Consider the following 56210-nt stretch of genomic DNA (forward strand, 5'->3'; position numbering starts at 1 on the left):
ATAAAGTTAGTTTGTCTAGCATCTAAAAATAAAAATTGACGTTTCACGTTGTTTGTTTCGTTCAGTTTTCAAAGAACTACTTGGTCGCTCATTTGCGACTTCCTTATGTTAACATCTTCGTTTTTCGATGTCAACTAAGTTTTTCAATTTCTTTTTTGTCGTTTTCTGCGTTTCCGCATCAGCGACGTTTATTAATTTACCATATACAAACTATTAACGTCAACACTTTTTAATAAAAAGTTCTTTTTCTTACATAACGAATACATTCCTCTGCGTTAGCAACTCTCCGAAATAAACAAAAAATGATTTTATATCTTTCTTCCATCGCCTTTTTTACAACTTCATGAATACGCTCATCTTCAAAATCAAATAAAAGTTCCTCTAACTCTCTCTTTAATATGTATTCCATCTCTTTTCTCTCTTCTTTTGTCAACATCAGCCCAAGCAAATGATCACCTCAATAATTCCTTACGTAACAATAAACGTTTCGCTCATTTTCACTTATTACAATCCTATCATTCATTATATCCACTACTTACGATATTAATCCTTTGTTCTCTTTTTTATATTTACAGCATATATGTAACTGAAAAGGATTGGACAAAGGGGCGTAATATTATGTTTTTCTTTTTTATTACGAGTAAGAGAACTTTTAAACACATTAGCTTAATAGTGATACTTTCCTTATTTACAGCATGGCTACTCTTTTTAAAAACATATTCACATGAATCTGCTTTTTCAACTGCTACAGGTCCTAAAGTAATTTACAAAGGAGATACCGCTAAAAAGCAAGTTGCATTTACGTTTGATATTAGTTGGGGAGACAAAAAAGCAATTCCAATCCTTGATACTCTTAAAGAAAGACAAATTAAGAATGCAACCTTCTTCCTTTCTGCTGCATGGGCCGAAAGACACCCCGATATTGTAGAGCGCATCATGAAAGATGGACACGAAATCGGTAGTATGGGTTACAATTACACATCCTATACTTCTCTAGAGACGAATGAAATAAGACGAGACCTTTTACGAGCACAAGATGTTTTCACAAAACTTGGGGTAAAACAAGTCAAGCTGTTACGTCCACCTAGTGGCGAATTTAACAAGGCAACCCTTAAAATTGCAGAATCACTTGGATACACCATCGTGCATTGGAGTAATAATTCCAACGATTGGAAAAACCCAGGTGTAAATCACATCGTTTCCACCGTCTCTAATAATTTGAAAGGTGGAGATATTGTCTTATTACACGCATCCGATTCTGCCCTTCAAACAAATAGAGCTTTACCGCTGCTCCTGCAAAAATTAAAAAGTGATGGATATGAGCAAATATCCGTATCACAACTTATTTCCAACACAAGTACGAAAAGTGAAGATGTGAAATAGCTTCGTCCCTACTATTCTTCACGTATAAAAAGCTCTACTACCTTTCAAAAAGGTGGTAGAGCTTTTTTAATCACACCATTTCCAGTAATATAACTGCTGATATATAAAACCTCTCTCTATTAAGCAGATTTACTCGTTTTTCCGATTAAACGATGCAATACAAGTAATTGATATGCATTACATAACAATAGCGGTATAACCATTAAATATAACCAATCTGTATCATTAATCCGAAGCGCCGGTACCCATTCAAGAATCGTTACAACAACCATAAAGAACAGAGCTGGCACAAATGCTTTTTTATTTGTTTCTTTACTTTTTACATAAGCAACAATTGCTCCAAACGCAAATAAAATTCCAGCAACAAGTATGTTATTCCCCAATGAGATTTCCCCATTTGCAATAAGTACAGATCTTAAATACACAAAATCAAATAATACGAATGCAATAAAGAAGAGCTGGACTGCATTCCATAAAGACGATGAGCGAAACATCCCTAGTCCAAAACGATGGATTGTTAAATATGCAAAGAATCCCATTTGACTTATAACGCTAAAAATAAATCCTACACCCATCAACCAGAAAGATACCGCTAAAATCTCCTTAACGTCGAAATTTTGAAAAAATTCATCATACCTGTCCCACTCCAAGACAAAACCAATAATAACTGTGCTAATCCCACCAAGAAACAACGTCGTTAAAAATAGTCGTACCCACTTGCGGCTATTCACAACACATCCCCCATTATCCTTATATTTCTAATTAAATTGTATCAATGACAATTTCAAAAAGCTAGCCATGTTCATGTATAAATTCCTTAAAGATATTTATATTAAAAAGAGAGAACTGTGCTGAAAGGAGTTCCAACTTATGAAACGGATACTATTCATTTTCGTTTCTTCTTTTCTACTTATCGCACTTGTAGCATGCGCACAAGGAAAAGAAACGAAATCCGAACTAGATTACGATCAGACAAAGAAAATGATTGTTGATATTTTAAAAACAGATCAAGGTAAGAAAGCTATTCAAGATGTATTAACTGATGAAAAAATGAAACAAGCACTCATACTAGATGAAACAGTAGTAAAGAAAACGATTGAAGATGCCATGGTATCCGATAAAGGGCAACAATTCTGGGAAAAGCTCTTTAAAGATCCTGAGTTCTCATCAAAGTTTGCTAAAAGTATGGGGAAAGAACAAACCCAATTAATGAAAACCTTATTAAAAGACCCTGAATACCAAGCAGGCGTTATAGAAATTATGAAAAATCCTGAAGTAGAAAAAATGATGTTACAAACAATGAAGGGTAAAGAATACCGTCAATATCTACAACAAGTACTAACAGAAACTGCTGAAAGTCCACTCTTCCAAGCCAAGATGATTGATATCATTAGTAAAGGTGTACAAAAGGCTGAAAAAGGTGGATCTAATAAGAAAGAAGCAGGCGGTGACGGCGGTTCTCAAGGCGAGAAGAAGGAAGAACAGTGAAAATAATAACTATAATAACGAGTGGACAATGTATAAATTGTCCACTCGTTATTACTTTATCTTGCTATTAACAGACAAAATGGCCCTCTAGTTAAGCGAAAGGTTTACTAGTTGTTGCCAGTAACAGATGAACCCCACTGATTAAAATTTCGCTTTATTTTTGTGTAACAGCTGTTTTATCAATTACTGTTTCAGCTATTTTACTATAAATAATGCCGGTTGTATGTGTATCTTCATATACTGAAGGAGCAAAGTCTTCTTTATTCCAATCGGGTTGTTGCAGTGGAATACGCCCAAGAACATTCGTTTGTAGTTCGGTAGCTAACTTATCTCCCCCGCCTCTTCCAAATACATATTCTTTCTCACCAGTTACCTTACTTTCAAAATATGCCATGTTCTCAACAACACCGAGAATACTATGTTCAGTGCGTAATGCCATCGCTCCAGCACGCGCTGCTACAAACGCAGCTGTTGGATGCGGCGTCGTTACAATAATCTCTTTGCAAGATGGCAACATTGAGTGCACATCTAACGCAATATCACCTGTGCCTGGTGGCAAATCTAATACTAAATAATCTAAATCGCCCCATTCTACTTCTGTGAAGAAGTGGTTTAACATTTTCCCAAGCATAGGTCCTCTCCAAATAACTGGTGCATTATCCTCTACAAAGAAGCCCATTGAGATTACCTTTACACCTAAACGTTCCACCGGAATTATCTTGTCACCTCTTACGATGGGACGTTTTTCTATCCCCATCATGTCTGGCACACTAAAACCGTAAATGTCCGCATCAATAATACCAACTTTTTTTCCTAAACGAGCTAAAGCAACTGCAAGGTTAACGGAAACGGTTGATTTTCCCACGCCACCTTTTCCACTCGCTACTGCTAAGAATGTCGTTTTTGAATTTGGTGACAATAAAGATTCACTTTGCTCTGCTTCTTGTTCTGGTGCAAACTGAGCTAATTCCTCTTCTGTAAATTCTGCAAAACGAAGTCCAACTGTTGCTGCTCCAAGTTCTTTTAATAACTTTACAATTCCAGACTGCAACTGCATTTGTTCCGCTGTACCAGTTTTTACGATTGCAATTTTGACACTCACATGTTCCTTCTCAGGCTTGACTGTTACCTCTTTAATTGCACTTGTTTCTTTTAATGTTTTATGTAAAAACGGATCTACAATCCCTTCTAACGCTTCAACCACTTGTTCTTTCGTTACCATAATTAGCCCAGCCCCCTGTATGAAAAATAACGTAATGTTAATTGAATTTATCTCTGCTTATTCTTGAAATAAATGCGTTTACATTTCCAGTATAACATATTTTCGGAAAACTTCGTTAACGAGAGAAACTCAAAAAAATCCTCCTTATTCTGGAGGATTTCCTTTTTCCGTGAAATAGCGTAATATACCCCGGTATATTGCAGCTGCTACCTTTTGCTGATATTTCTCCGAATTTAACATATACCTTTCGTTCACATTCGATAAAAAGCCGGCTTCAATTAAAGCACCTGGTGTTTTAGAATACTTTAATAAATACACATGCGAAATTGTCTTAGCAGAACGATTCGTGTTCTCTAAACTTGTTCTCAATTCAGCCTGTATAAATTTTGCAGCACGTTCATTTTCAATTGAAGAGCGATAATAGAACGTTTGTGCGCCTTTCGATCCACTACTAGTTAAAGCATTTAAATGAATACTTGCAAAAAAGTCTACATCAGGTTTATTGATGATTTCTACACGTTTTTTTAAATCCTCTGCTTTACGTCTACTATATGACTTTGTATCTTTGTTAGCTAAATCATAATCTCCCTCACGCGTTAAAATAACTAGTGCACCTTGTTCTTGTAAATAGTCTTGTACCTTTTTTGTAATTTCAAGCGTAATATCCTTTTCTATAATATCTTTTCCTCCAACAGCCCCTCCATCTGGTCCACCATGCCCAGCATCTAATACAATTACTTTCCCTGATAAGGGTAAATTCCAAGCTCGCCACGATTTTGTAATTTGAAATTCTTGTTTGACTAAAAAAAACAATACAACCGCAGCGAGTGCAAAAGAGATAATTCGAATTCTCTTCATACCTTTCCTCCTCCAGCTAGTCCCTCTAATTACTTATATGGGACAAGAGGAAAGTTTATGCTTGTCTTAATGAAGCTTTAATCGATATCTTCTTTCACCTTTTTCATACCCTTCTTGCCACCACAATCCTATAAACTGCTGACAAGATTCAAAAAGTAATTCCTCATCTTTCAACTTTATTTCTCGCATAGTCATACTCGTTAAAAATTGAAATAGTGTTTCAGTTAATTGTTGTTCTTCTTCTAAAGCTCTATATTTCACATCAAAAAACGATTCACCATAATAACCAAATTTACTATATCTCGCTCCTAATAAATAAGATTCTATCCCTAATTCAATACAGTAATCTTCATACTGACGATGAAGCTCTTGCATTTGAAAGGCATCACGAATATTTGAACGTAATGTTTTTAATGATAATTCCCGCAACATCTTCCGCTCGTACTTTAACTGCTTTTCTTTTTGTTTTTCTTGTAAGCTGACAATGACATTCATAGTACTTATAAACCTCCCTAATACGTATTAGTCTAAACTTCTAAAGAAGAAGCATACGTGCGGCGGTAGCACTAAAATATTCCAAGCTATAAAAATTACAAAAGAGGAATGAAACATAAAAAAACCCCAACCAAAATGGTTGGGGTTTGTAGTTCGCAAAAATTAACGTTTTGAGAACTGAGGTGCACGACGTGCGCCTTTAAGACCGTATTTTTTACGCTCTTTCATACGTGCGTCACGAGTTAATAGACCTGCACGTTTTAGTGTTAGGCGGTATTCTGGATCAGCTTTTAATAAAGCGCGAGAAATACCGTGACGAATAGCACCAGCTTGACCAGTGTATCCACCACCATTTACGTTTACAAGTACATCGTAGTTACCTAAAGTTTCTGTTGCAACTAGAGGTTGTTTCACTACTTCACGTAATGCAGCAAATGGGATATAGTTTTCAAAATCACGACCGTTAATGATAACGCGTCCTTCGCCTGGAACTAGGCGTACGCGCGCTACTGAACTCTTACGACGTCCAGTGCCATAGTATTGAACCTGTGCCAAAGTAAGCCCTCCTTTAATTAATTATCCGCGAAGTTCGTAAACTTCTGGTTTTTGTGCTTGGTGTGGATGCTCTGCTCCAGCATACACGTTAAGTTTCTTAGAAACTTGACGGCCTAAGCGTCCTTTTGGAAGCATGCCTTTAATTGCAAGCTCTAACATTTGTACAGGGTAGTTTGTACGCATTTCAAGAGCTGTTCTTTGCTTAAGTCCACCTGGGTGGTTAGTGTGACGGTAGTAAATTTTATCGTTTAATTTATTACCTGTTAAATGAATTTTCTCAGCGTTAATAATAATTACATGATCACCCGTGTCAACGTGTGGTGTAAATGTAGGTTTGTTTTTACCACGTAAAATGGATGCTACTTCAGTAGATAGGCGACCTAAAGTTTGACCTTCAGCATCAACCACATACCATTTACGCTCAACTTCGTTAGCTTTTGCCATAAAAGTCGTACGCATGTGTTTCCCTCCTCGTTATCTTTTCCATAGAAAAAATCTATTGTTTATCTTAAACACGATTTCCTTCCGGGGCTAATCGTGGTTTTAGAAACAATACCATATGTTATGATATACTTTTGAGTTTCTAATGTCAAGCAAATGTTACACCAGGATTAGTTGTTATAGTTTACCTCCCATAGGTAAAGCCCATGACCTGGAGCCATCTTTCCAGCAAACTGACGATTTTGTTTCGCCAAAATCTCTGGAATGCTATCAGGATCAAGCTTTCCTTGCCCTACGTTAAGTAACGTACCAACAATAATTCTGACCATATTATATAAAAATCCATTACCTACAAAACGAAAAATTAATTCATCGTCTTGCTCAATTAACTCGATTTCATAAATTGTTCGCACTTTATCTTTTTTGTCAGTTTTTGCCGAACAAAAAGAAGTGAAATCATGCGTTCCAATAAAATACGGAATTGCTTTTCTTATTTTTTTGATTTCGAGCGGATATGGATATTGATATACGTAATTTCTACGGAATACATCCGCAGTCTTCGATAAGAATACACGATAACGATATTCTTTTTTCTCAACACCGTAACGTGCATGAAATTCTTCTGTTTTTTTCTCTACTTGCCTAATAACAATATCATCTGGCAACATTGTATTTAAAGCGTTACTCCATTGCCACTCTTCAAGAGACAAAGGAGTATCAAAGTGTATGACTTGTCCTTTTGCATGAACCGTAGAATCTGTTCTACCAGATGCCTGAACACGAACAAGTTCTCCCTTATGCAATTTCTGTAATGCTTTTTCTATCTCCTGTTGAACAGTACGATGCTTCGGCTGAATTTGATAACCACAAAAATGCATGCCATCATATGCAACCGTACATTTTATTCTATCCATTTCTCTATTCTCCATTACGATCGCACCCATGCCAAAATACAAGCTAAACAAAATAAGCTTACAATCGTTACTGTATCGCTTGTTTTCCAGCGTAGTTGCCTAAATTTAGTACGTCCTTCACCACTTTGATATCCACGAGCTTCCATCGCAATAGCTAAGTCCTCTGCACGCTTAAAAGCACTGATAAACAGAGGAACAAGCAGTGAGATAATAGCTTTCATTCTATCTTTTATCGGTCCCCCAGCGAAATCAATACCACGTGATGCTTGTGCTTTCATTATTTTACTCGTTTCATCCATTAATGTCGGAATAAAACGAAGAGAAATTGACATCATTAATGCGATTTCATGAACAGGAACCTTTATACGCTTCAACGGCTTTAATAACGTCTCCAAACCATCTGTAATTTCAATAGGTGTCGTCGTTAACGTTAATAATGTCGTCATTAAAATAATAACGAAGAATCGTACAGAAATGTATATCCCTTGCTCTAATCCTTTTTCATGTATCGAAAACCAACCAAGCTGGAGTAGTACATCCCCCTCTTTATTTGTAAAAATATGCAGGAAAAATGTAAAAAGAAAAATCCATAAAATTGGTTTTAAGCCCGAAAGTACATAACGAATCGGCACTTTTGCAAAAAATAAAGCAATGAGTGCATATAAAAATAAAAATCCATATGAAATCGCATTATTTGCTAAGAAAACAACAAATACATATAAAAAGACAATCAGCAGCTTCGTACGTGGATCAAGTTGATGAATAAGTGAATTCCCCGGGATATATCTCCCAATAATCAACTGCTGCATGATTCATGACCACCTTTTCGTAACACCTGCACAACTTCATGAGTAAGATCCTCTAAAGATAAGGTAGCCTTTGGAATTGAAATACCAAACTTCTCTTCAATTGCACGTTTATACTTTAATGACATAGGAAGATCCACACCAATTTTCTCTAGTTCATCAGCATGCGAAAATACTTCCTCTGCACTTCCTTGCAAAAAGACCGTTCCTTTATGCATAACTACAATCTGCTCCGCATACTGAGCGGCATCCTCCATATTATGCGTTACAAGGATAACTGTAAGCCCCTTCTCCTTATGCAACTTATAAAACATCTGCATAAGTTCGTTCTGCCCTTTTGGATCTAGACCTGCTGTAGGTTCATCTAATACAAGCACTTCAGGTTCCATCGCCAATACACCCGCTATCGCAACACGCCTCATTTGCCCGCCACTTAACTCAAACGGTGAACGTGTTAACAGTTCTGGCTCTAACCCTACAAGTTCAATTGCCTCTCTTGCCTTTTGCTTCGCTTCTTCTACAGATACTCCAAAATTAGTAGGGCCGAAACAAATATCTTTCTCCACAGTCTCTTCAAACAACTGATGTTCTGGGAATTGAAAGACAACCCCTACTTTTTTACGTAGTGGCTTTAGCTTTTTTTCTTTCTTTCCTGCCGAAATCAAATGTTCACCAATTTGAACTGTACCATTTGTCGGCTGCAATAAACCATTTAAATGTTGAATCATCGTCGACTTACCTGAACCAGTATGACCGATAATGGCATAATAGCCCCCACTTGGAAACGACACGTCTACATCATAAAGTGCGCGTCTTTCAAATGGAGTTTTATATTGATAACGATGTTCTACTTTTTGGAATGTAATCTCCAAAGTTCGTTCACCAAGCTTTCCATTGTAAGATGCGTATTTTGCAAAAGAATTTCATTTCTTTTTAATAATTCTGCTATTTTCACCGAAAACGGTACATCTAATCCAATTTCTTGGAGCATATGAGAGGACTTGAAAATTTTCTCTGGAGTCCCTTCCTCTAATATTTCTCCCTTATTTAAAATAATGACACGATCTGACTGTGCCGCTTCTTCTAAATCGTGCGTAATTGATAGCACAGTAATACCTTTTTGATTAACAAGTTGTCTAACCGTTTCTACTACTTCACGTCTTCCTTGAGGATCTAACATTGACGTTGCTTCATCTAATATTAAAATAGATGGCTGAAGTGCTAAAACGCCTGCTATTGCCACTCGCTGCTTTTGCCCACCAGATAAGGAATGAGGCTCATCATTAAGAAAATCTTCCATACGGACAAGTCGTAAGGCCTGTTCTAATCTTTCAATCATTTGTTCTCTGGGCATTCCGATATTCTCTAAGCCAAATACAACATCATCTTGCACTGTTGTTCCAACAAATTGATTATCTGGATTTTGAAATACCATTCCAATTTGTTTTCGAACATCCCATACCGTTTCCTCTGATAAAACCATTGAATCATTTACTGTAATAGTCCCTGCTTCCGGCAAAAACAAACCATTCAATAATTTTGCAAGTGTAGACTTCCCTGAACCGTTTTGTCCAATAATAGATACCCATTCTCCCTCATATAAGGAAAATGAAACATCTTTTAATACATACGTGGCTGCCCCAGGATATTGAAATGATATATTTCCTATCCGAAGTTTCTCTTTTTTCAATAGAAGGCACCCTTTCCTTCGCCAAGCTCGCCTATTTTTATATTTAAAAAAAAGGGCCATGACCAGTTTCTTGAAAAGAACTGTCCTGCCCTTTTAATTATCATTATACTAACTCGATAATTACCATTGGTGCTGCGTCTCCGCGACGTGGACCAATTTTTGCAATACGAGTGTATCCGCCTTGGCGCTCAGCATAGCGTGGAGCTACATCAGCGAATAATTTTTGAAGTGCATCTTGACCAGTCTCAGCGTTAGCTACTTCATTGCGAATGAAAGCTGCTGCTTGACGACGAGCATGAAGATCTCCGCGTTTACCTAAAGTGATCATTTTTTCCACTACAGAACGAAGTTCTTTTGCACGAGTTTCTGTCGTTTGGATGCGCTCGTTGATAATTAAATCAGTAGCTAAGTCACGTAACATAGCTTTACGTTGCGCACTTGTACGGCCTAATTTTCTGTATGCCATTCGTAGTTCCCTCCTTTGTTCATGGGTTTAAATCCTCAGTCGTCTTTACGTAAACCTAAACCTAATTCCTCAAGTTTATGTTTAACTTCTTCTAAGGATTTACGTCCTAAGTTACGAACTTTCATCATATCTTCTTCTGTTTTGTTCGCAAGCTCTTGTACAGTATTAATTCCTGCACGTTTTAGGCAATTATAAGAACGAACAGAAAGGTCTAGTTCTTCGATAGTCATCTCAAGAACTTTCTCTTTTTGATCTTCTTCCTTCTCGACCATAATCTCAGCATTTTGTGCTTCATCAGTTAAACCAACAAAGATATTTAAATGCTCAGTTAAGATTTTGGCACCTAAAGAGATAGCTTCTTTTGGCCCGATGCTTCCATCCGTCCATACATCAAGCGTAAGCTTATCATAATTAGCCACTTGTCCGACACGTGTCTTTTCCACTTGGTAAGTCACACGTGATACTGGAGTATAAATAGAATCAATAGGAATTACTCCTATTGGTTGATCTTCGCTTTTATTTGCATCAGCTGGCGTATACCCACGGCCACGCTTTGCAGTTAAACGCACGCGGAAATGCGCATCTTTTGCTAACGTTGCAATGTGTAAATCTGGATTTAAGATTTCTACATCACTATCGTGAGTAATATCAGCAGCTGTGACAATACCTTCGCCCTGCACATCAATTTCCAACGTCTTCTCTTCTTCAGAGTAGATTTTAAGAGCTAACTTTTTCAAGTTTAAGATGATCGTCGTAACGTCTTCTACTACGCCCTCAACTGTTGAAAATTCATGTAATACGCCATCGATTTGGATAGCAGTAACAGCGGCACCAGGGAGTGAGGATAAAAGAATACGACGTAAGGAGTTACCCAAAGTAGTACCATATCCACGCTCAAGCGGTTCAATTACGAATTTACCATATTTAGCATCTTCGTTAAGTTCAACCGTTTCGATTTTCGGCTTTTCGATTTCAATCATTAACTAAACCCTCCTTCAAAACGTCGAAACCCCGGTTAAACAAAGGTATAAACCCTGTCTAACCGAAAGTCCCCCTTAGGCAGTTCCCGATTGTGCACAACAAGCGATGTTTCTGTACGAAATTTCTCGATAATGCATCATATCCATTATAGACAAAAGGGAAAATTCTATACAGAAAAATTACACACGACGACGTTTTGGCGGACGACATCCATTATGAGGAACTGGAGTAACATCTCTAATTGCTGTTACTTCTAGACCTGCAGCTTGAAGAGCACGAATTGCAGCTTCACGACCAGCACCAGGACCTTTAACAGTAACCTCTAAAGTTTTTAAACCGTGCTCCATTGCAACTTTAGCAGCAGCTTCAGCAGCCATTTGCGCAGCGAATGGAGTAGATTTACGAGATCCACGGAAACCAAGTGCACCAGCACTAGACCAAGAAAGCGCGTTACCGTGAGTATCTGTAAGTGTTACGATTGTGTTGTTGAAAGTAGAACGAATATGAGCTATACCAGCTTCGATATTCTTTTTCACACGTTTTTTACGAGTGTTTGTTTTACGTGCCATTGTTAGTTCAACCTCCTTTACTTATTATTTCTTTTTATTTGCTACTGTACGACGTGGACCTTTACGTGTACGAGCATTGTTTTTAGAATTTTGACCACGAACTGGTAAACCACGACGGTGACGAAGACCACGGTAAGAACCGATCTCCATTAGACGTTTAATGTTAAGAGATACTTCACGACGAAGGTCTCCCTCAACTTTAATACGATCGATAACATCACGGATACGTCCTAATTCGTCTTCCGTTAAATCACGAACTCGTGTTTCTGAAGAAATACCAGCTTCAGTAAGAATTTTTTCAGCAGTTGTGCGACCAATGCCGAATACGTAAGTTAAAGAAATAACAACGCGTTTGTCTCGAGGAATATCTACACCTGCGATACGTGCCATTCTGAATGCACCTCCTTCTGATTAACCTTGTTTTTGTTTATGTTTAGGGTTTTCACAAATAACCATTACTTTTCCACGTCTACGAATAACTTTACATTTTTCGCAGATTGGTTTAACTGACGGTCTTACTTTCATGTCTCGAACCTCCTTAAAGATTACGGAGTGCTATATTATTTAAAACGGTACGTAATACGACCACGATTTAAATCGTACGGAGATAATTCTACCGTAACTTTGTCTCCTGGTAAAATACGAATGAAGTTCATACGGATTTTACCAGAAACGTGAGCCAATACGACATGCCCATTCTCTAATTCTACTTTGAACATAGCATTTGGCAACGTTTCAAGAACGGTACCTTCGACTTCAATTACATCATCTTTAGCCATTCAATAGTTCTCCCTTCTTCAAATCAGTAACATTTTACACTGCTCTGAAATCCCGGAGAGCCAGCTACTTATAAAGTGGTAAGGATTTCGTATCCTGCTTCTGTAAGAGCAATCGTGTGCTCAAAATGGGCACACCATTTACCATCTACCGTTACCACTGTCCAGTCATCAGATAGTGTTTTTACATATCGTCTTCCTTGATTCACCATCGGCTCAACACAGATGACCATTCCCGGCTTTAATCTAGGGCCTCTATTTGGTGGACCATAGTGCGGGATTTGAGGGTCCTCATGTAAGTCTTGCCCGATTCCGTGACCAACATACTCCCTAACGATCGAGAATCCATTCTCTTCAGCATGGGTTTGAACCGCATGTGAGATATTTGATAATCTCTCGCCTGGTTTTACTTGTTCTAGACCAAGATACAACGATTTTTCTGTGACATCAAGTAGCTTTTGAACAGATTCAGAAATGTTTCCAACTGGATACGTCCATGCAGAATCTCCATGGTACCCATTGTATTTCGCACCAATATCGATACTGATGATATCGCCCTCTTTGAGCTTGCGCTTTCCTGGAATTCCGTGTACAAGCTCTTCATTTACAGAAGCACATATGCTCCCCGGAAATCCGTTGTATCCTTTAAAAGATGGCGTAGCACCATATTTTTGAATCGTCTTTTCCGCTATTTGATCGAGCTCTTTCGTTGTAATTCCTGGAGTAATGTGCTGTTTCAACTCTTGATGAGTTAAAGCAACGATTCTGCCAGCTTCTCGCATGATTTCTATCTCGCGAGGAGTTTTGCAGATGATCATTACGCTAAGCCCCGATGAGAACATCGATATCAGCAAATACTTTATTGATATCTTGCTCACCATTAATGCTTTTTAAGTAACCAAGCTCGTCGTAGAAATCAAGCAAAGGTTTTGTTTGCTTAATATTTACATCTAAACGATTTGCTACAGTTTCTTCATTGTCATCAGAACGTTGGTATAATTCGCCACCACATTTATCGCACACATCAGCTTTTGCTGGTGGATTGAATTCTAAGTGGTAAGTCGCACCGCACTCTTTACAAATGCGACGGCCTGTAAGGCGTTTTAATAACAACCCTGAATCCACATTAATGTTTAAAACATAGTCGATTTTTTTGCCAAGATCTTTCATAATCTCTTCAAGAGCTGATGCTTGTGCAACAGTTCGTGGGAAACCGTCTAGTAAGAAACCTCTTACGCAGTCTTCTTGACTTAAACGTTCACGAACAATTCCGATTGTAACTTCATCTGGAACAAGTGCACCTTTATCAATAAAAGATTTTGCTTGTAGACCCATTTCAGTTTCAGCCTTCATAGCTGCACGGAACATATCTCCTGTTGAAATGTGAGGGATGTTATACTTGGCTACAATCTGTTCGGCTTGTGTACCTTTACCAGCACCAGGAAGCCCCATTAAAATTAAGTTCATCCTTGTTCCCCCTCAGTACATGAGCATGTAGGGAAGATGGTTCTTCCCACTTACTCACTGCTTGATAAACCCTTTGTAATGGCGTTTTACCAGTTGGCTTTCTAGCTGCTTCATTGTTTCTAAAGCAACGCCGACAACGATTAACATACTCGTTCCACCAATCTGTGCAGATGGAGGAAGATTTCCCAATTTCGTAAAGATAACTGGTAAGATTGCAATCGCTGCTAGGAAAATTGATCCTACAAAGGTCAAACGATACAAGATTTTTGTTAGATATTGTTCTGTATTCTTACCCGGACGAATACCTGGAACATATCCACCTTGCTTGTTTAGATTCTCTGACATTTGCTCTGGATTAACCTGAACAAATGCATAGAAATATGTGAAGGCTACAATGAGCGCAACATATATGATCATTCCCACTGGGTGAGAATAGTTAAAGTTTGCAATAATCCACTGCGATACATCATGTTTCGGGAAGAACTGTGCAATAGTTGGAGGCGTAATTAAGAATGAAACAGCAAAAATGACTGGAATAACACCCGCACTATTTACCTTAAGCGGTAAATGTGTGTTTTGTGCTCCAGCATGATTCCCATTCCCTCCTGTTACACGCTTCGCGTATTGAATTGGGATCTTTCTAACAGCTTGTTGAATGAAAATAACACCAACAATAACTGCTAGCACAGCTAGTAAAATCAATGCAACTTTAACGATACTCATGAACAATTGATCTCCGATATTTTGAAACTGTTGTTGATACACTTGAGATATAACACTTGGGATCGCTGCAGCAATACCGCCAAAGATAAGGATGGAAATACCATTACCCACACCTTTAGCTGTAATCTGTTCGCCTAACCACATTAAAAATGCAGTACCAGCAGTCAGTACCGTAGCAATGTATAAATAAGTGCTCCAACCAGGATTCAAAATTAATTGCCCACCTACCATACCGTTAAAACCGATTGACATACCAAACCCCTGAATAAACGCAAGAACAATTGTAAAGTAACGCGTGAATTGCGTTAGTTTACGACGGCCCATTTCACCTTGCTTCGACCATTCCGAAAATTTAGGAACAACATCCATCTGCAATAATTGCACGATGATGGATGCTGTAATATACGGCATGATTCCCATCGCAAAGATGGAGAAGTTTTTCAAGGCGCCACCGCCAAATGTATTTAGAATACCTAAAGCATTTAATTGGTCTTGTGCTTTCAGTACGTCTCCATTTGTAAATGGCACTGGGATAAACGTGCCAATCCTGAATACGATTAACATCGCTAAAGTGAATAATATTTTACGTCTTATCTCAGCAACGCGCATAAAGTTGGAGATTGTACGAAACATTAGATCACCTCAACTGATCCGCCAGCTGCTTCAATTGCTTCTTTAGCACTTGAAGAGAACTTGTGCGCTTTAACAGTTAGTTTTTTCTCTACTGCTCCGCTTGCAAGAATTTTAACACCGTCGTTTAACTTGCTGATAACGCCAGTTTCCAGCAATAATTCAGGTGTTACTTCTGTACCATCTTCAAAACGATTTAACGTTGATAAGTTTACAATAGTAAACTCTTTACGGTTAATGTTTGTGAAGCCGCGTTTTGGTAAACGACGGAATAATGGAGTTTGACCACCTTCGAAGCCAAGACGAACACCGCCACCAGAACGTGCGTTTTGTCCTTTATGACCTTTACCAGCAGTTTTACCGTTACCAGAACCGATACCACGACCGACACGGTTACGTACTTTACGAGAACCTTCTGCAGGTTTTAATTCATGAAGTTTCATTCCCAGGCACCTCCTTATATTAATGAGTTATCCTTAAGCTTCTTTTACAGTTAAAAGGTGAGAAACTTTGTTGATCATACCAAGAATAGCAGGAGTTTCTTCCTTAACTACAGTTGAATTCAACTTTTTAAGACCTAAAGCTTCTACCGTCGCACGTTGATCTTGTGGACGACCAATTACACTACGAGTGAGGGTAATTTCTAACTTTTTCGCCATTTGTTTTCCCTCCTTAACCTAGTAGCTCTTCTACAGATTTACCGCGTAATTTTGCAACATCTTCAGCGCGCTTAAGTTCGCTTAATCCGTTCACAGTAGCGCGAATCATGTTGATTGGTGTGTTAGAACCAAGAGATTTCGAAAGAATATCTTGTACACCAGCTAATTCAAGTACCGCACGAACAGGTCCACCAGCAATAACACCAGTACCTTCAGCAGCAGGTTTTAAGAATACTTCACCAGCTCCAAAGTGACCGTTGATTGTGTGTGGAATTGTTGTACCAACTAATGGTACAGCGATTAAGTTTTTCTTAGCGTCTTCGATAGCTTTGCGGATTGCGTCTGGTACCTCTTGTGCTTTACCAGTACCGAATCCAACATGACCGTTTTTATCGCCAACTACAACTAGTGCAGCAAAGCGGAAACGACGACCACCCTTAACAACTTTCGCAACACGATTTATCGTAACTACACGTTCTTCAAGTTCTAATTTACTTGGGTCAATGCGATGCATCAATTTTCCCTCCTTTGACCATTAAAATTGTAATCCAGCCTCACGAGCAGCTTCAGCTAGAGCTTTAACACGGCCATGGTATAAGTAACCACCGCGATCAAATACTACTTCTTTAACGCCTTTCTCTACAGCACGCTTAGCAACTGATTCTCCAACTTTCGTAGCAGCTTCAGTATTGCTAGTACCGTTAAGAGCAAGGTCTTTATCAAGAGTAGATGCACTTACTAACGTTACACCATTCACATCATCAATAACTTGAGCGTAAATATGTTGGTTAGAACGGAACACGTTTAAACGTGGACGCTCTGCAGTACCAGTAAGTTTAGCACGTACACGTGCATGTCTTTTCTTACGAGTCGCATTTTTATCAGCTTTAGTGATCATTTTCTTGTCACTCCTTTCTCTCACCTAACGGGTTTACTTAGCAGTTTTACCTTCTTTACGACGAACAACTTCGCCTTCGTAACGAATACCTTTACCTTTGTAAGGCTCAGGAGCACGTACAGCACGGATGTTAGCAGCAAATTCGCCAACACGTTGCTTGTCGATACCTTTAATTACGATTTTAGTTGGTGCAGGTACTTCAACTTCAAGTCCTGCTTCCGGAGTCATTTCTACTGGATGAGAATAACCTACGCTTAAAACAAGTTTATCTCCTTGTTTTTGAGCACGGTAACCAACACCGACTAATTCAAGTCCGCGTGCGAAACCTGCAGTTACACCTTCAACCATGTTTCCGATTAAAGCACGAGTTGTACCGTGTAATGCACGGTGTTCCTTCTGTTCAGATGGACGCTCAACTGTTAGTGTATTTTCTTCAATTTTGATAGACATATCAGCATTGAATTTACGAGTTAATTCACCTTTAGGGCCTTTTACTGTTACAGTATTGTCTTCTGCAATTGTAATAGTAACACCTGCAGGGATTTCAAGAATCTTTTTACCAATACGAGACATGTGGTCACACCTCCGTTCGTTTTAAATATATATTACCAAACGTATGCTACTACTTCTCCACCAGTTTGTAATTGACGAGCGTCTTTGTCTGTCATTACTCCCTTAGATGTAGAAACAAGAGCGATACCTAATCCGTTAAGTACACGTGGTACTTCGTCAGCTTTAGCGTAAACGCGTAAGCCAGGTTTACTGATACGTTTTAATCCAGTGATTACACGTTCATTGTTTGCACCATATTTCAGGAAAATACGAAGGATACCTTGTTTGTTATCCTCGATGTATTCTACATCACGAATGAAACCTTCACGTTTTAAAAGTTCAGCGATCTCTTTTTTGATTTTAGAAGCAGGAACCTCTAATTTCTCATGACGTACCATGTTCGCATTACGGATGCGAGTAAGCATGTCTGCAATTGGATCTGTCATCACCATGTGTTTTACCTCCTTCCCATTTGTGGGTTTTACCAACTAGCTTTTTTAACACCAGGAATTTGACCTTTATATGCAAGTTCACGGAAACAAATACGGCAAAGTTTAAATTTGCGGTATACAGAATGCGGACGACCGCAGCGTTCGCAACGTGTATACTCTTGTACTTTAAACTTAGGAGTACGCTTTTGTTTCGCTATCATAGATTTTTTAGCCACGTTTTCGCCTCCTCTACTTAGCGTTGGCTTCCATTATTTTTGGAATGGCATACCGAATTGTGTTAAAAGTTCACGAGCTTCTTCATCAGTTTTCGCTGTAGTAACGATTACGATGTCCATACCGCGTACTTTGCTTACTTTATCATAATCAATCTCAGGGAAGATAAGTTGCTCTTTAACACCTAATGTGTAGTTCCCACGACCATCGAATGATTTCTTAGAAACACCACGGAAATCACGTACACGTGGTAAAGAAACCGATACTAATTTGTCGAAGAACTCATACATTTGCTCGCCGCGTAAAGTTACTTTCGCACCGATTGGCATACCTTCACGAAGACGGAAACCAGCGATTGATTTTTTAGCACGAGTTACAACAGGTTTTTGACCTGCGATTTGTGTTAATTCTTCTACTGCATTGTCTAAAGCTTTTGAGTTAGATACCGCGTCACCAACACCAGTGTTGATTACGATCTTTTCGATTTTCGGTACTTCCATCACAGATTTATAGTTAAACTTGCTCACTAGAGCAGGAGTAATTTCCTTTTGGAACTTCTCTTTAAGGCGATTCAATGAAGTGACCTCCTTTCTTAAGAAAATTATTTATCTAATAATTCACCAGATTTTTTTGCAATACGAACTTTTTTACCATCTTCTACTTTGAAGCCTACGCGAGTAGGTTCACCTGTTTTCGGATCTAAAATCATAACGTTAGAAACGTGAATAGGTGCTTCTTTAGTAATAATTCCACCTTGTGGATTTAATTGAGATGGCTTAGAGTGTTTTTTAACGATGTTAACACCCTCAACGATAACACGGTTTTGCTTTGGGAAAGCCACAAGGATAACGCCTTGTTTTCCTTTGTCTTTACCAGTGATTACCTGTACTTTATCACCTTTTTTTACATGCATCTTAATTCTGCACCTCCTTAGCAAGGCAATACCTTAAATTATAGAACTTCTGGAGCTAAAGAAACGATCTTCATGAAGTTGCTATCACGTAATTCACGAGCTACTGGTCCGAAGATACGAGTACCACGTGGGCTCTTATCGTCTTTAATGATAACCGCTGCGTTTTCATCAAATTTGATGTAAGAACCGTCCGGACGACGAGCTCCGCTCTTCGTACGTACTACTACTGCTTTAACAACGTCACCTTTTTTAACAACGCCACCTGGTGTTGCTTGTTTTACCGTAGCAACGATAATGTCACCAATGTTAGCATATTTACGACCAGAGCCGCCTAATACTTTAATTGTTAAAAGTTCACGTGCACCAGAGTTGTCAGCAACTTTCAAACGAGATTCTTGTTGGATCATGTTATGAAACCTCCCTTCGGACTAAAAATTCCGATTCGTCTATTTAGATAATAACCGCTTCTTCAACGATTTCAACTAAACGGAAACGCTTAGTAGCAGAAAGCGGGCGAGTTTCCATGATTTTAACGATATCGCCAAGTTTCGCTTGGTTTTGCTCATCATGGGCTTTGTACTTCTTAGAATACTTAACACGTTTTCCGTACAAGGAATGAGTTTTGTAAGTTTCAACTAAAACTGTAATCGTTTTGTCCATTTTGTCAGACACTACACGACCAGTATAAACTTTGCGTTGGTTACGTTCGCTCACTATGCAAACCTCCCCTCAATTTATCGATTAATTCCGATCTCTCTCTCACGAACTACAGTTTTCATACGAGCAATTGCTTTACGCACTTCACGAATGCGAGTTGGATTCTCTAATTGTCCTGTAGCAAGTTGGAAGCGAAGATTAAACAACTCTTCCTTTAAAGCTTTAACTTTTGTTTCGATTTCGGCAGTGGTTAATTCACGAATATCATTAGTTTTCATTAGATTCACCACCATTTTCTTCACGTTTTACGAATTTACATTTCACAGGTAACTTGTGAGCTGCAAGACGTAATGCTTCGCGTGCTACCTCTTCAGATACACCCGCGATTTCGAACATAATTTTCCCAGGTTTTACTACTGCTACCCAGCCTTCTGGTGCCCCTTTACCGGAACCCATACGTACTTCTAGAGGTTTTGCAGTGTAAGGTTTAGAAGGGAAAATTTTAATCCATACTTTACCGCCACGTTTCATGTAACGAGTCATTGCACGACGAGCAGCTTCGATTTGACGGTTTGTAATCCATGAAGCAGCTTGTGCTTGTAAACCGAATTCACCGAAAGCAACTTCAGTTCCACCTTTAGCACGACCACGCATTTTACCACGATGCTCTCTACGATATTTTACGCGTTTTGGCATTAACATATTATTTTCCTCCTTCCTCAGAAGCTTTCTTTTTTGTAGGAAGGACTTCTCCACGGTAGATCCATACTTTTACGCCTAATTTACCGTATGTTGTATCAGCTTCAACTGCTGCATAGTCAATATCAGCGCGAAGTGTATGAAGTGGAACAGTTCCTTCACTGTAAGATTCTGCACGAGCGATATCAGCTCCGCCAAGACGACCAGAAACCTGTGTTTTAATACCTTTAGCACCTGCACGCATAGCACGTTGAATAACTTGCTTTTGTGCACGACGGAATGATACACGGTTTTCTAATTGACGAGCGATGTTTTCGCCTACTAATTTAGCGTTAAGATCAGCTCTCTTAACTTCTAAAATGTTGATGTGTACACGCTTGCCTGTTAATTGGTTAAGAGCTTTACGAAGTGCTTCAACTTCAGTACCACCTTTACCAATTACCATACCAGGTTTTGCAGTGTGAATTGTAACATTTACACGATTTGCTGCACGTTCGATTTCTACTTTAGCAACAGCAGAATCTTTTAAGCGTACATTAATGTACTCACGGATTTTGATGTCTTCATGTAATAATGTAGCGTAATCTTTCTCAGCGAACCAACGAGATTCCCAGTCACGGATAACACCGACACGAAGACCAATTGGATTAACCTTTTGACCCATCGATTATCCCTCCTTCTTTTCTGATACCACAACTGTAATGTGGCTTGTGCGTTTGTTAATTTGGCTTGCACGACCCATTGCACGTGGACGGAAACGTTTCAACGTTGGACCTTCGTCAACGAAGACTTTTTCAACAACTAGGTTGTTAATGTCCATCTCATAATTGTGCTCTGCATTTGCGATTGCAGATTTTAAAACTTTTTCTACAACTGGAGAAGCAGTTTTTGGTGTGTGGTTAAGGATAGCAATCGCTTCACCCACTTGCTTACCTCGGATTAAGTCTACTACTAAACGAACTTTACGAGGAGCAATACGAACTGTTCTCGCTACTGCTTTAGCTTGCATTGAAGTGCCTCCTCTCATTATCTTCTAGTTTTCTTATCGTCAGCAAGGTGACCTTTATACGTACGAGTTGGTGCGAATTCACCTAACTTATGGCCAACCATATCCTCAGTGATGTACACAGGTACGTGTTTACGACCATCATATACAGCGATTGTGTGTCCGATGAACTGAGGGAAGATTGTTGAACGGCGAGACCAAGTTTTAACAACTTGTTTTTGCTCAGATGCAACTAATTTTTCCATTTTGCTCATTAAGTGATCATCGACAAATGGTCCTTTTTTTAAGCTACGAGCCATTTTGGTGCCTCCCTTCGTGATTGGCGTACGGTTCTAGAAATGAACCGTACTACAATCCCATTATTTTTTACGACGACGAACGATGAATTTGTCAGACGCTTTGTTTTTCTTACGAGTCTTGAATCCAAGAGTTGGTTTACCCCATGGAGACATTGGAGACTTACGTCCGATTGGAGAACGTCCTTCACCACCACCGTGTGGGTGATCAACCGGGTTCATTACAGAACCACGAACTGTTGGGCGTTTACCTAACCAGCGAGAGCGACCTGCTTTACCGATTTTGATAAGTTCGTGTTGTTCGTTACCTACTTGACCGATTGAAGCGCGACAAGCAGATAATACAAGACGTACTTCACCAGAAGTTAAACGTACAAGTACGTATTTACCTTCTTTACCAAGTACTTGAGCAGATGTACCAGCAGAACGAACTAATTGTCCGCCACGACCAGGCTTAAGCTCGATGTTATGAACAACAGTACCTACTGGAATGTTGATTAATGGTAATGCGTTACCGATTTTGATGTCAGCTTCTGGGCCAGACATAACTTCCATACCTACTTCTAAAGATTTAGGAGCAAGAATGTAACGTTTTTCACCGTCAACGTAGTTAATTAATGCGATATTCGCAGAGCGGTTTGGATCGTATTCGATCGTAGCAACGCGTCCTGGAATTCCATCTTTGTTACGCTTAAAGTCGATGATACGGTATTGACGCTTATGTCCGCCACCTTGATGACGTACAGTGATTTTACCTTGGTTATTACGACCAGCCTTCTTGCTTAAAGGAGCAAGTAATGACTTTTCGGGTCTATCAGTCGTGATTTCAGCGAAATCATTCGTAGTCATATTACGACGACCGTTAGTAGTTGGATTATACTTTTTAATTCCCATCTCAATTTCCCTCCTTCTTTAGTAAGAATTAAACGCCTTGGAAGATTTCGATTTCTTTGCTGTCAGCAGTTAGCTTAACGATTGCTTTACGACGACGGCTAGTAAAACCAGCGTGACGACCAACGCGTTTTGCTTTCGGCTTGTAGTTCATGATGTTCACTTTTTCTACTTTAACACCAAAGATCGCTTCAAGAGCATCTTTAACTTCTGTTTTATTAGATTTAACGTCCACATCGAACGTGTATTTTTTTTCAGCCATCATTTCCATAGAACGTTCAGTGATAACTGGGCGCTTAATGATATCACGAGGATCTCTCATTATGCAAGCACCTCCTCTACTTTTTCCACTGCCGCTTTTGTCATGATTAGCTTATCATGATGAAGCACGTCTAAAACGTTTACGCCATCAGCAGTGATTACTGTTACTCCAGGGATATTGCGAGCAGATAACTCTACAGATTCGTTTGCATCAGCAGTTACGATAAGAGCTTTCTTCTCAACAGTTAATCCTTTAAGTACTGCTAGCATGTCTTTTGTTTTTGGTGCATTTAACACTAGGTCTTCAAGAACTACAATGTTGTTCTCAACTACTTTAGTAGCTAATGCAGATTTGATTGCTAAACGACGAACCTTCTTAGGAAGTTTGTACGCATAGCTTCTTGGTGTAGGTCCGAATACCGTACCACCACCACGCCATTGAGGAGAGCGGATAGACCCTTGACGAGCACGTCCAGTTCCTTTTTGACGCCATGGTTTACGACCACCACCGCGAACTTCAGAACGAGTTTTTACTTTGTGTGTACCTTGACGTAAAGATGCACGTTGCATCATTACAGCTTCGAAAAGTACAGCTTCATTTGGTTCGATACCGAAAATAGCTTCAGCTAATTCGATTTCACCAACCTGTGAACCAGTTTGGTTATATACAGTAACTTTTGGCATTGGAATTCCTCCTTCCTATTGTGAATTATTTGCTAACCTTCACAGCGCCTTGAACAACTACAAGAGATTTCTTAGCACCTGGAACGTTACCTTTTACTAGTAATAAGTTGCGCTCAGTGTCAACTTGAACGATTTCTAAGTTTTGGATAGTAACTTGGTCTCCACCCATACGTCCAGCAAGTTTTTTGCCTTTGAATACACGGTTCGGAGCAACTGGGCCCATTGAACCTGGACGACGGTGATAGCGAGAACCATGAGACATAGGTCCGCGAGATTGTCCGTGGCGTTTGATAACACCTTGGAAACCTTTACCTTTAGAAATTCCTGTTACGTCAACGATTTCACCTGCAGCGAAAACTTCAACTTTTACCTCTTGACCAACCTCTAATCCGTCCACGTCTGCATCGCGGATTTCGCGAATGAAGCGCTTAGGAGTTGTAGATGCTTTAGCAGTGTGGCCTTGTTCAGGTTTGTTAGTTAACTTTTCACGTTTATCTTCAAATCCTAACTGGATTGCATTGTAGCCATCAGTTTCAGTTGTTTTCTTTTGAAGAACAACGTTTGGATTAGCAGCGATAACTGTTACTGGGATTAACTCACCGTTCTCAGCAAATACTTGAGTCATACCGATCTTTCTTCCTAAGATTCCTTTGGTCATGAGTTACACCTCCTACATTTTTAAGTTATATAATTTATAGTTTGATTTCGATATCTACACCAGACGGTAAGTCTAAACGCATTAATGAATCTACTGTTTGTGGAGTAGGACTCACGATATCGATTAAACGTTTGTGTGTGCGCATTTCGAATTGCTCACGAGAATCTTTGTACTTATGAACAGCACGAAGAATTGTGTAAATAGTCTTCTCAGTTGGTAATGGGATCGGACCAGAAACTGTTGCCCCAGAACGCTTAGCTGTTTCTACAATTTTCTCAGCTGATTGATCAAGAATACGGTGATCATAAGCTTTTAAACGGATACGAATTTTTTCTTTTGCCATTATTTTCCCTCCTTCGTTCGCCTATTTCTAAAATAGACCTTCTCCATGGAAATTTCCCCACACCATGCCATGGCAAAGCGGCCGGGTGTGTCAGCAACCTTCCACTTCATCGCAGTCAAAGACCAACATTGTCTATTATACAATGTTATTCGTCTAGATGCAAGCATCTTTTTGTTTGCATCTGCTTTTCTCTACTTTTGCTATTATACATGGCACTTTAAAGAATTTCAAGTTTTCATCTAACAGAATTCGTTTTACAGTTTCTGGATTATCTTTTGTTGTTTTTATATTACTATAGAAGAAACTCGTCAAAACAAAAAAACACACTCTTCTTCTTTAGATAAACGCAAACAAAAAACCTAAGGGAAAATCCCTTAGGTTTTTTTATATCAGCTAAGATTACTCAACGATAGTAGCAACTACACCGTAACCTACTGTACGTCCACCTTCACGAATAGAGAATTTAGTTCCCTCTTCGATAGCGATTGGAGCGATAAGTTCGATAGTCATTTCGATGTTGTCACCAGGCATTACCATTTCAGTACCTTCTGGTAATTGGATGATACCAGTTACGTCAGTTGTACGGAAGTAGAACTGAGGACGGTAGTTAGCGAAGAATGGAGTGTGACGTCCACCTTCTTCTTTAGATAATACGAAAACTTCAGCTTTGAATTTAGCGTGTGCTTTTACAGAGCCAGTTTTAGCAAGAACTTGTCCACGTTGGATGTCTTCACGAGCAACCCCACGAAGAAGAGCACCGATGTTGTCTCCAGCTTGAGCTTGGTCAAGAAGTTTACGGAACATTTCTACACCAGTTACAGTTGTAGAAGCATTCTCTTCAGCAAGACCGATGATTTCTACTACGTCACCAACTTTAACGATTCCGCGCTCTACACGACCAGTTGCAACTGTACCACGACCTGTGATAGAGAATACATCCTCGATAGGCATTAAGAATGGTTTGTCAGTTTCACGTTCTGGAGTTGGGATGTAAGCATCAACTTCAGTCATTAATTCAATGATTTTTGCTTCCCAATCAGCTTCTCCTTGAAGAGCTTTAAGAGCAGAACCTTTGATTACAGGAATGTCGTCGCCTGGGAATCCGTATTCAGATAATAGGTCACGAACTTCCATTTCTACTAATTCTAATAATTCTTCGTCGTCTACCATGTCGCATTTGTTTAAGAATACAACGATGTAAGGAACACCTACTTGACGAGAAAGAAGGATGTGCTCACGTGTTTGAGGCATTGGGCCATCAGCAGCAGATACTACTAAGATACCGCCGTCCATTTGAGCAGCACCAGTGATCATGTTTTTAACATAGTCAGCGTGACCTGGGCAGTCAACGTGTGCATAGTGACGAGTTTCAGTTTCGTACTCAACGTGTGCAGTTGAGATTGTGATTCCGCGCTCTCTTTCTTCTGGAGCAGCGTCGATTTGATCGTATCCGCGTGCTTCAGCACCACCAGCTTTTGCAAGAACTGTAGTGATCGCAGCAGTTAATGTAGTTTTACCATGGTCAACGTGGCCGATTGTACCGATGTTAACATGGGGTTTAGAACGTTCGAATTTAGCTTTAGCCATTCTAAATTCCTCCTTAGTTTATATAGGTTATTTTATATTTAGACTAGAAAGCGAAACTTACGTCCCACTTTCTAAGCTTACATAAGTAGTTATACTCGAACAATTGATAAAAATCAATTATTCGCCTTTATTTTTTTTAATAATTTCTTCTGAAACAGACTTCGGTACTTCTTCATAATGATCAAATGTCATTGAGAATGTTCCGCGTCCTTGAGTGTTAGAACGTAATGCTGTCGCATAACCGAACATTTCAGAAAGTGGAACCATAGCGCGAACAACTTGTGCGTTACCGCGAGCTTCCATACCTTCTACACGTCCACGACGAGATGTTACGTCACCCATGATGTCTCCCATGTACTCTTCAGGAATTACAACTTCAACTTTCATCATTGGCTCAAGAATTACTGGGTTACATTTAGAAACCGCAGCTTTAAGTGCCATTGATGCAGCGATTTTGAACGCCATCTCAGATGAATCGACATCATGGTAAGAACCGTCAACTAATGCTGCTTTAATGTCAACTAGTGGATAACCAGCTAGTACACCATTTTTAAGTGAGTCTTCAAGACCCGCTCCAACAGCTGGGATGTATTCACGTGGAACTACACCGCCGACGATTTTGTTTTCGAATTCAAATCCTTTACCTTCTTCGTTAGGTGCAAACTCAATCCAAACGTGACCGAATTGTCCACGTCCACCAGATTGACGAGCAAACTTACCTTCAACTTTCGCAGCAGCGCGGAAAGTTTCACGGTATGCTACCTGAGGAGCACCAACGTTTGCTTCGACTTTGAATTCACGGCGCATACGGTCAACGATGATATCAAGATGAAGTTCACCCATACCAGCGATGATAGTTTGGCCAGTTTCTTGGTCAGTGTGAGCACGGAATGTTGGATCTTCTTCAGAAAGCTTAGATAATGCTGTACCCATTTTATCTTGGTCAGCTTTAGATTTTGGTTCGATAGCTACAGAGATAACTGGCTCTGGGAATTCCATAGACTCAAGGATAACAAGGCTCTTCTCGTCACAAAGAGTATCACCAGTAGTAGTATCTTTTAAACCTACAGCAGCAGCGATATCACCAGCGTAAACTGTTGAAATCTCTTCACGGCTGTTAGCGTGCATTTGTAGGATACGTCCTACACGCTCACGCTTACCTTTAGTTGAGTTTTTCACGTATGATCCAGAGTTTAACACACCAGAGTACACACGGAAGAACGTTAACTTACCAACATAAGGGTCAGTCATGATTTTGAATGCTAAAGCTGCGAATGGTTCTTCATCGCTAGACTTACGTTCGATTTCTTCATCTGTATCCGGAAGAGTACCTTTAATAGCAGGTACATCTAATGGAGATGGTAGGTAGTCGATAACTGCGTCTAACAGAATTTGAACACCTTTGTTTTTGAATGCAGAACCACAGATTACTGGGAAGAATTCTACAGAAGTTGTAGCCTTACGGATACCAGCTTTAAGCTCTTCTACAGTGATTTCTTCACCTTCTAGGTACTTCATCATCATTTCTTCATCAAGCTCAGCTACCGCTTCAATAAGCTTTCCGCGGTATTCTTCAGCTAGTTCTTTGTGCTCTTCAGGAATTTCGACACGCTCGATGTCTGTTCCTAAATCGTTACCGTACATGTAAGCACACTCTTCAACAAGGTCAATGATACCATTGAACTCATCTTCAGCACCGATTGGTAACTGAATTGGATGTGCGTTTGCTTGTAAACGATCGTGGATTGTTCCTACAGAGTATAAGAAATCTGCACCGATCTTATCCATTTTGTTAACGAATACGATACGAGGTACACCGTAAGTAGTAGCCTGACGCCAAACAGTTTCTGTTTGTGGTTCTACACCAGATTGTGCATCAAGTACTGCTACCGCACCATCAAGTACGCGTAAAGAACGTTCTACTTCTACTGTGAAGTCTACGTGTCCTGGAGTGTCAATGATGTTTACACGGTGACCTTTCCATTGAGCTGTAGTTGCAGCAGAAGTAATTGTGATACCACGCTCTTGCTCTTGCTCCATCCAGTCCATCTGAGATGCACCTTCATGAGTTTCACCGATTTTATGAATACGTCCTGTGTAATACAGAATACGCTCAGTTGCTGTTGTTTTACCAGCATCGATGTGAGCCATGATACCAATATTACGAGTGTTTTCTAAAGAGAACTCTCTTGTCATTTGGTGTCTTGCTCCTTCCATATATGGATTGGATTTTTTATTTTAAGTAGCAAAAAAGCCACTTTATATTGTTACATATGCCAGTGTCCAGTACCCTCATTATGTAAAACGAGCGCCCAACGAAAGGGAGAGGCATTCTCCCTCTCCACACTTCCATAAGCGACAAATAAAGCGGTTTATGCTTACATTTATTTTACGTTGAATCCTACCAACGGTAATGAGCAAATGCTTTGTTAGCTTCTGCCATTTTATGAGTGTCTTCACGTTTCTTAACAGATGCACCAGCGTTGTTAGCTGCATCTAAGATTTCGTAAGCTAGACGCTCTTCCATAGTTTTTTCACCACGAAGACGAGCATAGTTTACTAACCAGCGAAGACCTAAAGTTGTACGACGTTCTGGACGAACCTCAACTGGAACTTGGTAGTTAGCACCACCAACACGACGAGCGCGTACTTCAAGAACAGGCATGATGTTCTTAAGAGCTTGCTCGAATACTTCCATTGGTTCTTTATCTGAACGTTCACGAACGATATCGAAAGCGTTATAAAGAATTGTTTGAGATTTACCTTTTTTACCGTCAACCATCATTTTGTTGATAAGGCGTGTTACTAGCTTAGAATTGTACATTGGATCTGGTAACACGTCACGTTTCGCAACAGGTCCTTTACGAGGCATATTGAGTTCCTCCTTTCATTATAAGTTTATTATTTTTTAGCAGGTTTTGGTCGCTTAGTACCATATTTAGAACGTCCTTGCATACGTTTGTCAACACCAGCTGTATCAAGCGCTCCACGAACGATGTGGTAACGTACCCCTGGTAAATCCTTTACTCGACCACCGCGAATTAATACTACGCTATGCTCTTGTAAATTATGACCGATACCTGGGATGTAAGCTGTAACTTCAATACCGTTTGTTAAACGTACACGAGCGTATTTACGTAACGCTGAGTTAGGTTTCTTTGGAGTCATTGTACCAACACGAGTACATACACCACGTTTTTGAGGTGCAGAGATATCAGTTGATTTTTTCTTTAAAGAGTTAAAACCTTTGTTTAACGCAGGTGATTTAGATTTCCATACTTTATCAGTACGACCATTTCTCACTAATTGGTTAATAGTAGGCATTTGATTATCCTCCCTTCGCATGTTTGTATGACCACATATCCAGGTGGTTCATTATTAGTTGAAAACAAAGTTTTTGCAAGGAAGAGCAAATGCTCTCTCCTCACAAAAACAGTTTTAACTTATTATTCCTATTGCTGAAGCTCCCACTTGAATCCCCGAAACTTTTCCAAGTTTACGAACTGATTCAACTTTTGTTATGGGTATGTTATGTTGCAAAGCAGTGCGAATGATAACATGGGTTAACCGCACATCAGCATCTTCTGCAATAACAACTTCTTTAACTATACCATTTTTAATTGCTTCCAATGTGCGTTTATGACCAACGACTACATTTTCAGCATTTGACACTTTTTGATAAGACATATAAATATCCTCCAAAGCATCGTTCAGGAGCAACCTTGATTATAGTAACATTTTGACTCATACAATGTCAACTAGGATTAGATGTTTTTATACAAAATTTACGACGGAAAATTTTACTGTTCCACATAAATCTCATCGTTTTCTACATTCATGTTATCTTGTGTTGTTTTTACAAGATCCACTTTGCGATAACGATTCATACCTGTTCCAGCAGGAACAAGTTTACCGATAATAACGTTCTCTTTCAATCCTAGAAGCTCATCACGTTTACCTTTAATTGCTGCATCAGTTAAGACACGAGTTGTTTCTTGGAATGATGCTGCAGATAAGAATGAATCAGTTTCAAGTGAAGCTTTTGTAATACCAAGTAGAACAGGTCTAGCTGTCGCTGGTTGTTTACCTTTCAGTAACACCTTCGCATTCGCATCAGTAAACTGATGGATATCTAGTAATGTTCCTGGTAATACGTCTGTTTCACCTGCATCACTTACACGAACTTTACGTAGCATTTGACGTACCATTACCTCTACGTGTTTGTCACCAATTTCTACCCCTTGCATACGGTATACTTTTTGAACTTCACGTAATAAGTATTCTTGAACTGCTGTAATGTCCGTTACTTTTAGTAATTCTTTCGGATCAATAGAACCTTCTGTTAACTCTTTACCGTGGCTAATTGGCTGTCCTAGCGTTACTTTCAGACGAGCACCGTAAGGAATAGCATACGTACGAGCTTCAACTTCACCCTGTACAACTACTTCTTGGCGATCTTTAACATCGTTGATCGCTGCGATAACACCGTCGATTTCACTGATAACTGCCTGACCTTTCGGATTACGAGCTTCGAAGATCTCTTGGATACGAGGTAAACCTTGAGTGATATCATCTCCGGCAACCCCACCTGTATGGAATGTACGCATCGTTAACTGTGTACCTGGCTCACCGATAGATTGAGCTGCGATAATACCTACCGCTTCTCCTACTTCTACGTCTGTACCAGTTGCTAAGTTACGACCGTAACACTTCTTACATACACCATGGCGAGTGTTACACGTAAACGCTGAACGAATATTTACAGTTTCAACACCCGAATTTTCAACGATATGAGCGATATCTTCAGTAATTAATTGGTTTTCACTAACTAATACTTCACCTGTTTCAGGATGTTTTACAGTTTTTCTTGCAAAACGTCCAACAAGACGATCATATAATGACTCAATTACTTCATTACCCTCTTTAATCGCACCAATTAATAGACCACGATCTGTTCCACAATCATCTTCACGGACAATTACATCTTGTGCAACGTCTACAAGACGACGTGTTAAGTAACCAGAATCGGCAGTTTTAAGTGCTGTATCGGCAAGACCTTTACGCGCACCATGCGTAGAGATGAAGTACTCAAGTACTGTTAAACCTTCACGGAAACTCGATTTGATTGGAAGTTCGATGATACGACCAGATGGATTGGCCATCAGACCACGCATACCAGCAAGCTGAGTAAAGTTAGATGCGTTACCACGGGCACCTGAGTCACTCATCATGAAGATTGGATTGCGTTTATTCAAGGATTTCATCAGTTTTCCTTGGATAACATCTTTTGCATTACTCCAGATAGAGATAACGCGATCGTAACGTTCTTCTTCCGTGATTAAACCGCGACGGAATTGTTTAATTACATTATCTACTTTTGCTTGTGCTTCGTGGAGAATTTCATCTTTTTCGCCTAATACAAGAATGTCAGATACCCCAACTGTAATACCAGCTTTTGTAGAGTACTTGAACCCTAAGTTTTTCATACGGTCAAGCATGCGAGACGTTTCTGTAATTTGGAAACGTTTGAACACTTCCGCAATGATGTTACCAAGGATCTTCTTGCTAAATGGCGCCACTTCTTCGCGACTAGCAATAATTTCTTTAATGTTCGCACCTTTTTCAACGAAATATTCCGCTGGTGTTTCTTTTTCAAGGTTTGAGTTTGTCGGTTCATTAATATAAGGGAACGACTCTGGTAAGATTTCGTTAAATATTAATTTACCAACTGTTGTTAATAGAAGCTTACCTTTTTGCTCTTCAGTAAACGTTACGTTATTTACTGAACTTGCAGCAACTGCAACACGTGTGTGCAGATGTACATATCCATTTTGATATGCAAGTATTGCTTCGTTTGCATCTTTGAAGACCATACCTTCACCGATTGCGCCTTCACGCTCAAGTGTTAAGTAGTAGTTACCTAATACCATATCCTGAGATGGAGTAACAACTGGTTTTCCGTCTTTTGGATTCAAGATGTTTTGTGCCGCTAACATAAGAATACGAGCTTCTGCTTGTGCCTCTGATGATAACGGAACGTGAACCGCCATTTGGTCACCGTCAAAGTCCGCGTTGTATGCAGTACATACAAGTGGGTGAAGACGAATTGCGCGACCTTCTACTAATGTAGGTTCAAACGCCTGGATACCAAGACGGTGAAGTGTTGGTGCGCGGTTTAGAAGTACTGGATGTTCTTTAATCACAGATTCTAAAACGTCCCAAACTTCAGGGTGTACACGCTCAATTTTACGTTTCGCACTCTTAATGTTGTGTGCTAACCCTTTTCCAACTAACTCTTTCATAACAAAAGGTTTGAACAGTTCAAGCGCCATTTCTTTCGGTAATCCACATTGGTACATCTTTAAGTTCGGTCCTACAACGATTACAGAACGGCCAGAGTAGTCAACACGTTTACCTAATAAGTTTTGACGGAAACGTCCTTGTTTACCTTTAAGCATGTGAGATAGTGATTTTAATGGACGGTTACCTGGTCCAGTTACTGGACGTCCACGACGACCATTATCAATTAATGCATCTACAGCTTCTTGTAACATACGTTTTTCGTTTTGAACGATGATGCTTGGAGCACCTAGGTCCAATAGACGTTTTAAACGGTTGTTACGGTTAATTACACGACGATATAAGTCGTTTAAGTCAGAAGTAGCAAAACGTCCACCATCTAACTGTACCATTGGGCGTAGTTCTGGTGGGATAACTGGTAGAACATCTAAGATCATCCAAGATGGTTCATTTCCAGAGTTACGGAATGCTTCTAATACTTCTAGACGTTTAATAGCACGAGTACGGCGTTGTCCTTGTGCTGTTTTTAATTCTTCTTTTAAGAAGTCTACTTCTTTATCTAAATCAATGTCTTGTAGTAGCTTTTTAATCGCTTCTGCACCCATAGCAGCTTGGAATGTGCTACCATATCGATCACGATATGCACGGTATTCTTTTTCAGAAAGTAATTGCTTCTTATCAAGTGGTGTATCTCCACTTTCTGTTACAACATAAGAAGCGAAATAAATTACTTCTTCAAGCGCGCGAGGGGACATGTCTAAGACAAGTCCCATGCGGCTCGGGATACCTTTGAAATACCAAATATGAGATACAGGAGCAGCTAATTCAATATGACCCATACGTTCACGACGTACTTTTGCACGCGTTACTTCAACGCCACATCGATCACAAACTACACCTTTATAACGTACACGTTTGTATTTTCCGCAATGACATTCCCAGTCCTTTTGTGGTCCGAAAATACGCTCACAGAACAAGCCATCTTTTTCAGGCTTTAACGTACGATAGTTAATAGTTTCTGGTTTCTTAACTTCACCGTATGACCAAGAACGAATCTTGTCAGGTGAAGCAAGTCCAATCTTCATATATTCAAAGTTATTTACATCTATCAAGGGGCCTACCTCCCTTTTAGTCTACAGGTTATCCCAATTATTCCTTAGTTGTCTCAACTTCGACATTCAATTTATCTGCTGATTGATGATCATCGTCATCTTCTGTATCACGCATTTCAATTTCTGTATCGTCGCTAGACATCATTTTAACGTCCATACCTAAACTTTGCAGCTCTTTAATCAATACTTTGAATGATTCAGGAACGCCTGGTTCTGGAACATTTTCACCTTTAACAATTGCTTCATAAGTCTTAACACGTCCAACAACATCATCAGACTTCACTGTTAAGATTTCTTGAAGAGTATAAGCAGCACCGTAAGCTTCAAGTGCCCAAACCTCCATCTCACCGAAACGCTGTCCACCGAACTGAGCTTTACCTCCAAGAGGTTGCTGCGTTACAAGTGAGTATGGTCCAGTAGAACGAGCATGAAGTTTATCGTCAACCATGTGCGCAAGTTTGATCATATACATGACACCAACAGATACGCGGTTATCGAATGGTTCACCAGTACGTCCGTCATACAGGATTGTTTTCGCGTCATTTGCCATACCAGCTTCTTCAATCGTGCCCCAAACATCTTCCTCACGAGCACCATCGAATACTGGTGTTGCAATGTGAATGCCCAGGTATCTTGCTGCCATACCAAGATGAAGCTCTAATACCTGACCGATATTCATACGAGATGGTACCCCTAATGGGTTTAACATGATATCGATTGGCGTACCGTCTGGTAAGTAAGGCATATCTTCTTCTGGTAAAATACGAGAAATAACACCTTTGTTACCGTGACGTCCGGCCATCTTGTCACCTTCAGAAATTTTACGTTTTTGAACGATATATGCACGTACAAGTTGATTCACGCCTGGTGGCAATTCATCGCCATCTTCACGGTTGAATACTTTTACGTCTAAGATAATACCGCCGCCACCGTGTGGTACACGTAGTGATGTATCACGTACTTCACGCGCTTTTTCTCCAAAGATAGCATGTAATAGACGTTCTTCAGCTGTTAATTCTGTTACACCTTTAGGTGTTACTTTACCAACAAGTAAATCTCCATCTTTTACTTCAGCACCAACGCGAATGATACCGCGCTCGTCAAGGTTACGTAATGCGTCTTCCCCAACGTTTGGAATGTCACGTGTAATTTCTTCTGGTCCAAGCTTCGTATCACGAGCTTCTGATTCATATTCTTCAATATGAATAGAAGTGTACACATCATCTTTTACAAGGCGCTCACTCATGATGATCGCATCCTCGTAGTTATAACCGTCCCAAGTCATGAAGCCAACAAGCACGTTACGTCCAAGTGCTAGTTCACCTAATTCCATAGAAGGACCATCCGCAAGGATTTCACCTTTTACAACTTCATTTCCAACACTTACGATTGGACGTTGGTTGTAACAAGTTCCTTGGTTAGAACGAATGAATTTTTGCATTTTGTAGCGATCTAAGTCGCCTTTTACTGTTTGACCGTCAACTTCTACATAGCGACGTACCCAAACTTCACGTGCTTCTACGCGCTCAACAACACCAGGATGTTTACAGATTACTGCAGCACCTGAGTCTTTTGCTGATACGTACTCCATACCTGTACCTACAATCGGAGATTCCGGATTCATTAACGGAACCGCCTGACGTTGCATGTTCGCTCCCATAAGTGCGCGGTTAGAGTCATCGTTTTCTAAGAACGGAATACAAGCTGTCGCTGCAGACACTACTTGTTTTGGAGATACATCCATGTAGTCGATGCGTTCTCTATTTGTGACAATGTTTTCACCACGGAAACGAGCTACGATATCTTCACTTAGGAATTCACCTTCATCAGATAATTTCATATTCGCTTGGGCTACAACATAGTTATCTTCTTCATCTGCTGTTAAATAATCAACATGCCCTGTTACAAGACCAGTTTCTGGGTCAACACGACGATATGGTGTTTCAATGAAACCAAACTCATTTACTTTCGCGAACGAAGATAATGAGTTAATCAAACCGATGTTTGGTCCCTCTGGTGTTTCAATCGGACACATACGACCGTAGTGGGAGTAATGAACGTCACGTACTTCAAAGCCTGCGCGCTCACGCGTTAAACCACCAGGTCCTAATGCAGATAGTCTTCGTTTGTGAGTTAACTCTGCTAATGGATTTGTTTGGTCCATGAACTGAGATAACTGAGAACTTCCGAAGAACTCTTTAATAGATGCAATAACAGGACGAATATTAATTAGCGCCTGTGGTGTAATTGCATTTGTATCTTGGATCGACATTCTCTCACGAACAACACGTTCCATACGAGAAAGACCGATACGGAATTGATTTTGTAATAGTTCTCCAACAGAACGCAGACGACGGTTTCCTAAATGGTCAATATCATCTGTATCCCCTACTTTGTATAGTAGGTTGAAGAAGTAACTGATAGAAGCAAGGATATCACCTGGTGTGATGTGTTTCACATCACGAGTAATATTTGCATTACCAATTACATTAATTACACGTTCGCCTTCCGACTCAGGAGCATAAATCTTAATAGATTGCAGCTCAACATCGCCTTCTACCACTCCACCCATTGGTTTCGCTGTTTTGAATCCAATGTTTTTCTCTAAGTAAGGTAAAATGCGATCAAGTGTACGACGATCTAAGATTGTTCCTTCTGCCGCTAAAATTTCACCAGTTTCTGGATCCACTAATGTTTCAGCTAAACGTTGATTAAACAATCTGTTTTTAATGTGTAACTTCTTGTTGATCTTATAGCGACCTACATTTGCTAAATCGTAGCGCTTTGGATCGAAGAAACGAGACACAAGTAAGCTCTTAGCATTTTCTACTGTTGGTGGTTCACCAGGACGTAGACGCTCATAAATTTCAAGCAATGCTTTTTCTGTGCTATCTGTGTTGTCTTTTTCTAATGTGTTGCTTAAGTATTCGTTATCACCTAAAAGCTCGGTGATTTCTTGATCAGAGCCAAACCCTAATGCGCGTAACAAAACAGTTACAGGAAGTTTACGCGTACGGTCAATACGCACATATACAACATCCTTAGCATCTGTCTCATACTCTAACCAAGCTCCGCGGTTTGGAATTACAGTAGCAGTAAAACCACGTTTTCCGTTTTTATCCACTTTGCCACTATAGTATACGCTTGGAGAGCGAACTAACTGGGAAACGATAACACGTTCTGCACCGTTAATTACGAATGTTCCAGTCTCTGTCATGAGTGGGAAATCTCCCATGAACACATCTTGTTCTTTTACTTCACCAGTTTCCTTGTTGATTAGACGCACTTTTACACGAAGTGGTGCTGCATACGTCACATCACGCTCTTTGCATTCGTCTACAGAGTATTTAGGTTCACCTAAGCTGTAGTCGATAAATTCAAGCGATAGATTTCCCGTAAAGTCTTCAATCGGAGAAATGTCTTGGAACATTTCTCGCAAACCCTCATCAAGAAACCACTGATAAGAAGAGGTTTGAATTTCGATAAGATTTGGTAACTCTAATACTTCACTAATACGGGCATAACTTCTTCGTTGGCGGTGGCGTCCGTATTGAACTAGTTGACCTGTCAACTGCTTCACCCCTCAAATCATGAGTATTATAAATGCACAAAAAAATTTGTGCAAAATCACAAATAAATACAACTACTGCTATTAGCGTAGTCTTTTTCTCTTAAAGATAAATACGTTGAGTCTTTCTACCTGCTCAAAAAAGAAAAATGGCTTCTATAAGAAAACCATCATTCTGTTTCATAATCTGCTGATTTTACTATCTTTTCCAAGAGAAACAAAAATATACATCTTTCTCAACGCAGAAAATCATATATTGGCATTGTATAATGTTAACATAGCCAAAAATAACCGTCAACGTTTTTTTGATTTTATGATATAATATCCTTTTTTCTTTTCTACAACCTCAACTTCAGAAAATACTTCTTCTAGTTTTTTCAGCGCAGATGGTGCACCTTGCTTCTTTTGAATAACAATCCAAAGCTCTCCACCTGGAACTAAATACTCCACAGCTTTTTCTAAAATCTCATGTACGATATCTTTACCCGCACGAATTGGAGGGTTAGATAGAATAGCAGCATACTTGCCATCTACATTTTCATAGACGCTACTTTGAAAAATACGTATATTCTCGATTCTGTTATTAGCGGCATTTTCTTTCGCAAGCCCAAGCGCCCTTTCATTCACATCCACCATGTGAACTTCACAACCTTGAAACTCTTTCGCTAACGACAAACCAATAGGACCGTATCCACAACCTACGTCTAATATATTACCTTTAATATCCGGCATTTGAAACGCTTCAATTAAAAGACGGGAACCAAAGTCCACCTCGTTTTTCGAAAACACCCCATGGTCAGATAAAAAAGTAAATTGAGATCCACGAAGTGGAAATTCCCATCGTTTACGATCACTTTTACTAGAAGGGTCGTTAGAAAAATAATGGTCTGCCATATGGCCACCTCTTTTCTTTACAGTTAAAAAAAAAGCTCGCATGAGAGCGAGCTTTTTTTAAAGCATCAAAAGTTAATTACTTAACTTCTACAGCAGCGCCAACTTCTTCAAGTTTAGCTTTCATTTCTTCAGCTTCCTCTTTAGAAACGCCTTCTTTGATTGCTTTTGGAGTGTTGTCAACTAATTCTTTAGCTTCTTTTAAGCCAAGACCAGTGATTTCACGTACAGCTTTGATAACTTTGATTTTTTGAGCGCCAGCACTTGCAAGTACTACGTCAAACTCAGTTTTTTCAGCAGCAGCTTCACCAGCGCCACCAGCTACAGCTACAGGAGCAGCAGCAGTTACGCCGAATTCTTCCTCGATAGCTTTTACTAAGTCGTTAAGTTCTAATACAGTCATAGATTTAACTGCTTCAATGATTTGTTCTTTAGTCATTGTAAATATCCTCCCTTAAATAGGTTTGTATTGTTTTATAGATAACAAGTAATTATCTTTTAAAAAATTAAGCGCCTTGCTCTTCCTTTTGTTCTGCAACTGCTTTAGTAGCAAGTGCAAGGTTACGGATTGGAGCTTGAAGAACGCTAAGAAGCATAGAAAGTAAGCCTTCACGTGATGGAAGAGTAGCGATTGCTTTAACCTCATCAAGTGTTACAAGTTTACCTTCGATTACGCCCGCTTTAATTTCTAAAGCTTCATGTTTTGTAGCGAAGTCGTTTAATACTTTCGCAGGAGCAACTACATCCTCGTTACTGAACGCGATTGCGTTTGGTCCTGTTAAGAATTCGTTTAACTCAGCCATTTCAGCAGATTCTGCAGCACGACGAGTTAGAGAGTTTTTGTAAACTTTGAACTCAACGCCAGCTTCACGTAATTGCTTACGTAATTCTGTTGCTTCAGAAACTGTTAAACCACGGTAGTCAACAACGATTGTAGATTTACTAGCACGAAGTTTGTCCGCGATTTCAGTTACAACTTGTTGTTTAGTTTCGATTACTTTGCTCATGTTATTACACCTCCTGTAGATTATATAGAAGATGTACCGAAAGTGCACTAAAAACCTCCATGCCCAACTTGTAGACATGGAGGCATATAGTCACAGAAAAAAATTCCGTTTCGTATATTAACACCTAGGTAGGAAATTAAGTCTATTGACACCTACTGTCTACGGTACACTATTTAAATTCACAACATAAATAATTATATTAAATCTTCTTTATGAAGTCAACTTCCAATTTTTACGCTAATGTAGAAACGTCTACACGTACGCCAGGTCCCATTGTAGAAGCAACTGTTACGTTCTTCATGTAAGTACCTTTTGCAGCAGATGGCTTAACTTTTAATAAAGTGTCAGCGATTGTTTTGAAGTTTTCTACTAATTTAGCATCTTCGAAAGATACTTTACCGATTGGAACGTGGATGTTACCAGCTTTATCAACGCGGTATTCAACTTTACCAGCTTTGATTTCGTTAACAGCTTTAGTTACATCGAAAGTAACTGTTCCAGTTTTAGGGTTTGGCATTAAACCTTTAGGTCCTAATACGCGACCAAGTTTACCAACTTCACCCATCATGTCAGGAGTTGCTACTACTACATCGAAATCGAACCAACCTTGTTGGATTTTACCGATGTAATCAGTATCGCCTACGAAGTCAGCACCAGCAGCTTCAGCTTCTTTAGCTTTTTCACCTTTAGCGAACACTAATACACGTTGTACTTTACCAGTACCGTGTGGAAGAACAACTGCACCACGGATTTGTTGGTCAGCTTTCTTAGGGTCAACACCTAAACGGAATGCAGCTTCTACAGTTGCATCAAATTTAGCTGTGTTTGTTTTCTTTACTAATTCTACTGCTTCTGTTGCAGAGTAAGCAGATGCACGATCAACAAGCTTTGCAGCTTCTACGTACTTTTTACCTCTTTTAGCCATTTTTATTTCCTCCTCGAATGTGGTTTTAGCGGAATAACCTCCCACGTTTACGCCTGTTTTCAGGTATAACCTGAGGATGAGCGCCATCCATTTATTTAAAAACAATAATCATTTACGATAATAAAGGTTGCGAATTGGAATTCCAGACCCGCAACCTTTTTTAAAAACAAATCGAATTAGTCTTCGATAACGATGCCCATACTGCGTGCAGTACCTTCAACCATACGCATTGCAGCTTCTACGCTAGCAGCGTTTAGGTCAGGCATTTTAGTTTCAGCGATTTCGCGTACTTTATCACGCTTAACAGTTGCCACTTTATTACGGTTTGGTTCACCAGAACCAGACTCAATACCAGCTACTTTCTTAAGAAGAACAGCAGCAGGAGGAGTTTTAGTAATGAAAGTGAATGAACGGTCCTCAAATACCGTAATTTCAACAGGGATGATAAGACCAGCTTGATCTGCTGTACGAGCGTTAAACTCTTTACAGAAGCCCATGATGTTAACACCTGCTTGTCCTAATGCTGGACCAACTGGTGGAGCTGGGTTAGCTTTACCTGCAGGAATTTGAAGCTTTACCATTTTAATTACCTTTTTAGCCACGAGACACACCTCCTTAAGTCCGTGATGTGGTCAATTGGACAGTGATTTGCCCTCCCACGTCATATTTTATCTGTAAGGATAAAATCTTTCAAAAAACGTCTCCGATAACGAAGACGTACTGACTTAAAAGATATTATCACTTTTTACAATTCATTTCAAGTTTCATTTTATAATTTTTCAATTTGATGGAAGTCAAGTTCAACTGGAGTCTCGCGACCAAACATGTCCACAAGTACGCTAACCTTTTTCTTCTCCACATCAATTTCTTCAATAGCACCTGTATAATCTGCGAATGGCCCCTCATTTACACGTACTGTCTCATGAAGTTCAAAGTCGAAATCAACCACTTCGTTGTCCATTCCCATATGTTTCATAATGGTAACAACCTCCTCTTCTAATAGAGGTGATGGTTTAGATCCAGAACCAGAAGAACCAACGAACCCAGTTACACCCGGCGTGTTACGTACAACATACCAAGAATCATCAGTCATGATTAATTCTACTAATACATAACCTGGGAACACTTTTCTTTTCATTAATTTTTCTTTTCCGTTTTTCATTTCTACTTCTACTTCTTCCGGGACAACAACACGGAAAATTTTATCTTGCATACCCATTGATTCTACACGCTTCTCTAGGTTTGCTTTTACTTTATTTTCATATCCAGAATAAGTATGGACAACATACCAACTTTTTTCCATTCATTTAGGACGAGCGTCCTTCCCTCCCTGACGTACATTTTTTTGCGCAAATGAAAAAACCCGTTCACCGGGCTTTTACACAGTTCTTATAAATAACATTATATCATGGATAAGTGCTTCTTATTCAAGAATTAACCAAGAATTAACCGAATTAAAGAAGAAATGCCCATATCAACTACTGCGAAGAAAATCGCAAAGAACACAACTGTAGCAACAACAGTCGCTGTTGAGCGGAGTAATTCATCTTTTTTAGGCCAACTTACTTTTTTCATTTCGCGACCTACATCGCCGAAAAAGTTCGTTAAACGCATCTGCGGGACCTCCAGTGTATTATTTCAATTATTTATTTTGTTTCCTTGTGAACTGTATGCTGATTGCATGTTTTACAAAACTTTTTTATTTCAAGTCGCTCTATTGAGCTCGTATCTTTCATAGTAGAGTAGTTTCGATTTTTACACTCTTCACATGAGAGTACAACTTTTTTCCTCATTAGTTACACCAACCTTGTAACATTATGTCCCTAAAAATGTATCATACAATAAAAGACAATGTCAATGACATGCATTTTGTACTGTCTACAAAAGAAAACAGGTGATTTATTTTACACCTGTTGTACTTGTTATTTGTTATGAATTTAAAGTTGTACTTTCTCGCATTTCCATATATCGTTCCAATTTCCTCTTCACCCGCTGTAAAGCGTTATCAATAGATTTCACATGTCTGTTTAACTGTTCTGAAATCTCTTGATAAGAACGCCCATCTAGATATAAAGAAAGTACTTTTCTTTCTAAATCGCTTAATAATTCTGATATTTTTGATTCTATGTCTGTATATTCTTCTTGGCTAATAATCATCTCTTCAGGATCAGTTACCTTCGCTTCAGAAATAACATCCAATAATGTTCGATCAGATTCCTCATCGTAAATCGGCTTATCTAAAGACACATACGAATTTAAGGGAATATGTTTTTGCCTTGTTGCCGTTTTAATAGCGGTAATAATTTGTCGAGTGATACACAGTTCAGCAAATGCTTTGAATGAAGACAGCTTGTCCTCTTTATAATCACGAATTGCTTTAAACAACCCTATCATACCTTCTTGAACAATATCTTCTCGATCGGCACCCACTAAAAAGTAAGATCTTGATTTCGCGCGAACAAAGTTCTTATATTTGTGAATTAAATATTCTAGAGCGTCAGTATTACCTTTTCGAACTAACTCAACGATTGCCTCATCCTCTAAATCACGAAATGTAACGTCGCCTACACTTACGAAGCCTGCTTCCACCTTGATCCCTCCGACCGCTATTTATTTAGCAATATTATACAGTAAAAAGACAAAGAGCGTCAATGCTTCAACGCTCTCCTCTTCTTAATTTTTCTAATTTTTCTGTAATATCTTTACTAAATATCTTTCGCATGGCGGGTTGCTGTTCTTTCGTGTCTTTTGTACGCCTTCTTACTTGTTGCTCCATTGCCTGTACTTCCAACTCTAATTCACGCGCAGATTTCCGAAGGGCACCTTGCGCAAATATAACCCATTGTTCCGTGTAATCAGAAGTCGCAACATATATTCGTGTATTTATATTTCTAAGCTCTATCGCAAGTTGCTCTATCTTTTCGTCTGCAGTTTGATTCTTTCGTGTGAATATTACTTCCACACGAGATTGTTTCATCTTTTTTTCAATACCATGTACTGTATAGGCATCAAAGACTATCATCACTTTTGTACCTGTATAACCTTGATAATCCGCCATCTTATCAATAAGTGCATCTCTTGATGATTGTAAATCTACATCCCGCAGTTTCTTCAAATCTCCCCAAGCTCCGATAATGTTGTACCCGTCAACGATTAAAATATCGTTCATCTTTTATTTACCAATTTCGTGACGTTTACGATATACCTCATACATTAACAAACTTGCGGCTACGGAAGCATTTAAGGATGTAACTTTACCAACCATCGGTAGAGTGATTAGGAAATCACACTTTTCACCAATAATACGACTCATACCTTTTCCTTCACTGCCAATTACTAACCCAATTGGCATTTTACCATCTAAATTACGGTAATCCGTTTTCCCTTTGGCATCTGTACCAGCAATCCAAAGTCCACGTTCTTTTAATTCATCAATTGTACGGGATAAGTTCGTTACGCGCGCAACAGGAATGTATTCAATCGCTCCTGTTGATGCTTTCGCAACTGATGCTGTAAGCCCCACAGCCCTTCTCTTTGGAATAATAATTCCATGAGCTCCTGTCGCATCAGCAGTACGCATAATAGAACCTAGGTTATGCGGATCTTCAATCTCATCTAAAATTAAGAAGAATGGATCTTCATTACGTTTTTCTGCTACTTTGAATAAATCTTCTAACTCCGCATACTGATATGCAGCTACTTGAGCAATTACACCTTGATGATTACCCTCAACTAATTGATCTAACTTTTTCTTTGGTGCGTGTTGTAAAATAACCTTATTTTCTTTCGCTAACGCTAGTACAATCTGTACTTGTCCTTTGGCAGCACCTTCTGCGATCCAAATTTTATTTATATCTCTCCCTGATCGTAACGCTTCAATTACAGGGTTACGTCCGATAATATATTCACTACTCATGATGATGTGCCCCCTTCCTTTTCTTCTAAAACTGCAATTGCCTTATATACAATTTCGTCTAATCTTTCACGGTTATTTAATAAATGATGATAACCAATTAGCGCTTCAAAGGCTGTACTATGTCGATATGTTTGTACATCCGTATTTTTGGGAACTGTACCTGAATTTGCATTACGTCCTCTTCTTAATACCGCCTCTTCTTCCTCTGTCAAAAACGCCGTCTCTAATAAATGATAAACAACTTTCGCCTGTGCTTTTGCTGAAACAAAGCTCGTCCCTAATCGATGTAATTGATTAGGGCGAACTTTCCCTTTTTGAAGTAGGTGATAGCGGATATATTGTTCATATACCGCATCACCCATGTATGCTAACGCTAAGCTGTTTAATTGCTTTGCATCAATCATTCTTATCCTCTTTTCCATCTTGTACCTTGAGCGGTATCTTCTAAAATAATATTACGGTCTTTTAAGTCATCGCGAATTTGATCTGATAATGCAAAATCACGATTTTTACGAGCTTCAATGCGTTTTTGAATAAGTGCCTCAATTTCTTCATCAAGCAACTCTTCTTGCGCTAATTCTAACCCTAAAATATCAAATAATGTTTCAAGTTGTTTTACGTATGCTTCAATTACCACTGTAGACGTATGTTCTTCCAGTAAATATTGATTCGCATGATTTGCCACATTATATAACTCAGTGATTGCATTAGCAGTGTTGAAGTCATCATTCATCGCTTCTTCAAATGCAGTCTGGAATTTTTCCAGTTCCGCTAACCATTTCTCATTATGGTCTGTTAAATCAGTACTACTTTCCATACGGTGTTTTAAGTTACCGTAAGCCGTCTTAATTCTTTCCAGTCCGTTATTTGTGCTTTGTAATAACTCTTCACTGAAATTAATTGGATGACGGTAATGTACCGATAGCATAAAGAATCTAATTAACTGCGGATTATATTGCTTAATGATATCGTGAACTAAAATAAAGTTCCCCAATGACTTAGACATCTTCTCATTATTAATATTAATATATCCATTGTGCATCCAGTAACGTGCAAATGTTTTTCCAGTTAACGCCTCAGACTGCGCAATTTCATTCTCATGATGAGGAAATGCTAAGTCTTGACCACCAGCATGAATATCGATTGTATCTCCTAAGTATTTACGTGCCATTGCCGAGCATTCAATATGCCAGCCTGGACGACCTTTCCCCCAAGGGCTTTCCCAGAAGATTTCTCCTTCTTTAGCATCTTTCCATAAAGCAAAATCAAGAGGGTCTTGTTTCTTTTCTCCTACTTCAATACGCGCACCGTGACGTAAGTCTGCGATTGGTTGATGCGATAATTTACCGTATCCTTCGAATTCCTTCGTTCTAAAGTACACATCACCTTCTGATTCATATGCATATCCTTTATTCACAAGTTCTTGAATAAATTCAATAATGATATCCATATTTTCCGTTACACGCGGATGAACTGTTGCGTGTTTGCAACCTAGTGCCGTTACATCCTCAAAGTACGCTTCAACGAAACGGTCAGCAATTGTCGGCACATCTTCACCTAATTCATTTGCTGCTTTAATTAATTTATCATCTACGTCAGTAAAGTTGGATACATACTGCACATCATACCCTTTATATTCTAAATAACGGCGTACCGTATCAAATACCATAGGTGGTCTTGCATTCCCAATGTGAATATAGTTATAAACTGTAGGTCCACACACATACATCTTTACCTTATTTTCTTCTAATGGAGTAAACTCTTCCTTTTGACGTGTTAACGTATTATAAATGTGAATAGTCATTTTTATCCTTCCTTTCTACCTTTACTTCAAGTTGTTTTTTCAATTTATCAAGTTCTACTTCCATGACCTTTAACTTATCAAAAATTGGGTCTGGAAGGTCAGAATGATTTAATTCTTGACCGATTTTTACTCCATTTTGAATAACGACTCGGCCAGGTATACCTACAACTGTAGAATGTGCAGGGACTTCTTTTAATACGACAGAACCTGCTCCAATTTTAGAATTCTCTCCAACTGTAATAGAACCTAGTACTTTAGCACCTGTTGCAATTAATACATTATCCTGAATTGTAGGGTGCCTCTTTCCCTTTTCTTTACCCGTACCACCTAATGTAACCCCTTGATAGATCGTTACATTATCACCAATTTCGCACGTTTCTCCAATTACAACCCCCATTCCATGGTCTATGAAAAAACGACGACCAATTGTTGCTCCTGGATGAATCTCAATGCCAGTAAAGAAACGACTAACTTGTGAGATCCAACGTGCAATAAAGAAGAAATTTTTTTTATAAAAAGCATGTGCAATTCGATGGGCCCAAACTGCATGTAATCCAGAGTAAGTCAAAATGACTTCGAAATAACTTCTTGCCGCTGGATCCTGTTCAAAAACGACTTCAATATCTTCCCGAAGCCTCTTAAACATCGACGTTCCCTCCCCTTTATGGGCTGCTTTTTCGAGTGAACTAACTCCCTACTTATCTCCCTAAATCTTTATACACGTAGATAAAATTTATACTCACACCCAGTTTTACGGTATAAAAAAGACGCCTCTGTCATATTGACAGAGACGCCTTATAAGCGCGGTTCCACTCTGTTTAGGCTAAAAAAGCCTCAAACTCATCTCTGATAACGGTGTACACCGCTTCTGCTTACTTTACGCCCTAAGACGTTTCGCAAAACAATTTACTGTTCAGCAGAAGACTCGAAGGGGCATTTCAAAAATCCGCTTATAAACCACTTCCAGCCTAAAGGTGGTTCTCTCTGTAAAAAGCCTGATTTTCTACTTCTCCTTCTCGTCGCTTTTCCTTATTAGGTTTTAAGTATACTTATTATATTTCTAAACCTAGAAAATGTTAACCAATTACTTTTTGAAGACGATTTAAAACTTTTTCTTTTCCAAGAAGTGCAATAGCATTCGGAAGCTCTGGACCATGTGTTTGACCAGTAGTTGCAACACGGATTGGCATAAATAAGTTTTTACCTTTATGACCTGTTTCCTTTTGAACTGCTTTAATAGCCGCCTTAATTGCTGCTGGTTCCATCGCTTCTAGTGCTTCTACTTGACCAGCAAATGCACGAAGTACTTCTGGTACTTGTTCACCTTTTAATACTTCTTGTCCTTCTTCTTCATAATCAACATGATCTTTGAAGAACATTTCAGAAAGCTCTACAATTTCAGCTCCAAAACTCATTTGTTCATGGTATAAAGCAATTACACCACGGATCCAATCTTGGTCTTGTTCACTTAAAGTTTCTCCCACACGTCCAGCTTTCACTAAATGCGGTAAACTTAACTCTACAACCGTATCTAAATCTTGCTTTTTCATATACTGGTTGTTCATCCATTTTAGTTTTTGAGAATCAAATAATGCAGGTGATTTTGATAAACGAGCTGCATCAAACATTTTGATAAACTCATCTTTAGAGAAAATTTCTTCTTCACCCACTGGTGACCAACCTAATAGCGCAATAAAGTTAAAGATTGCTTCTGGAAGATATCCAAGCTCTTTATATTGCTCAATAAATTGAATAATAGATTCATCACGCTTGCTTAATTTTTTACGACTTTCATTTACAATTAAAGTCATATGACCGAATTGTGGGATATCCCAACCGAAAGCTTCATAAATCATCATTTGTTTTGGCGTGTTTGAAATATGATCATCACCACGAAGTACATGTGTAATCTCCATTAAGTGATCATCTACTGCTACCGCAAAGTTATAAGTTGGGATTCCATCTTTTTTCACGATAACAAAATCACCAAAATCATTTGAATGGAATGCAACTTCGTCTTTTACGATGTCTTTGAATGTGTAATCACGATTAGCTGGTACACGGAAACGAATACTCGGAATACGTCCCTCAGCTTCAAATTCTTTCATTTGTTCTTCAGTTAAATCACGGTGGTTACCTGCATAACGAGGTGTTTCACCACGAGAAATTTGTCCTTCACGCTCTGCTTCTAGCTCTTCTTCTGTCATATAACATTTGTAAGCTAAACCACGCTCTAATAAATCTAGATATAATTTTTTATAAATATCTAAACGCTCTGTTTGACGATATGGTCCAAATTCACCGCCAACATCAACACCTTCATCCCAGTCCATACCGAGCCATTTTAAATATTTTAATTGGCTTTCTTCTCCACCAGCCACGTTACGTTTTACATCAGTATCTTCAATACGAATAATAAACTTGCCATCTAAATGACGAGCAAATAAATAATTAAATAATGCCGTACGCGCATTTCCGATATGTAAGTGTCCTGTTGGACTTGGCGCATAGCGCACTCTCACTTGCTTTTCCATAATTGGTACACCTTCCATTCTTAATGTCTACACATTCTATAATTGTACAACAAAAAAATGTGATTATCCATCTTACGAATTAAAAACCATTATTTTTTCTGTAATAATACCACTGCTTGAGAAGCAATTCCTTCTTCCCTACCTGTAAATCCTAATTTTTCTGTTGTAGTTGCCTTTACATTAATGTTATCTATAGACGTTTCTAACAGTTCACTAATACGTTTACGCATACTTTCAATATGCGGTGCCATTTTTGGCTTTTGAGCAATAATTGTACAATCTAAATTCCCTAACTCGTAACCTTGTTCACGCACAAATTCCCAAACTTTTTGCAACAATACAGCTGAATCTGCATCTTTAAAAGCTGGGTCTGTATCAGGAAAATGCTTTCCGATATCTCCTGCTGCAATGGCACCTAAACATGCATCAGCAATCGTATGTAACAATACATCTGCATCTGAATGGCCGATTAATCCTTTCTCGTGTGGAATTGTAATTCCGCCAATAATTAACGGTCTACCTTCTGCAAATTCATGCACGTCAAAACCTTGTCCAATTCGAAACATTCTTTACATCCTCCTTGAGCTAAACCACTGAGCTTTATGACTCTATATTATATCGATATCCTTACAAAGAAAAGCCCGGCCATTGCCGAGCTTTCCTTTGTTATACACCATCACGGCTATTTTTTCAGAACATGAAGGAAACTTTCAGCAATTAGTAAATCCTCTGGAGTCGTCACTTTAATATTATAGTAACTCCCTTCTACTACACCTACTTGCTTTCCAATACGTTCCACGAGACTTGCATCATCTGTACCAAGAAAACAGCTCTGTTTTGCACTTCTATGAGCTTCTAGCAAAAGAGAAACAGAGAACCCTTGCGGTGTTTGTACAGCCTTAAGCTGAGATCGTTCTACCGTTTCGACAACAACACCTTGCTCTACCTTCTTAACTGTATCCTTTACTGGCACTGCACAAATGGAAGCTCCATATTTTTCTGCTGCTGTTAATACATCTTGAATCACTTTATTCGTTACGAATGGGCGCGCTCCGTCATGTACAAGAACGTATTCAACATCACTCGCATGCTGAATCGCGTTATATACACTATCTTGTCTTTCGGCTCCACCCTGAATAAATTGTACCTGTTTTTCAATCGGATACTTCTGCATTAATTCTTCAAAATACGGGCGTTCCTCTTCGTTAATTGCCATAACAATACTTTTGCACGCTTTATCTCTTTCAAAAGCACGTAATGTATGAACGATAATCGGTACTTCATTTATAAGTAAGAACAACTTATTTTTGCCAGCACCCATCCGCTTTCCTTGACCGGCTGCCGGAATAATTAATGTATACATATTAATAATCCTCTACCTATAATGCTTTTTCTAATAATTTACGTTTTGCGAAAATCATACGACCAGCTGATGTTTGTAATACGCTAGTAACCAGTACATTAAGTTGCGAACCTACATACTCTCTACCATCTTCTACTACAATCATCGTACCATCATCTAAGTACGCAACACCTTGGTTTTGCTCTTTACCATCTTTCACAACATAAACATTTAATTCTTCGCCAGGGAGTACAACTGGTTTAATTGCATTAGCTAAATCATTAATGTTTAACACTGTTACTCCTTGTAATTCAGAAACTTTATTTAAGTTAAAATCATTCGTTACTACAGTTCCACCGGTGATTTTTGCTAACTTTACAAGTTTGCTATCCACCTCTTGGATATCCTCGAAATCGCCTTCATAAATTTCTACCGGAATCGGCATCTCTTTTTGAATACGATTTAAAATGTCTAGTCCTCTGCGACCACGATTACGCTTTAAAGCATCGGAAGAATCGGCAATATGCTGAAGCTCTTCTAATACGAATTGTGGAATCACAATTGTTCCTTCCAAAAACTTCGTTTGGCAAATATCAGCAATACGTCCATCGATAATTACACTCGTATCGAGAATTTTCCAATGAGTCGTAGATTTTTCTGCTTCTGCCTCTTCGTTCTCGCTATTATTTTTCTTCTTACCTCCGCGTTGGGGTAATGTAAATAATCCTAGCAATTCATTCCTCTTTTTAAATCCTACTTGGAATCCTAAATATCCAAGTAAAAGAGTGAAGAACACTTGCAACACCGTACTAATAACCGGAATTGTAAATTCACGAATCGGTATTAAAATTAAATATGCAACAATAAGACCAGAGATCAATCCTAATGTACCAAATAAAACATCTGCTACAGGCGCCTTTACAAGAGCCTCTTCAATATGCTTAATAAGTTGAACAATATAATCTACAAGCCAAAATGTTGTTAAAAATAAAATAATTGCACCAATAATCGCACGAACATACGATCCTTCCAATAAAGGAACAGCACCGATGTCTAATACATTAATAACTTTTGGGATTAAGTAAATCCCTAACGCTCCCCCGATTACTAGAAAGAAGAGCTGTACGATCCGTTTTAACATCCAACCACCTCCTACTCATTATTAACCATTGTTTCGCTAATCAAAACGCCGAATGCAAAAGCGGACGTGTTTTTTTATAAATAGTTTTATTTACCAATATATCATATCATATACCAAAAATGTTCTAGTGTCGTTATATTATGGAATCAATGTAATATTCTTAATTGTGTCTACTCATATATAGATGCTCTTGAATTCTTTTTAGGCCTTCTCGTATTTTCTTCGCCCTTACTTCCCCAATTCCTTCCACATCATCCAATTCATGAATAGTCGCGCGACAAACTCCTTGCAACGTTTTGAATCGATTAATTAAATTTTCAATGATGAGTGGCGGAACACGAGAGATTTTGCTTGTAATTCGATATCCCCTTGGCGTCACACTTTCTTCTAAACTGGTTTGTCCTGGGTAGCCAAGTAATTTAACTAAATCACTATCCTCTAAAAGTTGTGTATTTGCAAGGTCCTGTAACTTTTTCAAAATTTGATGATGGTCTTGTGTTTTCTCCTGGTGGTAATCTTTAATTAACAATGCTGCCTCTGCTTCTAAATCAGCTAGTAATTCTGTAAGCTGTAAACGAATTAACCTACCTTCTGTTCCTAGCTCATGAATATAGCTCAATATTTCATTTTTAATACGCAGTACCATTTCAACACTATGTAAAACGTGAACTACCTCAGACATTGTAACGACCTCTTCAAATTCTAGAATGCCCAAATTCGTAATACCATCATTCCATACAGCCTTATATTTTTCTAACGTTTGAATAGCTTGGTTTGCCTTTGTTAAAATAACCCCTATATCTTTTAGTGTATAACGTAAGTTCCCTTGATATAGCGTAATTACGTTACGTCTTTGTGAAATGGCCACAACAAGGCTGCCCGTCTGCTTCGCTACACGTTCTGCTGTTCGGTGACGCATACCTGTTTCAATAGAATCAATAGATGCCTCTGGAACTAACTGTGCATTCGCTATTAAAATTTTACTTCCCGTTTCATTTAAAATAAGTGCCCCGTCCATTTTTGCTAATTCATATAAACTAGCAGGAGAGAATGCACAATTAATGTGAAAACCACCATCCACAATACTTTTAATCTGCTCATTATATCCAAGAACAATTAGCCCCCCTGTTTGTGCGCGAAGTACATTATCTATCCCTTCACGCAGTGGTGTTCCTGGGGCCACGAGCTGTAAAATATTAATCATACTTTTGACACGTTGCTTATTTTCTTCCATAGCCTAGCCTCCTAATGTCAAACGAAGCGCTTCTCCTAAATTAGAAACACCTACAACCTCAATCCCATCCGGAATTGTCCATCCTCCTAAGTTTTTTCTAGGAATAATAACACGTTGAAATCCTAATTTAGCCGCTTCTTGTACACGTTGTTCGATTCTTGATACTCTTCTTATTTCTCCAGTTAATCCTACTTCTCCTATTACTGCATCAGTTGGTGCCGTAGATTTATCCCTAAAACTTGAGGCTATACTTAAAGCCACTGCTAAATCAATTGCCGGTTCGTCTAATTTCAAACCACCAGCTACTTTTAAATATGCATCTTGATTTTGCAATAGTAAACCTGTTCTTTTTTCTAATACTGCCATAATAAGCGAAACACGGTTATGATCAATTCCCGTCGCCATTCTTCGAGGATTTCCAAAACTAGTAGGGGAGATTAATGCTTGTATTTCTACTAAAACCGGTCTTGTTCCTTCCATTGAAGCAACTACTGTTGATCCTGCAACACCAACCGGCCTTTCCTCAAGGAAGATTTCAGAAGGATTTAAAACTTCCGCAAGACCAAGCTCTTTCATTTCAAAAATACCCATTTCATTCGTGGAACCAAAACGGTTCTTCACAGCCCGTAAAATACGATACGTATGGTGTCGATCTCCTTCAAAGTAAAGAACTGCATCGACCATATGTTCTAACATACGAGGTCCTGCAATTGCTCCTTCTTTTGTCACATGCCCGACAATGAAAATAGGGATTCCTTTTGTTTTTGCAAGTTTCATTAATTCCGCTGTACATTCACGTACTTGTGCCACACTTCCTGGTGCTGACGTCACTTCAGGTAAATGTATCGTTTGAATAGAATCAATAACAACAAAAGCTGGATTCATCTCTTCAATATGTGCTGCAATACGCTGCAGGTCTGTCTCTGCTACAACAAATAGATTGCTACCCTTTACATGCAAACGATCTGCACGAAGTTTAATCTGCTTTGCCGACTCCTCACCCGATATGTATAATACATCATATGAAGAATCTGCTAGTTGTGATGAAATCTGTAATAGTAATGTTGATTTTCCAATCCCAGGGTCTCCACCAATAAGCACTAAGGACCCATCTACAATTCCACCACCAAGCACACGATTAAACTCTTGAAATTCTGTTTCAATACGTGCCTCAGACTTTGTTTCTACTTCGGTAAGACGTCTTGGTTTTGTTACTTCCGTTTGAATTGCATTCGCGTAATTAAGGCGCCTAGATGATACAACTGGCTCCATTTCTTCAACAAGTGTATTCCATTGACCACATCCAGGACATTTACCCATATATTTTGGTGACTGATAACCACATTCTTGACATATAAATTTCGTTTTCTTTTTAGCCATACCTTTTTATAGTTCACTTCACTTTCGTCTATAAACGTTTATCCTTCTCGTACAAGAAAGAGGGCTATCGCGTAGCCCTCTTTGTTTGTCTATACTTATTTTACCTTTTCCGCACTATGAATGACAAATGATTCTCCTTCTACATCAAAGATAACTTTTTGTCCTTTCTCAATAGCACCTTTTAAAAGTTCTTCTGATAGTCTATCTTCTACATGTTTCTGAATTGCTCTACGAAGTGGACGAGCGCCGTACTCACGATCAAATCCTTTATCAGCAATAGCTGAAATTGCCCCTTCCGTTAAGTGCAATTCGATTTCTTGTTCTTTTAAGCGATTCACTAACTGATTTACCATAAGAGTTACAATCTCTTGAATATGTTTTTTCTCAAGCATATGGAATACGATAATTTCATCAATACGGTTTAAGAATTCTGGACGAAATGCCTTTTTCAGCTCATCCATTACTTTACCTTTCATATCCGAATAATCACGGCTTTCATCTTGTACATTAAATCCAAGATGTTTGTTACGTTTTAACGCCTCGGCACCAACGTTAGACGTCATAATAACAATCGTATTACGGAAATCAACTGTACGTCCTTTAGAATCTGTTAAACGACCATCTTCTAATACTTGTAGTAAAATATTAAACACATCCGGATGAGCTTTCTCTACCTCATCTAATAAGACAACTGAATATGGCTTGCGACGAACTTTCTCTGTTAATTGTCCACCTTCTTCATATCCAACATATCCTGGAGGAGAACCAACTAAACGGGAAGTAGAATGCTTCTCCATGTATTCTGACATATCGATGCGAATCATTGCATCTTCATCACCGAACATAGATTCTGCTAGTGCTCTTGCAAGTTCTGTTTTACCTACCCCTGTTGGCCCTAAGAAAATAAATGAACCAATTGGGCGCTTCGGATCTTTTAATCCTGCTCTTGCACGACGAACAGCTTTTGCTACAGCTACTACCGCTTCATCTTGACCAATCAAACGATCATGGAGAATGGATTCTAAATTTAATAATTTATCAGTCTCTGTTTGTGCAAGTTTAGAAACTGGGATACGCGTCCATGTAGAAACGACATTTGCAATATCTTCTACCGTAACCTCTGAATTTTCTTTTCCTTGTTGCTCTTTCCATTGACGTTTTGTATCTTCTAACTTCTCACGTAAGCGTTGCTCCATATCACGTAAGGATGCAGCCTTTTCAAATTCTTGACTTTGTACAGCTGCATCTTTTTCTTTTCGAATCTCCTCAAGCTTCACTTCAAGCTCTTTTAAGTTTGGTGGTGTTGTATAAGAACGTAAGCGAACTTTTGAAGCAGCTTCATCAATTAAATCAATTGCTTTATCCGGTAAAAAGCGATCTGTAATATAACGATCTGAAAGTTTTACAGCTGCATCAATAGCGTCATCTGTAATAGATACACGGTGATGCGCCTCATAACGATCACGTAAACCTTTCAAGATTTGAATCGATTCTTCTAAACTTGGCTCATCAACATGAATTGGTTGAAAACGTCTTTCTAAAGCCGCGTCTTTTTCAATATATTTACGATACTCATCTAAAGTTGTTGCCCCAATACATTGTAACTCTCCTCGTGCTAAAGATGGTTTTAAAATATTCGATGCATCGATTGCACCTTCTGCTCCACCTGCACCAATTAATGTATGAAGCTCATCAATAAATAGAATAATATTACCTGCTTGGCGAATTTCATCCATCACTTTCTTTAAACGATCTTCAAATTCACCGCGATATTTCGTTCCAGCTACCACTGTACCCATATCTAGTGTCATAACACGCTTATCTCTTAAAGTTTCAGGAACTTCATTATTTACAATTTGCTGTGCTAATCCTTCTGCAATTGCCGTTTTACCTACACCAGGCTCACCAATTAATACTGGGTTGTTTTTCGTTCTACGGCTTAATACCTCAATTACACGTTGAATTTCTTTACCACGTCCAATAACAGGGTCTAAGCGATTTTCACGCGCAACAACTGTTAAGTCCCTTGCTAAACTGTCAAGTGTCGGTGTATTTGCATTTGTTGCTGAACCACCTTGATGACCTGAACTAGCTTCATTACTTCCAAGAAGTTGTAAAACTTGCTGTCTTGCTTTATTTAGACTTACACCTAAATTATTTAAAACACGTGCGGCTACACCTTCACCTTCGCGGATTAGACCGAGTAAAATGTGTTCTGTTCCAACGTAAGAATGACCTAGCTTACGCGCTTCATCCATAGATAATTCAATAACCTTTTTAGCACGAGGTGTATAATGTACAGTTTGAGAAGCTTCTGTTCCACGCCCAATTAACGCTTCTACTTCTTTTTGAACTTTCTCTGGACTTAATCCAAGAGCAATTAATGCTTTTGCTGCAATTCCTTCACCTTCGCGTACAAGCCCAAGTAAAATATGTTCTGTTCCAATATTATTATGCCCAATACGAATTGCTTCCTCTTGAGATAAAGCTAATACTTTCTGTGCTCTTTCTGTAAATCTTCCAAACATCATAGAAATCGCCTCCTACTTGCGCTTAGTTTTTTTCAATACGTAATCGCTCACGGATTAAGGTTGCTCTTCGATAATCTCTTTCTTCTGGTCCTAAAGGTCCACCTGCGTATTGTTGTAAAATACCTGGTTGCGTAAGAACCATTAGCTCAGTCAAAATATTTCTCGATATACCTTTTATATATCCTAGATCAATACCAAGTCGTACATCCGATAAGCAATTGGCTGCTTCTGCAGATTGAATTAAACGACTGTTTGCTAGTATGCCGTAAGAACGATAAACCTTATCTTCAAG

Annotated in this window: 72 protein-coding genes and 2 other annotated features (1 of these 74 running past the window's edge); of the genes, 2 read left to right on the plus strand and 70 right to left on the minus strand. The window is 39.0% G+C overall.

The genetic code is table 11. The features are described 5' to 3' along the window. Positions 1-229: 229 nt before the first annotated feature. Positions 230-448, minus strand: coding sequence for a hypothetical protein (locus ACTJJY_RS26810; protein WP_000901145.1), 219 nt, complete (start codon positions 446-448; stop codon positions 230-232). 170 nt (positions 449-618) lie between these two features. On the opposite strand from ACTJJY_RS26810, the gene pdaB reads away from it, so the two are divergent. Then, a complete protein-coding gene (gene pdaB / locus ACTJJY_RS26815; RefSeq protein ID WP_440607029.1) occupies positions 619-1383 on the plus strand; it encodes a polysaccharide deacetylase family sporulation protein PdaB in 765 nt (254 codons plus the stop codon). A gap of 119 nt (positions 1384-1502) precedes the next feature. On the opposite strand, the gene kbaA is transcribed toward pdaB, so the two are convergent. Continuing rightward, complete coding sequence (gene kbaA, locus ACTJJY_RS26820; RefSeq protein WP_440607030.1) at positions 1503-2114, minus strand: KinB signaling pathway activation protein KbaA; 612 nt, start codon at positions 2112-2114, stop codon at positions 1503-1505. Positions 2115-2253: 139 nt separating this feature from the next. Between kbaA and gerD the strand changes: the two genes are divergently transcribed. Continuing rightward, positions 2254-2871 (plus strand): spore germination lipoprotein GerD, encoded by a 618-nt coding sequence (gerD, locus tag ACTJJY_RS26825; RefSeq protein WP_440607031.1) that lies wholly within the window; start codon positions 2254-2256, stop codon positions 2869-2871. Between the two features lie 154 nt (positions 2872-3025). On the opposite strand, the gene ACTJJY_RS26830 is transcribed toward gerD, so the two are convergent. From ACTJJY_RS26830 to ACTJJY_RS27165, 68 genes are all read right to left on the minus strand, one after another. Further along, a complete protein-coding gene (locus tag ACTJJY_RS26830) occupies positions 3026-4093 on the minus strand; it encodes an Mrp/NBP35 family ATP-binding protein (RefSeq protein WP_000256623.1) in 1068 nt (355 codons plus the stop codon). Between the two features lie 144 nt (positions 4094-4237). Continuing rightward, positions 4238-4951: an N-acetylmuramoyl-L-alanine amidase CwlD gene (gene cwlD / locus ACTJJY_RS26835; RefSeq protein WP_000822439.1), complete on the minus strand. Its 714-nt coding sequence runs from the start codon at positions 4949-4951 to the stop codon at positions 4238-4240. Positions 4952-5017: 66 nt separating this feature from the next. After that, positions 5018-5446, minus strand: a complete 429-nt coding sequence (locus tag ACTJJY_RS26840) for a DUF2521 family protein (RefSeq protein ID WP_001101005.1) — start codon at positions 5444-5446, stop codon at positions 5018-5020. Between the two features lie 162 nt (positions 5447-5608). Next, the gene (rpsI, locus tag ACTJJY_RS26845) at positions 5609-6001 is read right to left on the minus strand and encodes a 30S ribosomal protein S9 (protein WP_000079986.1); all 393 of its coding nucleotides are present in this window, start codon (positions 5999-6001) and stop codon (positions 5609-5611) included. A 21-nt stretch (positions 6002-6022) separates the two neighbouring features. Next, positions 6023-6460: a 50S ribosomal protein L13 gene (gene rplM, locus ACTJJY_RS26850; protein ID WP_001260795.1), complete on the minus strand. Its 438-nt coding sequence runs from the start codon at positions 6458-6460 to the stop codon at positions 6023-6025. Between the two features lie 152 nt (positions 6461-6612). Further along, entirely contained in the window at positions 6613-7356 is a 744-nt protein-coding gene (gene truA / locus ACTJJY_RS26855) for a tRNA pseudouridine(38-40) synthase TruA (RefSeq protein WP_064531903.1), read from the minus strand. A gap of 14 nt (positions 7357-7370) precedes the next feature. Further along, positions 7371-8165, minus strand: coding sequence for an energy-coupling factor transporter transmembrane component T family protein (locus ACTJJY_RS26860; protein WP_001186530.1), 795 nt, complete (start codon positions 8163-8165; stop codon positions 7371-7373). Then, on the minus strand, positions 8153-9034 hold the full coding sequence (locus ACTJJY_RS26865) for an energy-coupling factor ABC transporter ATP-binding protein (RefSeq protein WP_000406539.1): 882 nt from the start codon (positions 9032-9034) through the stop codon (positions 8153-8155). Before ACTJJY_RS26865 ends, ACTJJY_RS26860 begins: the two co-directional genes overlap by 13 nt. Beyond that, positions 9010-9852: an energy-coupling factor ABC transporter ATP-binding protein gene (locus ACTJJY_RS26870; protein WP_440607032.1), complete on the minus strand. Its 843-nt coding sequence runs from the start codon at positions 9850-9852 to the stop codon at positions 9010-9012. The genes ACTJJY_RS26865 and ACTJJY_RS26870 overlap by 25 nt, the downstream gene beginning before the upstream one ends. A 103-nt stretch (positions 9853-9955) precedes the next feature. Continuing rightward, positions 9956-10318, minus strand: coding sequence for a 50S ribosomal protein L17 (rplQ, locus tag ACTJJY_RS26875; RefSeq protein ID WP_000331490.1), 363 nt, complete (start codon positions 10316-10318; stop codon positions 9956-9958). 35 nt (positions 10319-10353) lie between these two features. After that, on the minus strand, positions 10354-11298 hold the full coding sequence (locus ACTJJY_RS26880) for a DNA-directed RNA polymerase subunit alpha (RefSeq protein WP_000569643.1): 945 nt from the start codon (positions 11296-11298) through the stop codon (positions 10354-10356). Between the two features lie 180 nt (positions 11299-11478). Beyond that, positions 11479-11868, minus strand: coding sequence for a 30S ribosomal protein S11 (gene rpsK, locus ACTJJY_RS26885; RefSeq protein WP_000101797.1), 390 nt, complete (start codon positions 11866-11868; stop codon positions 11479-11481). 24 nt (positions 11869-11892) lie between these two features. Further along, a complete protein-coding gene (gene rpsM / locus ACTJJY_RS26890) occupies positions 11893-12258 on the minus strand; it encodes a 30S ribosomal protein S13 (RefSeq protein WP_000090792.1) in 366 nt (121 codons plus the stop codon). A gap of 21 nt (positions 12259-12279) precedes the next feature. Then, positions 12280-12393 (minus strand): 50S ribosomal protein L36, encoded by a 114-nt coding sequence (rpmJ, locus tag ACTJJY_RS26895; protein WP_000868344.1) that lies wholly within the window; start codon positions 12391-12393, stop codon positions 12280-12282. A 35-nt stretch (positions 12394-12428) separates the two neighbouring features. Further along, positions 12429-12647, minus strand: a complete 219-nt coding sequence (gene infA, locus ACTJJY_RS26900; RefSeq protein ID WP_001029884.1) for a translation initiation factor IF-1 — start codon at positions 12645-12647, stop codon at positions 12429-12431. Positions 12648-12715: 68 nt separating this feature from the next. Continuing rightward, positions 12716-13462, minus strand: a complete 747-nt coding sequence (map, locus tag ACTJJY_RS26905) for a type I methionyl aminopeptidase (protein WP_000582539.1) — start codon at positions 13460-13462, stop codon at positions 12716-12718. A gap of 4 nt (positions 13463-13466) precedes the next feature. Then, complete coding sequence (locus tag ACTJJY_RS26910; protein WP_440607033.1) at positions 13467-14111, minus strand: adenylate kinase; 645 nt, start codon at positions 14109-14111, stop codon at positions 13467-13469. Positions 14112-14165: 54 nt separating this feature from the next. Next, positions 14166-15467 (minus strand): preprotein translocase subunit SecY, encoded by a 1302-nt coding sequence (secY, locus tag ACTJJY_RS26915; RefSeq protein ID WP_000490118.1) that lies wholly within the window; start codon positions 15465-15467, stop codon positions 14166-14168. Beyond that, positions 15467-15907 carry a 50S ribosomal protein L15 gene (gene rplO, locus ACTJJY_RS26920; RefSeq protein WP_000766083.1) on the minus strand — a complete coding sequence of 147 codons (441 nt, stop codon included), beginning with the start codon at positions 15905-15907 and terminating at the stop codon, positions 15467-15469. Before rplO ends, secY begins: the two co-directional genes overlap by 1 nt. Positions 15908-15940: 33 nt before the next feature. Continuing rightward, positions 15941-16123 (minus strand): 50S ribosomal protein L30, encoded by a 183-nt coding sequence (gene rpmD, locus ACTJJY_RS26925; RefSeq protein ID WP_001085233.1) that lies wholly within the window; start codon positions 16121-16123, stop codon positions 15941-15943. A gap of 13 nt (positions 16124-16136) precedes the next feature. After that, positions 16137-16637, minus strand: coding sequence for a 30S ribosomal protein S5 (gene rpsE, locus ACTJJY_RS26930; protein WP_000554646.1), 501 nt, complete (start codon positions 16635-16637; stop codon positions 16137-16139). Between the two features lie 21 nt (positions 16638-16658). Then, positions 16659-17021: a 50S ribosomal protein L18 gene (gene rplR, locus ACTJJY_RS26935; RefSeq protein ID WP_000628818.1), complete on the minus strand. Its 363-nt coding sequence runs from the start codon at positions 17019-17021 to the stop codon at positions 16659-16661. A 33-nt stretch (positions 17022-17054) separates the two neighbouring features. Then, the gene (rplF, locus tag ACTJJY_RS26940; RefSeq protein WP_000086551.1) at positions 17055-17594 is read right to left on the minus strand and encodes a 50S ribosomal protein L6; all 540 of its coding nucleotides are present in this window, start codon (positions 17592-17594) and stop codon (positions 17055-17057) included. Positions 17595-17626: 32 nt separating this feature from the next. Beyond that, complete coding sequence (gene rpsH, locus ACTJJY_RS26945) at positions 17627-18025, minus strand: 30S ribosomal protein S8 (RefSeq protein ID WP_000245511.1); 399 nt, start codon at positions 18023-18025, stop codon at positions 17627-17629. Positions 18026-18054: 29 nt separating this feature from the next. Further along, on the minus strand, positions 18055-18240 hold the full coding sequence (rpsN, locus tag ACTJJY_RS26950; RefSeq protein WP_001085700.1) for a 30S ribosomal protein S14: 186 nt from the start codon (positions 18238-18240) through the stop codon (positions 18055-18057). 33 nt (positions 18241-18273) lie between these two features. Next, a complete protein-coding gene (rplE, locus tag ACTJJY_RS26955) occupies positions 18274-18813 on the minus strand; it encodes a 50S ribosomal protein L5 (protein WP_001080829.1) in 540 nt (179 codons plus the stop codon). 26 nt (positions 18814-18839) lie between these two features. Beyond that, positions 18840-19151, minus strand: coding sequence for a 50S ribosomal protein L24 (rplX, locus tag ACTJJY_RS26960; RefSeq protein ID WP_000558200.1), 312 nt, complete (start codon positions 19149-19151; stop codon positions 18840-18842). Between the two features lie 38 nt (positions 19152-19189). Beyond that, positions 19190-19558 carry a 50S ribosomal protein L14 gene (gene rplN / locus ACTJJY_RS26965; RefSeq protein ID WP_000615912.1) on the minus strand — a complete coding sequence of 123 codons (369 nt, stop codon included), beginning with the start codon at positions 19556-19558 and terminating at the stop codon, positions 19190-19192. Between the two features lie 43 nt (positions 19559-19601). Continuing rightward, complete coding sequence (gene rpsQ, locus ACTJJY_RS26970; RefSeq protein ID WP_000004106.1) at positions 19602-19865, minus strand: 30S ribosomal protein S17; 264 nt, start codon at positions 19863-19865, stop codon at positions 19602-19604. Between the two features lie 20 nt (positions 19866-19885). After that, positions 19886-20086, minus strand: a complete 201-nt coding sequence (gene rpmC / locus ACTJJY_RS26975) for a 50S ribosomal protein L29 (RefSeq protein ID WP_000855718.1) — start codon at positions 20084-20086, stop codon at positions 19886-19888. Next, positions 20076-20510: a 50S ribosomal protein L16 gene (rplP, locus tag ACTJJY_RS26980; RefSeq protein ID WP_000928971.1), complete on the minus strand. Its 435-nt coding sequence runs from the start codon at positions 20508-20510 to the stop codon at positions 20076-20078. Before rplP ends, rpmC begins: the two co-directional genes overlap by 11 nt. A gap of 1 nt (position 20511) precedes the next feature. After that, a complete protein-coding gene (rpsC, locus tag ACTJJY_RS26985) occupies positions 20512-21171 on the minus strand; it encodes a 30S ribosomal protein S3 (protein WP_000529956.1) in 660 nt (219 codons plus the stop codon). Between the two features lie 3 nt (positions 21172-21174). Further along, positions 21175-21516, minus strand: coding sequence for a 50S ribosomal protein L22 (rplV, locus tag ACTJJY_RS26990; protein ID WP_001148024.1), 342 nt, complete (start codon positions 21514-21516; stop codon positions 21175-21177). A gap of 17 nt (positions 21517-21533) precedes the next feature. Continuing rightward, complete coding sequence (gene rpsS, locus ACTJJY_RS26995) at positions 21534-21812, minus strand: 30S ribosomal protein S19 (RefSeq protein WP_000124454.1); 279 nt, start codon at positions 21810-21812, stop codon at positions 21534-21536. 60 nt (positions 21813-21872) lie between these two features. Beyond that, complete coding sequence (gene rplB, locus ACTJJY_RS27000; protein ID WP_000511583.1) at positions 21873-22703, minus strand: 50S ribosomal protein L2; 831 nt, start codon at positions 22701-22703, stop codon at positions 21873-21875. A 28-nt stretch (positions 22704-22731) separates the two neighbouring features. Continuing rightward, entirely contained in the window at positions 22732-23022 is a 291-nt protein-coding gene (rplW, locus tag ACTJJY_RS27005; RefSeq protein ID WP_001205558.1) for a 50S ribosomal protein L23, read from the minus strand. Beyond that, positions 23022-23645, minus strand: a complete 624-nt coding sequence (rplD, locus tag ACTJJY_RS27010; protein ID WP_001127258.1) for a 50S ribosomal protein L4 — start codon at positions 23643-23645, stop codon at positions 23022-23024. Before rplD ends, rplW begins: the two co-directional genes overlap by 1 nt. 25 nt (positions 23646-23670) lie before the next feature. Continuing rightward, positions 23671-24303, minus strand: a complete 633-nt coding sequence (rplC, locus tag ACTJJY_RS27015; protein ID WP_000160209.1) for a 50S ribosomal protein L3 — start codon at positions 24301-24303, stop codon at positions 23671-23673. 34 nt (positions 24304-24337) lie between these two features. Continuing rightward, complete coding sequence (gene rpsJ, locus ACTJJY_RS27020) at positions 24338-24646, minus strand: 30S ribosomal protein S10 (RefSeq protein ID WP_001040595.1); 309 nt, start codon at positions 24644-24646, stop codon at positions 24338-24340. Positions 24647-25045: 399 nt separating this feature from the next. After that, the gene (tuf, locus tag ACTJJY_RS27025; RefSeq protein ID WP_001029617.1) at positions 25046-26233 is read right to left on the minus strand and encodes an elongation factor Tu; all 1188 of its coding nucleotides are present in this window, start codon (positions 26231-26233) and stop codon (positions 25046-25048) included. Between the two features lie 117 nt (positions 26234-26350). Then, on the minus strand, positions 26351-28429 hold the full coding sequence (gene fusA / locus ACTJJY_RS27030; protein WP_000196383.1) for an elongation factor G: 2079 nt from the start codon (positions 28427-28429) through the stop codon (positions 26351-26353). 205 nt (positions 28430-28634) lie between these two features. Continuing rightward, the gene (gene rpsG, locus ACTJJY_RS27035) at positions 28635-29105 is read right to left on the minus strand and encodes a 30S ribosomal protein S7 (protein WP_001137492.1); all 471 of its coding nucleotides are present in this window, start codon (positions 29103-29105) and stop codon (positions 28635-28637) included. Positions 29106-29134: 29 nt separating this feature from the next. Next, positions 29135-29557, minus strand: a complete 423-nt coding sequence (gene rpsL / locus ACTJJY_RS27040; protein WP_001142341.1) for a 30S ribosomal protein S12 — start codon at positions 29555-29557, stop codon at positions 29135-29137. Between the two features lie 114 nt (positions 29558-29671). After that, complete coding sequence (locus ACTJJY_RS27045; RefSeq protein ID WP_000121833.1) at positions 29672-29920, minus strand: 50S ribosomal protein L7ae-like protein; 249 nt, start codon at positions 29918-29920, stop codon at positions 29672-29674. Between the two features lie 113 nt (positions 29921-30033). Then, positions 30034-33645: a DNA-directed RNA polymerase subunit beta' gene (rpoC, locus tag ACTJJY_RS27050; RefSeq protein WP_440607034.1), complete on the minus strand. Its 3612-nt coding sequence runs from the start codon at positions 33643-33645 to the stop codon at positions 30034-30036. A gap of 37 nt (positions 33646-33682) precedes the next feature. Next, entirely contained in the window at positions 33683-37216 is a 3534-nt protein-coding gene (gene rpoB / locus ACTJJY_RS27055) for a DNA-directed RNA polymerase subunit beta (protein WP_000147553.1), read from the minus strand. Positions 37217-37507: 291 nt separating this feature from the next. Next, positions 37508-38107: a class I SAM-dependent methyltransferase gene (locus ACTJJY_RS27060; protein WP_440607035.1), complete on the minus strand. Its 600-nt coding sequence runs from the start codon at positions 38105-38107 to the stop codon at positions 37508-37510. Positions 38108-38183: 76 nt separating this feature from the next. Beyond that, positions 38184-38543 carry a 50S ribosomal protein L7/L12 gene (rplL, locus tag ACTJJY_RS27065; RefSeq protein WP_000159737.1) on the minus strand — a complete coding sequence of 120 codons (360 nt, stop codon included), beginning with the start codon at positions 38541-38543 and terminating at the stop codon, positions 38184-38186. A gap of 67 nt (positions 38544-38610) precedes the next feature. After that, positions 38611-39111, minus strand: a complete 501-nt coding sequence (gene rplJ, locus ACTJJY_RS27070) for a 50S ribosomal protein L10 (RefSeq protein WP_000048718.1) — start codon at positions 39109-39111, stop codon at positions 38611-38613. 39 nt (positions 39112-39150) lie between these two features. Next, positions 39151-39294, minus strand: a sequence feature (ribosomal protein L10 leader region). Between the two features lie 49 nt (positions 39295-39343). Then, positions 39344-40036 (minus strand): 50S ribosomal protein L1, encoded by a 693-nt coding sequence (gene rplA, locus ACTJJY_RS27075; protein WP_002094239.1) that lies wholly within the window; start codon positions 40034-40036, stop codon positions 39344-39346. A 176-nt stretch (positions 40037-40212) separates the two neighbouring features. Next, positions 40213-40638, minus strand: coding sequence for a 50S ribosomal protein L11 (gene rplK / locus ACTJJY_RS27080; RefSeq protein WP_001085872.1), 426 nt, complete (start codon positions 40636-40638; stop codon positions 40213-40215). A gap of 167 nt (positions 40639-40805) precedes the next feature. Continuing rightward, positions 40806-41339: a transcription termination/antitermination protein NusG gene (gene nusG / locus ACTJJY_RS27085; protein WP_000415794.1), complete on the minus strand. Its 534-nt coding sequence runs from the start codon at positions 41337-41339 to the stop codon at positions 40806-40808. A 131-nt stretch (positions 41340-41470) separates the two neighbouring features. Continuing rightward, positions 41471-41650, minus strand: a complete 180-nt coding sequence (gene secE, locus ACTJJY_RS27090) for a preprotein translocase subunit SecE (protein WP_001241323.1) — start codon at positions 41648-41650, stop codon at positions 41471-41473. 32 nt (positions 41651-41682) lie between these two features. Continuing rightward, a complete protein-coding gene (gene rpmG, locus ACTJJY_RS27095; protein ID WP_014481927.1) occupies positions 41683-41829 on the minus strand; it encodes a 50S ribosomal protein L33 in 147 nt (48 codons plus the stop codon). Positions 41830-41965: 136 nt separating this feature from the next. Next, positions 41966-42625, minus strand: a complete 660-nt coding sequence (locus ACTJJY_RS27100) for an RNA polymerase sporulation sigma factor SigH (RefSeq protein WP_000387198.1) — start codon at positions 42623-42625, stop codon at positions 41966-41968. A 67-nt stretch (positions 42626-42692) separates the two neighbouring features. After that, entirely contained in the window at positions 42693-43205 is a 513-nt protein-coding gene (locus ACTJJY_RS27105; RefSeq protein ID WP_000997887.1) for an NYN domain-containing protein, read from the minus strand. Positions 43206-43208: 3 nt separating this feature from the next. Continuing rightward, positions 43209-43952 carry a 23S rRNA (guanosine(2251)-2'-O)-methyltransferase RlmB gene (gene rlmB / locus ACTJJY_RS27110; protein WP_000093762.1) on the minus strand — a complete coding sequence of 248 codons (744 nt, stop codon included), beginning with the start codon at positions 43950-43952 and terminating at the stop codon, positions 43209-43211. Continuing rightward, complete coding sequence (locus tag ACTJJY_RS27115) at positions 43949-44356, minus strand: Mini-ribonuclease 3 (RefSeq protein WP_000564261.1); 408 nt, start codon at positions 44354-44356, stop codon at positions 43949-43951. The genes rlmB and ACTJJY_RS27115 overlap by 4 nt, the downstream gene beginning before the upstream one ends. A 2-nt stretch (positions 44357-44358) precedes the next feature. Then, complete coding sequence (cysS, locus tag ACTJJY_RS27120) at positions 44359-45756, minus strand: cysteine--tRNA ligase (protein ID WP_000152273.1); 1398 nt, start codon at positions 45754-45756, stop codon at positions 44359-44361. Further along, complete coding sequence (cysE, locus tag ACTJJY_RS27125; RefSeq protein WP_000476500.1) at positions 45737-46402, minus strand: serine O-acetyltransferase; 666 nt, start codon at positions 46400-46402, stop codon at positions 45737-45739. Before cysE ends, cysS begins: the two co-directional genes overlap by 20 nt. Positions 46403-46539: 137 nt before the next feature. After that, positions 46540-46785, minus strand: a binding site (T-box leader). Between the two features lie 47 nt (positions 46786-46832). Next, positions 46833-48290 (minus strand): glutamate--tRNA ligase, encoded by a 1458-nt coding sequence (gltX, locus tag ACTJJY_RS27130; RefSeq protein WP_000415150.1) that lies wholly within the window; start codon positions 48288-48290, stop codon positions 46833-46835. An 89-nt stretch (positions 48291-48379) separates the two neighbouring features. After that, entirely contained in the window at positions 48380-48856 is a 477-nt protein-coding gene (gene ispF, locus ACTJJY_RS27135) for a 2-C-methyl-D-erythritol 2,4-cyclodiphosphate synthase (RefSeq protein ID WP_000488386.1), read from the minus strand. Between the two features lie 116 nt (positions 48857-48972). Then, complete coding sequence (gene ispD / locus ACTJJY_RS27140; RefSeq protein WP_000288307.1) at positions 48973-49653, minus strand: 2-C-methyl-D-erythritol 4-phosphate cytidylyltransferase; 681 nt, start codon at positions 49651-49653, stop codon at positions 48973-48975. A 16-nt stretch (positions 49654-49669) separates the two neighbouring features. Next, on the minus strand, positions 49670-50773 hold the full coding sequence (locus ACTJJY_RS27145; protein ID WP_053565451.1) for a PIN/TRAM domain-containing protein: 1104 nt from the start codon (positions 50771-50773) through the stop codon (positions 49670-49672). A gap of 160 nt (positions 50774-50933) precedes the next feature. Next, positions 50934-52007, minus strand: a complete 1074-nt coding sequence (gene disA / locus ACTJJY_RS27150; protein ID WP_000392164.1) for a DNA integrity scanning diadenylate cyclase DisA — start codon at positions 52005-52007, stop codon at positions 50934-50936. Positions 52008-52010: 3 nt separating this feature from the next. Continuing rightward, positions 52011-53387, minus strand: a complete 1377-nt coding sequence (gene radA, locus ACTJJY_RS27155; protein ID WP_001085199.1) for a DNA repair protein RadA — start codon at positions 53385-53387, stop codon at positions 52011-52013. Positions 53388-53482: 95 nt separating this feature from the next. Beyond that, positions 53483-55918, minus strand: coding sequence for an ATP-dependent protease ATP-binding subunit ClpC (gene clpC / locus ACTJJY_RS27160; protein WP_000971173.1), 2436 nt, complete (start codon positions 55916-55918; stop codon positions 53483-53485). Between the two features lie 22 nt (positions 55919-55940). Further along, positions 55941-56210: the 3' portion of a protein arginine kinase gene (locus ACTJJY_RS27165; RefSeq protein WP_440607036.1), read on the minus strand. It continues 795 nt past the right edge of the window; the window shows 270 of its 1065 coding nt (coding positions 796-1065); its start codon lies beyond the right edge, outside the window; the stop codon is at positions 55941-55943.

Source organism: Bacillus sp. 22475 (genome assembly GCF_052044835.1).
Taxonomy (GTDB): Bacteria; Bacillota; Bacilli; order Bacillales; family Bacillaceae_G; genus Bacillus_A; species Bacillus_A cereus.

What these genes read in the sequence shown, in the direction of transcription:
- rplC (WP_000160209.1), bottom strand. Translation starts at nt 24,303, where the DNA reads ATGACCAAAGGAATCTTAGGAAGAAAGATCGGTATGACTCAAGTATTT.
- rplL (WP_000159737.1), bottom strand. Translation starts at nt 38,543, where the DNA reads ATGACTAAAGAACAAATCATTGAAGCAGTTAAATCTATGACTGTATTA.
- rplX (WP_000558200.1), bottom strand. Translation starts at nt 19,151, where the DNA reads ATGCATGTAAAAAAAGGTGATAAAGTACAGGTAATCACTGGTAAAGAC.
- rpsG (WP_001137492.1), bottom strand. Translation starts at nt 29,105, where the DNA reads ATGCCTCGTAAAGGACCTGTTGCGAAACGTGACGTGTTACCAGATCCA.
- secY (WP_000490118.1), bottom strand. Translation starts at nt 15,467, where the DNA reads ATGTTTCGTACAATCTCCAACTTTATGCGCGTTGCTGAGATAAGACGT.
- ACTJJY_RS26910 (WP_440607033.1), bottom strand. Translation starts at nt 14,111, where the DNA reads ATGAACTTAATTTTAATGGGGCTTCCTGGTGCTGGTAAAGGTACACAA.
- ACTJJY_RS27145 (WP_053565451.1), bottom strand. Translation starts at nt 50,773, where the DNA reads ATGTTAAAACGGATCGTACAGCTCTTCTTTCTAGTAATCGGGGGAGCG.
- rplB (WP_000511583.1), bottom strand. Translation starts at nt 22,703, where the DNA reads ATGGGAATTAAAAAGTATAATCCAACTACTAACGGTCGTCGTAATATG.
- rpsJ (WP_001040595.1), bottom strand. Translation starts at nt 24,646, where the DNA reads ATGGCAAAAGAAAAAATTCGTATCCGTTTAAAAGCTTATGATCACCGT.
- ispD (WP_000288307.1), bottom strand. Translation starts at nt 49,653, where the DNA reads ATGTATACATTAATTATTCCGGCAGCCGGTCAAGGAAAGCGGATGGGT.
- ispF (WP_000488386.1), bottom strand. Translation starts at nt 48,856, where the DNA reads ATGTTTCGAATTGGACAAGGTTTTGACGTGCATGAATTTGCAGAAGGT.
- radA (WP_001085199.1), bottom strand. Translation starts at nt 53,387, where the DNA reads ATGGCTAAAAAGAAAACGAAATTTATATGTCAAGAATGTGGTTATCAG.
- rpmC (WP_000855718.1), bottom strand. Translation starts at nt 20,086, where the DNA reads ATGAAAACTAATGATATTCGTGAATTAACCACTGCCGAAATCGAAACA.
- ACTJJY_RS26880 (WP_000569643.1), bottom strand. Translation starts at nt 11,298, where the DNA reads ATGATTGAAATCGAAAAGCCGAAAATCGAAACGGTTGAACTTAACGAA.
- rplM (WP_001260795.1), bottom strand. Translation starts at nt 6,460, where the DNA reads ATGCGTACGACTTTTATGGCAAAAGCTAACGAAGTTGAGCGTAAATGG.
- rplO (WP_000766083.1), bottom strand. Translation starts at nt 15,907, where the DNA reads ATGAAACTTCATGAATTAAAACCTGCAGAAGGTTCTCGTAAAGTACGT.
- cysS (WP_000152273.1), bottom strand. Translation starts at nt 45,756, where the DNA reads ATGACTATTCACATTTATAATACGTTAACACGTCAAAAGGAAGAGTTT.
- rplD (WP_001127258.1), bottom strand. Translation starts at nt 23,645, where the DNA reads ATGCCAAAAGTTACTGTATATAACCAAACTGGTTCACAGGTTGGTGAA.
- rlmB (WP_000093762.1), bottom strand. Translation starts at nt 43,952, where the DNA reads ATGAGTAGTGAATATATTATCGGACGTAACCCTGTAATTGAAGCGTTA.
- rpmG (WP_014481927.1), bottom strand. Translation starts at nt 41,829, where the DNA reads ATGAGGAAAAAAGTTGTACTCTCATGTGAAGAGTGTAAAAATCGAAAC.
- map (WP_000582539.1), bottom strand. Translation starts at nt 13,462, where the DNA reads ATGATCATCTGCAAAACTCCTCGCGAGATAGAAATCATGCGAGAAGCT.
- rplP (WP_000928971.1), bottom strand. Translation starts at nt 20,510, where the DNA reads ATGTTAATGCCAAAACGCGTAAAATATCGTAGAGAGCATCGTGGTAAA.
- rplR (WP_000628818.1), bottom strand. Translation starts at nt 17,021, where the DNA reads ATGATCACTAAAGCTGATAAAAATGCGACTCGTAAGAAAAGACATGCA.
- rpsL (WP_001142341.1), bottom strand. Translation starts at nt 29,557, where the DNA reads ATGCCTACTATTAACCAATTAGTGAGAAATGGTCGTACTGATAAAGTA.
- rpsS (WP_000124454.1), bottom strand. Translation starts at nt 21,812, where the DNA reads ATGGCTCGTAGCTTAAAAAAAGGACCATTTGTCGATGATCACTTAATG.
- rpmJ (WP_000868344.1), bottom strand. Translation starts at nt 12,393, where the DNA reads ATGAAAGTAAGACCGTCAGTTAAACCAATCTGCGAAAAATGTAAAGTT.
- rpsK (WP_000101797.1), bottom strand. Translation starts at nt 11,868, where the DNA reads ATGGCACGTAAAACAAACACTCGTAAAAAACGTGTGAAAAAGAATATC.
- infA (WP_001029884.1), bottom strand. Translation starts at nt 12,647, where the DNA reads ATGGCTAAAGATGATGTAATTGAAGTCGAAGGTACCGTTCTTGAAACG.
- ACTJJY_RS27045 (WP_000121833.1), bottom strand. Translation starts at nt 29,920, where the DNA reads ATGTCTTATCAAAAAGTGTCAAATGCTGAAAATGTAGTCGTTGGTCAT.
- truA (WP_064531903.1), bottom strand. Translation starts at nt 7,356, where the DNA reads ATGGATAGAATAAAATGTACGGTTGCATATGATGGCATGCATTTTTGT.
- ACTJJY_RS27060 (WP_440607035.1), bottom strand. Translation starts at nt 38,107, where the DNA reads ATGGCAGACCATTATTTTTCTAACGACCCTTCTAGTAAAAGTGATCGT.
- disA (WP_000392164.1), bottom strand. Translation starts at nt 52,007, where the DNA reads ATGGAAGAAAATAAGCAACGTGTCAAAAGTATGATTAATATTTTACAG.
- cysE (WP_000476500.1), bottom strand. Translation starts at nt 46,402, where the DNA reads ATGTTTAAGAGGCTTCGGGAAGATATTGAAGTCGTTTTTGAACAGGAT.
- rpsH (WP_000245511.1), bottom strand. Translation starts at nt 18,025, where the DNA reads ATGGTGATGACAGATCCAATTGCAGACATGCTTACTCGCATCCGTAAT.
- nusG (WP_000415794.1), bottom strand. Translation starts at nt 41,339, where the DNA reads ATGGAAAAAAGTTGGTATGTTGTCCATACTTATTCTGGATATGAAAAT.
- gltX (WP_000415150.1), bottom strand. Translation starts at nt 48,290, where the DNA reads ATGGAAAAGCAAGTGAGAGTGCGCTATGCGCCAAGTCCAACAGGACAC.
- rplV (WP_001148024.1), bottom strand. Translation starts at nt 21,516, where the DNA reads ATGCAAGCTAAAGCAGTAGCGAGAACAGTTCGTATTGCTCCTCGTAAA.
- ACTJJY_RS26860 (WP_001186530.1), bottom strand. Translation starts at nt 8,165, where the DNA reads ATGCAGCAGTTGATTATTGGGAGATATATCCCGGGGAATTCACTTATT.
- rpsM (WP_000090792.1), bottom strand. Translation starts at nt 12,258, where the DNA reads ATGGCACGTATCGCAGGTGTAGATATTCCTCGAGACAAACGCGTTGTT.
- rplJ (WP_000048718.1), bottom strand. Translation starts at nt 39,111, where the DNA reads ATGAGCAAAGTAATCGAAACTAAACAACAAGTTGTAACTGAAATCGCG.
- ACTJJY_RS26840 (WP_001101005.1), bottom strand. Translation starts at nt 5,446, where the DNA reads ATGAATGTCATTGTCAGCTTACAAGAAAAACAAAAAGAAAAGCAGTTA.
- ACTJJY_RS26830 (WP_000256623.1), bottom strand. Translation starts at nt 4,093, where the DNA reads ATGGTAACGAAAGAACAAGTGGTTGAAGCGTTAGAAGGGATTGTAGAT.
- clpC (WP_000971173.1), bottom strand. Translation starts at nt 55,918, where the DNA reads ATGATGTTTGGAAGATTTACAGAAAGAGCACAGAAAGTATTAGCTTTA.
- secE (WP_001241323.1), bottom strand. Translation starts at nt 41,650, where the DNA reads ATGCGTTTAACGAACTTTTTCGGCGATGTAGGTCGCGAAATGAAAAAA.
- rpsC (WP_000529956.1), bottom strand. Translation starts at nt 21,171, where the DNA reads ATGGGTCAAAAGGTTAATCCAATTGGTCTTCGTGTCGGTGTTATCCGT.
- rpsE (WP_000554646.1), bottom strand. Translation starts at nt 16,637, where the DNA reads ATGCATCGCATTGACCCAAGTAAATTAGAACTTGAAGAACGTGTAGTT.
- cwlD (WP_000822439.1), bottom strand. Translation starts at nt 4,951, where the DNA reads ATGAAGAGAATTCGAATTATCTCTTTTGCACTCGCTGCGGTTGTATTG.
- rplA (WP_002094239.1), bottom strand. Translation starts at nt 40,036, where the DNA reads ATGGCTAAAAGAGGTAAAAAGTACGTAGAAGCTGCAAAGCTTGTTGAT.
- ACTJJY_RS27115 (WP_000564261.1), bottom strand. Translation starts at nt 44,356, where the DNA reads ATGATTGATGCAAAGCAATTAAACAGCTTAGCGTTAGCATACATGGGT.
- rplQ (WP_000331490.1), bottom strand. Translation starts at nt 10,318, where the DNA reads ATGGCATACAGAAAATTAGGCCGTACAAGTGCGCAACGTAAAGCTATG.
- gerD (WP_440607031.1), top strand. Translation starts at nt 2,254, where the DNA reads ATGAAACGGATACTATTCATTTTCGTTTCTTCTTTTCTACTTATCGCA.
- pdaB (WP_440607029.1), top strand. Translation starts at nt 619, where the DNA reads ATGTTTTTCTTTTTTATTACGAGTAAGAGAACTTTTAAACACATTAGC.
- rpmD (WP_001085233.1), bottom strand. Translation starts at nt 16,123, where the DNA reads ATGGCGAAAAAGTTAGAAATTACCCTCACTCGTAGTGTAATTGGTCGT.
- rplF (WP_000086551.1), bottom strand. Translation starts at nt 17,594, where the DNA reads ATGTCTCGTATTGGTAAAAAGATTCTTGAAATCCCTGCAGGTGTTACT.
- rplN (WP_000615912.1), bottom strand. Translation starts at nt 19,558, where the DNA reads ATGATCCAACAAGAATCTCGTTTGAAAGTTGCTGACAACTCTGGTGCA.
- tuf (WP_001029617.1), bottom strand. Translation starts at nt 26,233, where the DNA reads ATGGCTAAAGCTAAATTCGAACGTTCTAAACCCCATGTTAACATCGGT.
- ACTJJY_RS27105 (WP_000997887.1), bottom strand. Translation starts at nt 43,205, where the DNA reads ATGAACGATATTTTAATCGTTGACGGGTACAACATTATCGGAGCTTGG.
- rplW (WP_001205558.1), bottom strand. Translation starts at nt 23,022, where the DNA reads ATGAGAGATCCTCGTGATATCATTAAGCGCCCAGTTATCACTGAACGT.
- fusA (WP_000196383.1), bottom strand. Translation starts at nt 28,429, where the DNA reads ATGACAAGAGAGTTCTCTTTAGAAAACACTCGTAATATTGGTATCATG.